The sequence below is a fragment of the Ottowia beijingensis genome (genome assembly GCF_013423955.1).
GTDB lineage: Bacteria > Pseudomonadota > Gammaproteobacteria > Burkholderiales > Burkholderiaceae_C > Ottowia > Ottowia beijingensis.
Genome location: NZ_JACCKX010000001.1, coordinates 343,133 through 395,835 on the forward strand (window position 1 = coordinate 343,133; position 52,703 = coordinate 395,835).

Sequence of the window (52,703 nt, forward strand, 5' to 3'; positions counted from 1 at the left end):
CTGCCATTGGCGTTGCGCGTGATTGCGTCGCCACCGTTGTTGAGCAGCCCGACCGAAAGGCCCGCGCCCAGGCCCGACACAGTGCCGCCAATGGTGTAGTTCGTCGCAAACGAAGGCACCATGACAATGCCCACGCCCGAGTCGCGGTCCCAACCTGCAGCTTCAATGTCGAGCGCCGTGGCGTTCATGGCCGCCAGGATTTGCGCCCGGGTCAGCGCCGGATTGTTGCCCTTGATCAGCGCCGCAATGGCGGCCGCCGTGGGCGCTGCGGCCGAAGTGCCACAGAACGGGATGAACCCCGGGGTGGTGGTCGTGCCGCAGTCAGCCGCCGCCATGTCCACCTTGTTCAGGGTGGTGCCGCCATTGGTGCCGAACAGGAAATTGCCGGGCGTGATGGCCGTGCCGTTGGGTTGGTAGAACATCTTGCGCGGACCGTCCGAGCTGTAGGTGGTCACCGGGTTGGCCGCACCCCCGTGAACGCGCCGCCGCCGGCCGTGGCGACATTGACCGCCGCCACCGTCACCGCGCTGGCTGCGGCGTTGTGGCCGAAGGTGCTGCCTGCGGTCGCAATGGCCGGGGCCAGCCGGGCGCGGTTCGTGTCCAGCCGGATGGCGCGCGCCACGCCGGAGTACTTGACCACGTACAGCCGTGAGCCGACCGGGAACGAGCCGGATGCAAACTCGAAGGGGTCTTGCGTTCCGCTCTGGACACTGGCGCTGGAGCCGATGATCGTCGTCCCGGCCGCGTTCGTGACGATCAGGTCGTAGTCATTGGCGGACGCGCCGAGGGCGTCGCTCCATTTCAGCGAAACGCGGCGAGTGCCTGAGGGCACCGCCGTGAGCGTGGTGTAGTTGGCGGCGCCGAACGCGTGCAGTTGAATCGGCACCCCCGCACCATAAAAATTTTGAATCACCGCCGGAATGGCGTTGGGGCTGGCCACGAAGTCGCCTTCGTAGGTTCCGGACTCGCTGCGCGTCAGATGGCCCGAATTGGCCGCCGAGGAAAAATACAGCACGCCGCTCGCCGTGACGGTGTTGACCGCCTGCGCGATCGGCCCGTCCTGGAACGCGCCCTCGTTGAAATACGTGACGTCATCGACAATGATGTCGCAGTTGTAGGGCGCTGCGGCCAGGCTCTGGATGTTGGTGGCCATCGACGCCACGCCGCCAAAGCCGGTAGCGAAGTAGAGCGACGCGCCGGGCGCCATGTCGTACACGATCTCGAGCATGGCAGTGCCTTCGTCGCCCGAGCCGGCCTGGCCTGGAACGACGGTGACGCCGGCGGGCAGATCGCCGGTGCCTTGGCGCGCCGCCAGCGTGTTGACTCCATCCGACAGTACACATACCTTGGCCCCCGCGCCGGTGTGGCCGCCGGCGTGGGCCACATTGGCCTTGTGCGCGGTCACGCCCTCCCAGGTCGCGCTACCGACATTGGTCGCGGCACCGGGGGCCAGGCTTTTAGGCGCTCCTGGTACGCCTTCAGCTCCTTTGGGCTGAGTTCGTACCGGTTGGTGGTGGCCAGTTCGCGCGGGCCAACCGTCTGCACGTCGGCCCGGTTGGCGATGTCGGTGATGGCCGACACCGGCACGCGCGCGGTGATGGTGCGATACGTGGGGTATTCCGACACGTCCGTACCGCCCTGCGCCTTGATGAAGGCCGTGAGGTCGGGCGTCACGTCGGCCTTGATGACCACGATCATGGTGTCGTCCGGCGCGACGTTGTCCCGGGCGAAGTCCTGAGTTGCGGCGGGCAAGCCCTTCAGGCGCCCCGACTTGAGCTGACCCGCCTTGTCGGCGCGCGTGAGCCCAACCAGCGCCGAGTCCATCTTCCGCTCGGCCGGCGTCCAGCTGGACTTGTCGCCAAAGGCCGGCTGCGCCCATGCGCCGATCGACGCGACGCCCAGCACCACGGCCAAGCCCAACGCCCGCGTCAAGCCCATGAAATTGAATTTGTTCCCCACCATGCCCACTCCTTCACGTTGTCGCAATTCGCAAATGTAATAATTTGCTCAAGCCAAAGCAAATGAAATCAACGCCGCAACGAATCGGGGTAGCCAGATAGCCACATGTCAAATGCGGCAGTCTCTTGCATCGGCGCTGGCATCCTGCGCAGACCCGCGCCTTACGGCGTTGCTGGGCGTGTCCTTAAAATTCGGGGCAATGTTCAGTTTTTCCGCCGCAAGAAGGCCGCCGACCCGGCGCTGCCAATCCTCTCCGATGCCGATCCAGCCCCACCGGCCGATCCCGGGGTGCCGGCCACGCCGCCACCCGCGGGCAGGACAGAGGCACCAGTGGCGGCGATGCCGACAGCGCCCGAGGTGATTCCTGAATTGATAGCTGGGCGCGCTTTGCCTGCGAGCCCAGAACCCCAGTTTCACCCCGAGACAGCGCCCGAACCCATCGCCTCCCCTCGCGCGGCGGTTGGCTCGATCGCCTGAAAAACGGCCTGAAGAAAACCGGCAACAGCATCACCACGGTGTTCACCGGCACCCAGATCGATGACGCGCTGTACGAAGAGCTGGAAACCGCCCTGCTGCTGGCCGATGCCGGCGTGCCGGCGACCGAGTTCCTGCTGAATGACTTGCGCCGCCGCGTGAAGGAAGCGCGCGCCACCGACCCGGCACAGGTCAAGACCCTGCTGCAGGACGCCATCGCCGACATGCTGGCGCCGCTGGAAAAGACGCTGGTGGTGGGCGTGTACCACCCCACCGTGATCATGGTGGCCGGCGTCAACGGCGCCGGCAAGACCACCAGCATCGGCAAGCTGACCAAGCACTTCGCCGATGCCGGTGCCAGCGTGCTGCTGGCAGCGGCCGACACCTTCCGCGCCGCGGCGCGCGAGCAGCTGGCCGTGTGGGCCGACCGCAACCAGGTCGAGATCATCAGCCAGCAGGGCGCCGACCCGTCGGCCGTGAGCTTCGACGCCGTGGGTGCCGGCCGCGCGCGCCGCAAGGACGTGGTGCTGGTCGACACCGCCGGCCGCCTGCCGACGCAGAAGCACCTGATGGAAGAGCTGACCAAGATCCGCCGCGTGGTGACCAAGGCCGACATCACCGCCCCGCACGAAGTGCTGCTGGTGATCGACGGCAACACCGGGCAGAACGCGCTGGCGCAGGTCAAGGCCTTCGACGAGGCGGTGCAGCTCACCGGGCTGGTGGTCACCAAGCTCGACGGCACCGCCAAGGGCGGCGTGCTGTGCGCTATCGCGCGCGAAAAGCCGATCCCCGTGTATTTCGTCGGCGTGGGCGAGCGGCTGGAAGATCTGCAGACCTTCAAGGCGCGCGAATTCGCGCAGGCGCTGGTCGGGTGACGGCAATCGGTATCCAACCGCAAGGTTTGCAACAACAAAATCCGATGGCCGCGGAGCAGGCCACCCCAGAAACGCCGTGGAGCGGGCTTGTACCGGCCACTGGCGTTGTCCCCTGGAGGGGAAGGCGCCGAAGGCGACGCAGGGTGAGCCCCATTCACTCGATACACTCCCCGCATGACCGTGAATCCCTCCCGGAAACACTTGGTGCTGCTCGGCGCCGGGCGCGCCCACCTGCAAGTCCTGAAGTCGTTCGCCCGCCAGGGCACGGGCGACATGAACGTCACCCTGGTGGCGCCGCACCCCTACTACATCGAACCGGCCATGCTGCCGGGCCATGTGTCGGGCGACTACGCACTGGAAGACCTGCGCGTGCCGCTGGACAACCTGGTGGAGGCCAGCGGTGCGCACTTCGTGCCGGCGCACGTGATCTCGCTCGACCCGGCCGGCCGCCGCGTGCAGCTGTCCAGCGGCGACGCCGTGCCCTACGACGTGCTGTCAATCAATGTCGAGCCGGTCGTCGACCGCGACGCCATCGAGGCCGCCATGCCCGGTGCGCGCCGCAACGCGCTGTTCACCCGCCCGCTGGAGACCTTCGTGCAGCTGTGGCCGCAGTTGCAGGCGCTGGCGCGCGAGCGCGCGCTGCAGGTGGCCGTGGTGGGCGACAGCGTGCCCGCCATCGAACTGGCCATGGCCGTGGCGCATGCGCTGGCGGCGCCGCACGGCAGCCGCGTCACCCTGGTGGCGGGCGAATCGCCCCTGCTGGCCGACCAGACGCCCGCGCTGCAGCGCCGTGTGCTGGCACGCCTGAAGGCGCTCAACATCACCGTGCTGCAAGACCCGTGCATCGGCATGGACGGCCGCGCGCTGCAACTGGCCAGTGGCGCCACGCTGCTGTGCGACGCGCCGCTGCTGGCCACCGGCGCCGGCGCGCCTGGCTGGCTGCTGCAGGCCGGCCTGCAGGCCGACGAGCACGGTCAGCCGCTGGTCAACGAGCGCCTGCAGAGCGACAGCCACCGCCAGGTGTTCGTGGTGCCCGACGAGGCGCCGCCCGAGGTCGGCCCGGTGCTCGAGGCCAACCTGCGCACCGCCATCTCCGGCGGCGCCTTCAAGAAAGCACCACTGGATCTGTCGCGCCTGAAGGTGGTCGGTTGCGGCGACGGCCGCGCCATCGCCGTATGGGGCCCGCTGAGCCTGGAAGGCCGCGAGGTCTGGCAATGGAAGGACCGGCGCGACCGGCGGCAACTGGCGGCCCTGTTCGGGCCCTGACGCGCGTCCGCGCCTGCGGATTCGGCTGAGCCGTCATACTCATCATTTCGATAGCTGCTCGCGCCTGCTACACAATGATTTCAGATTGATTTGATGCTGAAATCCTTATTTACCGAGCGTGCGCAGCTATCATTTTGCATTAATCCTCAGCGCCAGCCGGCCCCAGACCCCAGCTTTGAACGCATGGGAAAACCCTGAGCTTTCCGTCACAAGCATGAACTATACTGCGTCCGAACAGGCAATTTAGTTCATATCGCCACCCCAGTCTGCCGCGCCTCGCAGCGTACTTTCAGGGTAAGCCGGGGTTGCGATCTGGGCGTCCTGTTTCACAATTGCCGCCATTACTTGACACCTAAAGGAGTTTCGACATGACAGCTCAAGCCCGCGGTCTCAGCCGCCGTCTGATGCTTTCCCGCAGCGCCGCCGTCGTCGGCGCCAGCTCGGCCGGCCTGCTGCTGCCCGAGATCGTGCGTGCGCAGGGCAACAAGCTGAAGGTCGGCTTCATGCTGCCCTACACCGGCACCTTCGCGCAGCTGGGCGTGGCCATCGAGAACGGCGTGCGCATGGCCATCGCCGAGAAGGGCGGCAAGCTGGGCGGGCGCGAGATCGAGTGGGTCAAGGTGGACGACGAGTCCGAGCCGTCCAAGGGCGTGGAGAACGCCAACAAGCTGGTGCAGCGCGACAAGGTGGACGTGCTGATCGGCACCGTGCACTCGGGCGTGCAGATGGGCATCCAGCGCGTGGCGCGCGAGTCGGGCGTGCTGAACATCATCCCCAACGCCGGCGTGCACGCCGCCACCCGCGCGCTGTGCGCGCCCAACGTGTTCCGCACCAGCTTCACCAACAGCCAGCCCACCAGCGCGCTGGGCAAGCCCATGATGGACAAGGGCCTGAAGCGCGCGGTGTGGATCACCTGGAAGTACGCCGCCGGCGACGAGGCCTTCGAGGGCTTCAAGGACAGCTACACCAAGGCGGGCGGCACCATCGTCAAGGAACTGGGCCTGCCCTTCCCCAACGTCGAGCCCAGGCGCTGCTGACCGAGATCGCCAGCCTGAAGCCCGACGCCGTGGCCTGCTTCTTCGCCGGCGCCGGCGCCGCCAAGTTCATGCGCGACTACGCCGCGGCCGGCCTGCAGGGCAAGATTCCGCTGTGGGGCTCCGGCTTCCTGACCGAGGGCGTGATCCAGGCCGCCGGCCCGGCCGCCGAGGGCGTGATGACCACCATGCACTACGCCGACTCGCTGGACACGCCGCGCAACAACCAGTTCCGCGCCGCCTATGCCGGCCAGTTCAAGCTGCAGCCCGACGTGTACGCGGTGCAGGGCTACGACGCCGGCCAGTTGCTGCTGCGCGGCGCCGACGCGGTCAAGGGCGACCTGTCGAACAAGGCCGCGCTGTACAAGGCCATGGAAACGGCCGTCATCGACAGCCCGCGCGGCAAGTGGACCATGAGCCGTGCCCACAACCCGGTGCAGGACATGTACCTGCGCGTGGTCGAAAAGGGCGACAACAAGGTGCTGGGCGTGGCGCAGAAGGCGGTGGCTGATTCGGCCGCCGGGTGCAAGCTGGGTTGAACCCCCTGAGGCGCTGACGCGCCTTCCCCTTTGCTGCGCAAGGGGACGACACCAGTGGCCGGCGCAGGTCCGGCCACGGTGCCACTTGCATGGCCTGCTCCGCGGCCTTCTGAACGCTTGCTCCGTCATACGCGTCGGGTAAAAAAGTCCGTCGCCTTTCTCTTTCTTCTCGCCGTGGACTTCGCCAACTTCCTCATCCAGACGCTGAACAGCGTGCAGTACGGGCTGCTGCTGTTCATGCTGGCCGCCGGCCTGACGCTGATCTTCGGCATCATGGGCGTGGTCAACCTCGCGCACGGCAGCTTCTACATGCTGGGCGCCTACCTGGCGTTCGCGCTGTCGTCGCAGCTCGGCAGCTTCACCGCCGCCATCCTGGTGGGCACCGCGCTGTCGGTCGTGTTCGGCCTGGTGCTGGAACGCCTGCTGTTCCGCCACTTCTACCACCGCGACCACCTCGACCAGGTGCTGCTCACCTTCGGGCTGATCTACATCTTCGAAGAAGCACGCTCGCTGCTGTGGGGCGACGACGTGCACGGCGTGGCGGTGCCGCCGCTGCTGACCGGCTCGGTGCCGCTGACCGAAACCCTGTCCTACCCGCACTACCGTCTGTTCATGATGGCGGTGTGCGTGCTGCTGGCCATCGGCCTGTACCTGCTGATCAACAAGACGCGCCTGGGGATGAAGATCCGCGCCGGCGCCTTCAACCGCGACATGACCGAGTCGCTGGGCATCAACATCAAGCTGATCCACGCCGTGGTGTTCGCCATCGGCGTGGCGCTGGCCACGGTGGCCGGCATGATCGCCGCGCCCATCTCCAGCGTCTACCCCGGCATGGGTTCGTCGGTGCTGATCATGTGCTTCGTGGTGGTGGTGATCGGCGGCATCGGCTCGGTGCGCGGCGCGCTGATCGCGGCGCTGCTGGTGGGCTTTGTCGACACCTTCGGCAAGGTGCTGCTGCCGCAGGTGGCGGGCATGCTGGTCTACATGCTGATGGCGGCGGTGCTGCTGTGGAAACCTGAAGGGTTGTTCAAGCAATGAAACGTGCCCCCACGCTCCCCACTTCGTGTGGTTCGCTGCCCCAGCGCGCAGGCTTGCAACGCGCTCCACGGTTGCGTGGGGCCTTCGCCACCTTCGGGCGGCCGGGCGGTGGCTCATGAGCGCCCCCAAGTCCAACCTCGAAGCGCTGCCGCGCAGCATCCAGTTCGTGCTGCTGCTCGGTTTCGTCGCGCTGGCTGCGTTTCCCTTCGTCGGCAGCGAGTTCTACCAGCAGATGGTGGCGCGCATGATGATCCTGGCCATCTTCGCCATGAGCCTCGATCTGCTGCAGGGCGTCACCGGCCTGGTGTCGCTGGGGCACGCGGCCTACTTTGGCCTGGGCGGCTACGCGCTGGCGCTGATGTCGTCCGACAACGGCCCGGTGAGCCTGTGGTGGACACTGCCCGCCGCCGTGGCGGTGGCTGGCCTGTTCGCCCTGGTCATCGGCTTCTTCGTGGTGCGCACGCGCGGCATCTACTTCATCATGGTGACGATGGCGTTCGCCCAGATGCTGTTCTTCCTGGTGTTCGACAACAAGGAGCTGAACTTCCTCGGCCTGCTGCCGCTCAGGCTGGGCGGCTCCGACGGCGTGTACATCAACTTCAAGCCCGACGCCGCCCTGTTCGACCTGGAGAACAAGAAGGTCTTCTACTACTTCGTGCTGGCCTGCCTGGTGCTGGTGTACGTGTTCCTGCGCCGCCTGCTGTGGAGCCCCTTCGGCCGCGCGCTGGCCGGTATCCGCGTGAACGAGCACCGCATGCGTGCCGTGGGCTTCGGGTCTTTCAGCTACAAGCTCACCGCCTTCACGCTGGCCGGCGCGCTGGCCGGGCTGGCGGGCTACCTGTGGGGCGCGCAGACGGGCTTCGTGAACCCCGAACTGATGGGCTTTCACATGAGCGCGCACGCCATCATGATGGTCATCCTGGGCGGCATGGGCAACTTTGCCGGGGCCATCGTCGGCGCCTTCGCGTTCGAGTTCATGCTGGAGCTGTTCAAGGACCTGCCCACCGTCGGCGGCTTCCGCCTGGGCAAGCACTGGCAGCTGTGGATGGGCCTGTTCATCGTGGCCGTGATCATCTTCGCGCCGCGCGGCCTGCTGGGCCTGATGGAGCGCTTTGGCCGCAAGGGAGCAGACCATGAGTGAGGTCCTGCTTTCCGCGAAGAACCTGACCAAGCGCTTCGGCGGCCTCGCCGCCGTCAACGACGTCTCGGTCGATCTGTGGCGCGACCGCATCCACGTCGTCATCGGCCCCAACGGCGCCGGCAAGTCCACCCTGACCAACCTGCTCTCGGGCGATCTGCCGCCCACCAGCGGCAGCATCACGCTGGGCACGCACGACATCACCAGCGCGGCGCCCGAGCAGATCTCGCGCCGCGGCCTGGGCCGCAGCTACCAGAAGACCAACATCTTTCTGCCCTTCACGGTGTGGGAGAACGTGCGCCTGGCCGCGCAGTCGCGTGCGGCGCAGCAGCCCTTCAACCCGGTGCGCTGGCTGCAGAGCGCGCGCCATGACGCCGCCGTGAACGAGCGCGCAGAGAAGGCGCTGGAACTGGCCGGCCTGACCGCCCGGCGCGACTTCATCGCCGGTGCCGCCAGCCACGGCGAGCAGCGCCAGCTCGAGATCGCCATGACGCTGGCCACCGACCCGCAGGTGCTGCTGCTCGACGAGCCGCTGGCCGGCATGGGCGTGGCCGAGGCCGAAAGCATGGTCGAGTTGCTGCTGCGCCTGAAGCCCCACCACGCCATGATGCTGGTCGAGCACGACATCGACGCCATCTTCGCGCTGGCCGACCACCTGACGGTGATGGTCAACGGCACGGTGATCGCCAGCGGCGAACCAGCTGCCATCCGCGCCGACCGCGGCGTGCAGGCGGCTTATCTTGGGAGGAACACTGACATGGCGACGCATGCCAACGCCAACCGCCAGGACGATCCCAACAATCCGCTGGCGCCGCGCTCGCACAACACCGCGCCGACCACGCGCCACGGGCACGACCCCGACCTGCTGATCCACGCCATCGACCTGCACACCTACTACGGCGCCAGCCACATCCTGAAGGGCGTCAACTTCCAGGTGCGGCGCGGCGAAACCATCGGCCTGATGGGCCGCAACGGCATGGGCAAGAGCACGCTGCTGAAGTCCATCATGGGCCTGGTCAAGCCCGGCGCGGCGGCGTGCTGGTGATGGGCAAGCCGATGACCGGCCGCCCGCCCTACGAGATCGCACAGCTCGGCGTGGCCTACGTGCCCGAGGGGCGCGGCATCTTCGGCAATCTGAGCGTGGTCGAGAACCTGAAGATGGCCGCCCGCCCCGGCACGCGCGGCCAGCGCGACTGGACCTACGAGCGCGTGCTGGAGACCTTCCCGCGCCTGCAGGAGCGCCTGGGCCATGGCGGCCAGCAGCTGTCGGGTGGCGAGCAGCAGATGCTGACCATCGGCCGCGCGCTGATGACCAACCCCGACGTGCTGATCCTCGACGAGGCCACCGAGGGCCTGGCCCCGCTGATCGCGCGCGAGATCTGGCGCATCTGCGACGTCATCCGCGCAAGCGGCATCAGCAGCATCATCGTCGACAAGAACTGGAAGCACGTGACGCAGGTGACCGACCGCAACGTCATCCTGGTCAAGGGCGAGGTGGTGTTCGAGGGCACGTCGGATGCGCTGCGCGCGCAGCCTGAATTGCTGACACAGCATCTGGGCGTTTGAAGAGGCTGATCGTTCGGCGCCCCGCGTTGCGTGAACAGGGTTGTGGGAGCGGGCTTGCCCACGATGCAGCGCCTGCTGCCATCGACACGCTGATAGCGGCCAAGGCCGCTCCGACAAGCGCCTCGCCCCACGAGCCCATAAGAGAAATCGGCATTCGACGCCCTGCTGTCAAGCGCTGACAGCTATTGCATTCATAGCAGCTGCCGAATTTCCCCAGCGGCTTCGCGCAAGCGCGGCAGGATCTCGCCGGCCAGCGCCGCATCGTTCAACCGCCCCGGTGCCAGCACCACATTCAGCGCCGCCACCGTCTGCCCCTGTCGCGTGCGCAGCGGCACCGCCACCGCATGCACGCCCAGTTCGTGCTCGTCGGCGGCCACGCAGTAATCCTGCTCGGCCACCTGGGCCAGCAGCGCGCGGAAGGCGCGCGGCGCCGTCACGGTGTGGGCGGTGAGGCGGCGCAGCTCACGCCCCTTCAGCCACGCCGCCAGATCGGCGCGCGGCAACGCCGCCAGCAGCACGCGACCGGTGGAGGTGGCGTGCGCCGGCAATCGTGCGCCCAAGTGGCGCCCGTAGGCGAGCATCGGGTTCACCGGCGCCAGGCCGGCGCTGCGCGCCACGATGACGACTTCGTCGCCATCCAGCACCGCGGCCGAGTACACGTCCTGCGTCTCGGCGGCCAGACGGTTGAGCGTCGGCTGGATCACGCGGGGCAGCCGCGCCGAAGCCAGGTAGGCGCCCGAAAAGCGCAGCACGCGCGGGCTGAGCCAGAACTGGCCGTCCTCCGTCTCCAGATAGCCCAGGTGCGCCAGCGTCAGCAGGTGGCGCCGTGCGGCGGCGCGTGTCAGGCCAGCGCGCTCGGCCGCCTGCGTGGTGTTCAGGCGCTGGCGCTCGGTGCCGAAGCACTCCAGCACGGCCAGGCCCTTGGCCAGTCCGGCCACGTAGTCGGCGTGGGCGATGGGCATGGGGAGGTCTCCGTTTCCTGCGTTCCAGTTGTGGGAGCGGGCTGGCCCGCGATGAAGTGCTTGCTGCCGGCGAGACGCCCGTCGCGGGCAGGCCCGCTCCCACACAAAGCGCCGCCACAGGCAACTGCTTGTACGATGATCGCACACCCTGTTCGATCATCGCGCATCGCTGCGCCGTCCACGCTGGATGCGTGGAGGCCGCTGCCCTATGCTTGAAGGCTGTCACCCGCCCAGCGGCCCCGCCGGGGTTGCGCCCAATACAAGAGGAGATCGATCACATGACCACCACCCGCACCCAGGTCGCCATCGTCGGCGCCGGTCCGTCCGGCCTGCTGCTGGGCCAGTTGCTGCACAAGGCCGGCATCGACGCCATGATCGTCGAGCGCGTCAGCGGCGACTACGTGCTGGGCCGCATCCGCGCCGGCATCCTGGAGCAGGTCTGCATCGACCTGATGGACGAGGCCGGCGTGGGCGAGCGCATGCACAAGGAAGGCCTGGTGCATGGCGGCATCGAGATGCTGTACGACGGTCAGCGCCACCGCGTGGACCTGAACAAGTACAGCGGCGGCAAGAACGTGATGGTCTACGGCCAGACCGAGCTGACGCGCGACCTGATGGACGCGCGCCAGGCGGCGGGCCTGGCCACCATCTACGAAGCGCAGAACACCCAGGTGCACGACTTCGACAGCGCCAAGCCCTATGTCACCTACGAGAAGGACGGCCTCACGCACCGCATCGACTGCGACTTCATCGCCGGCTGCGACGGCTTTCACGGCGTGTGCCGCGCCAGCGCGCCGCGCGCCGCGATTCGCGAATACGAGAAGGTCTACCCCTTCGGCTGGCTGGGCCTGCTGAGCGACACGCCGCCCGTGAGCGACGAGCTCATCTACGTCAACAGCCCGCGCGGCTTTGCCCTGTGCAGCCAGCGCAGCAAGACGCGCAGCCGCTACTACCTGCAGGTGCCGCTGACCGACAAGGTCGAGGAGTGGAGCGACGACGCGTTCTGGCAGGAGTTGAAGCTGCGCCTGGACGACGAGGCGCGCGCCAAGCTCGTCACCGGCCCCAGCCTTGAGAAGAGCATCGCCCCGCTGCGCAGCTTCGTCACCGAGCCGCTGCGCTTTGGCCGCATGTTCCTGGCGGGCGATGCCGGCCACATCGTGCCGCCCACCGGCGCCAAGGGCCTGAACCTGGCGGCCACCGACGTGAAGTACCTGTATGACGCGCTGGTCGAGTTCTACAAGGACAAGAGCGAGGCCGGCATCGACGACTACTCGCGCAAGTGCCTGGGCCGCATCTGGCGCGCCGAACGCTTCTCGTGGTGGTTCACGCAGCTGATGCACCGCTTCCCGCACGACGAGCGCATCACCGAGAAGTTCCAGCACGCCGAGCTGGACTACCTGATGCACTCCGAAGCCGGGCTGACGACGATCGCCGAGAACTACGTCGGCCTGCCGCTGGACTTTGGCGCGCCGCGCCGTTGAGATGGGTCGGGGCGCGGCCCCGCGGCGCCTCGATGCAGCGCATCCTTATAGAAAAACAGGGAGTATCGACTTCCAGCGCTTGTCTGACGGGCGCTAGCGGATAGGCATAGGGGAGTATCCTGCTTCTTCGTTCCATGAAGCGGGGCTGCCCCTGATCTGCGCCCCGGCGCCGCGCGCAGCACCGACGACAGCAGCAGTTCCATCACCGCCCGCGCGTTGTCCTCCAGCGCGCCGGGGATCTTGCCGGCAAACATGCCGTCGGCGTGCAGCGTGGCCAGACCGTGCGACAGCGACCAGCCGGCCAGCGCCAGCGGCTGCACCTGCGGCGCGTCGATCAGGCCCGCGGCCTGCACGTCGGCCACCGCGCCCAGCAGCACGCCCAGCGCGCGGTCGCCGGCCGCCATCAGCGCGGGGTGGTTGGCCTTGTCGCACTCGGGGCTGAACATCAGCCGGTACACCGCGGGCCGCTGGCGCGCGAAATCCACATAGGCCAGGCCCACCGCCAGCAGCGCCGCGCGTGCATCCGGCGCGGCCTGGCGCGCCGCCTGGGTGTGCGCGGCCAGGCCGTCGAAGCCCTCGGCCAGCACCGCCGCCAGCAGCGCCGCGCGGTCGCTGAAGTGGCGGTATGGCGCGGCGATGCTCACGCCCGCCGCCTGCGCCGCCGCACGCACCGTCAGCGCGGCGCTGCCGCCTTCGGTGACCAGTTGCGTGGCGGCGTCGATCAGGGCACGGCGCAGGTCGCCATGGTGGTAGGCCGCGCGCGCGGCCTTCGGCGCCGCCGCCCGGCGCGCCGCGCCGCCGCGCCGGGAAGGTGAAGGTTTCGATGAAGCCATGATGTTGACACCCATAACATCAGCCCCTAGACTGATGTGAACATCCATCACTTTAGCGCGCCATGCCCTTGCATCAAGACCCCACCCGCTTTCCCGACGGCAAACGCCGCGCCGCCGCCTGGCTGCTGGGCCTGGGCGCCGCCGGCGTGCTGGCCACCTGCGTCAGCTACGTGCTGGCCGGCGCCCCGGCCGCCCTGCCCGGCGGCGCGCCGGATTTCGAGTCGGTCCGCGCCGCCACCGCCGCCGCCGCGGGCTGGATGCGCGCCGCGGGCAGCTTCGGCATGCCAGGCGATGTGCTGCTGGTGGCCGGCTGCGTGCTGCTGGCGGGCGCCGCCCGGCGCGCGGGCACGGCGGCGGGCGCGGTGGGCTGGGGCTGCTGGCGCTGTCGTGCGCGCTGTTCATCCTGGTCGATGCGCTGGTGGGCTTCGTGCTGCCGCCGGTGGCGGCCAGCGGCGACAGCGCGGCCTACGTGGTCGCGCGCTCGTCGTTCGACGTGCTGTTCAACATCGGCGGCTGGACGCTGGGCCTGGGCGCGCTGCTGGCCGCACTGGCTCCGCCAGGGCGCGCGCTGGCGTGGCGCCCGCTGCGCGGCCTGATGGGACTGGCCGGCGTGCTGGGCCTGGCCGTCAACACCAGCTTTCTGCTGGGCGGGCCGGGCGCGCCGCTGATCGGCCCCGCCGTGGTGCTGACGGCGCTGGCCCTGCTGGGCGCCGGGCTGGCGCTGGGGCGGCGCTGAGCGCGTGCCACGGGCGGGCCATGTTTCTGGGTTAAATTGGGCTTTGGCGCCGCGCATGGGGCGCAGCCAGCTATTCATTTCATAGTATCCAGCCATGGCCACTCGCAACTCCGCCAAGCCGCTCACCGGCACCCGCATCGTCAGCCTGGCGCTCAATCTGCCCGGCCCCGCCGCGCTGATGCGCCTGTCCGCCATGGGCGCGCGCTGCCTGAAGGTGGAGCCGCCCGGCCCCGGCACCACGTCGGCCGGCCGGCCGATCAGCGGTGACCCGATGGGCCAGTACGACATCGGCGCCTACAGCGTGATGCACGAGGACGTGCGCGTGGTGCAGATGGACCTGAAGACCGAGCGCGGCCAGGCCCAGCTGGCGCGCGAGCTGCTGCGCGCCGACCTGCTGCTGACCTCGTTCCGCCCCTCGGCGCTGGCCAAGCTGGGGCTGGACTGGAAGTCGCTGCGCCGGCCCTTCCCGCACCTGTCGATGGTGGAGATCGTCGGTGCCCCCGGCGAGCGCGCCGACGAGCCCGGCCACGACCTGACCTACCTGGCCGAGGCCGGCCTGGTGACCGGCACCGACCTGCCGCCCAGCCTGCTGGCCGACATGGCAGGCGCGCTGATGACCAGCGAGGCCGCGCTGTCGGCGCTGATGCAGGCGCGTGCCAACGGCCGTGGCCAGTACCGCCAGGTGGCGCTGTCGCAGGCGGCCGAATGGCTGGCGCTGCCGCGCACCTGGGGCCTGACGCTGCCGACCGGCGCCGTGGGCGGCGCGCACGCCGGCTACCGCGTGTACCCGTGCAAGGACGGCCGCGTGGCCATCGCCGCGCTGGAGCCGCACTTCGCCCGCGCGCTGTTCGCCGCCGCCGGCCTGCCGGAGCCCGACATGCGTGCGCCGTTTGCCCCGCAGGCGCACGAGGCCATCGCCGCCTGGGCGCTGACCAAGACGCGCCGGCAGCTCGACGCGCTGGCGGCGGCGAACGACATTCCGCTGCACACGCTATCGAAAGCGTAGCTTCCAACGCTTATTCGATGGGCGCTGAAGGCCGAAATGGCTTGAAATTCTGCTGCCCGCCACCGATCCCGTCCGACGCCCCACCCCATGACCCGCACCGGCCACATTGCCCGCTGGAACGCCGAGCGCGGCTTCGGCTTCATCGCCACGCCGGCGGGCGAGCAGAACATCTTCTTTCACGTGCGCGACTTCCGCGGCGGCGAGCCGGCCGAAGGGCTGGCGGTGCGCTTCGAGCAGATCGAGGTCGGCGGCAAGGGCCCGCGCGCCATGGCGGTACAGCCGCTGGCGCGCGCTGCGGCGCCGTCGCCCGCAGGGCCGGCACGTACTGCAGACCGCGCGGCCAACCCGCAGCGCCGCAACGGCCGCGCGCCATCCAGCGCCCCGCGCGGGCTCGACGGCCAGCCCGCCCTGTTCGCCATCGCCCTGCTGGCCTGGCTGGGCCTGCTGGCGGCCATCAGCCTGCGCGGTGCCTGGCCGTGGGACCTGCCCGTGGTGCTGGCCGGCCTGCTGGTGCTGAACATCGCCACCTTCTTCAGCTACGCCCTGGACAAGACGGCCGCCGCGCAGTCGCTGGCGCACGCCCGAGAGCACGCTGCACGCGCTGGCCGCAGCCGGCGGCTGGCCCGCGGCCTGGCTGGCGCAGCGCGCGCTGCGGCACAAGTCGCGCAAGCGCGAATTCCTGGCCGTGTACGTGCTCACGGTGGGACTGCACCTGGGCGCGCTGGGCCTGCTGCTGTGGCGCAGCCTGTGAACCCTGCCGGTCAACGGCGCTGGCTATGATGATCCGACAACCACCGCACGAACCATGAACAAGCAACTGCACCCGCACCAGAAGGACGAACTGGCCGAGCTGGCCGTCATCGCCATGCGAGAGCGCGGGCTGGAGCCCGAGTTCTCGGCCGCCGTCAAGCGCCAGCTGGACGAGATCGATGGCGAGAGCGAGGAAGACGGCGTCGGCATCATCGACATGACGGGCCTGCTGTGGTGCTCGATCGACAACGACGATTCGCGCGACCTCGACCAGCTCACCGTCAGCGAAACCCTGCCCGACGGCAGCGTGAAGATCATGGTGGCGATTGCCGACGTCGACACGCTGGTCGCCAAGGACACGCCCATCGACCGCCACGCGCAGATCAACACCACCAGTGTCTACACCTCGGCGCGCATCTTCCCGATGCTGCCCGAGAAGCTCAGCACCGACCTCACCTCGCTCAACCCCAACCAGGTGCGCGTGGCCACGGTGACCGAGATGGTGTTCCAGCCCGACGGCACGCTGGCGCGCAGCCACATCACCCGCGCCAGGGTGCACAACAAAGCGCAGCTGGCGTACGACGCGGTGTCGGCCTGGATCGAGGGCAACGGCCCGCTGCCCGAGGCAGCCGACATCGTGCCCGGCATGGACCAGCAGCTGCGCACGCAGGATTCGGTGGCGCAGCAGCTGCGCGCCAACCGGCGCGAGCAGGGCGCGCTGGACTTCCAGACCTTCCAGCCGCGCGCCGAGTTCGACGGCGAGCAGGTGGTCGCCATCAAGCAGCAGGAGCAGAACCGCGCGCGCCAGCTGATCGAGGAGTTCATGGTGGCCACCAACGGCGTGACGGCGCGCTTTCTGGCCGGCAAGCGGCGCGCCGCCATCCGCCGCGTGGTGCGCTCGCCCGAGCGCTGGGCGCGCATCGCCCAGGTGGCGGCCGAGCGCGGCTGGGAGCTGCCGATCGATCCCGACTCCAAGGCGCTGGAGCAGTTTCTCGCCGCCGAGCGCAAGCGCGATCCGCTGCGCTTTCCCGACCTGTCGCTGGTCATCGTCAAGCTGATGGGTCGCGGCGAATACGTGGTGGAGCGCCCGGGCGGCCCCAACATCGGCCACTTCGGCCTGGCGGTGCGCGACTATTCGCACAGCACGGCGCCCAACCGCCGCTACCCCGACCTGATCGCCAGCCGCCTGATCAAGGCCGCGCTGGCCGAGGTGAAGTCGCCCTACTCCGACATGGAGCTGGAGTTCCTGGCCAACCGCTGCACGCAGCAGGAAGACGCCGCCAACAAGGTGGAGCGGCAGCTGCGCAAGTCCGAGGCGGCGATGCTGCTCGAAGACCACATCGGCGAGACCTTCGACGGCGTGGTTACCGGCGAATCGAAAGGCAACACCTGGGTGCGCATCTTCGAGCCGCCGGCCGAGGGCAAGCTGCTGCCCAGCCGCGACGTGCAGGTGGGCGACAAGGTGCGCGCCAAGCTCATCTCGACCAACGTCGAGCGCGGCTTCATCGACTTCGAGATGATCGGCTGAAGCGCGTACTGCTGCACAATTCATCCACATCGTTTCAGGGAGCCATGCCATGTCGCTCAGCAGCGCGATCTCGTTCTACATCGACCAGGACACACCCGGCTTTCGCACCACCACCGGCCTGCTGCCCACGGCCGACGCCGAAGTCGCCCTGTGCGCCCTGCAGGTGGGCGACACGGTGAGCTTTCCCAACCACCGCAACCGCGTCTACCGCGTCGTCAGCCGCCACTGCAACGCCGGCGCGGACATGAGCGAGCCCGAGTGGTTGGTGCGGCTGGAGCCCGTGAACAAGGGCGCAACCCCTGAGCGCCTGACGGCGGTTCCCCTTCTCTCGCTGCGCTGCGCTTCGCGGGAAGGGGGACACAGCCTGTGCCCGGCGCAGGTCCGGGCACGGCTGTCGCTGGAGTGGCCTGCTCCGCGGCCTTCGGATTTTTCTCGAGCAGCGGCCGCGACGAGGCCCCTTGTGGGAGCGGGCTTGCCCGCGATGGGCGCCTGGTATGGGCGATACGCCGTATCGCGGCCGAGGCTGCTCCTACAAGAATAGCTAACCGCGCTGGATGGGCGGGCGCTGACGGCCGATTTCTTCTAGAACCCCGCGTCCGGCTGCGCCAGATAATCCAGCTCCTCCGCCGTGCTGGCGCGCCCCAGGATGGCGTTGCGGTGCGGAAACCGGCCGAAGCGCTCGATGACGGCTTGGTGCTTGCGGGCGAAATCCAGCGTGCCGTCGAAGAAGGCCTTGGGCTCGGCCTCGGGCGCATCGCGCAGCGACTGGAACAGCACCACACTGCGCTCCTGCATGGCCGCGTCTTCCGCGTGCTCCAGCGGCAGGTAACAGAAGATGCGCGCCATCGGCGGCACCGCCTGGTCATGGCCGCGCGCGAGGCCTTCCAGCGCCAGCGCCAGCGCCTGCGCATCGCCGGCGAAGGCCTCGGGCTGGCCGCGGAAGGCGTTGCGCGTGAACTGGTCGAGCACGATCAGCAGTGCCAGTCGCCCCTCGGCGTCTTCGGCCCAGGCGTCGAGCTGGCCCGCCCGCGCCGCGGCGATGGTCGGTAGAAAGCGCTGGCGCAGTTCGGCATCGAAGGCATCGTTCTTCTGGAACCACTGGCCCTGCACGCGCTGCAGCGCGGCCGGCTCGAGGGGATGGGCGCCGAGCCAGAAGCGCAGCACGTCGGCGGGTGTGGCGGTGTGGTGATCCATCGAAGGATTGTGGCACTGCCGCACATCAAGAAATTGGCGCGCCGGGCCTTGTGCTGGCGCCGCCGTCGCTCTACGCTGCGGATCGCAAGGAGAAGAACCGTGCCCTCAACCGTGCCCCCACTGTCGAACGCATCCGCACCCTGGCTTTGGTCGGCCCCGCCGCCACCGGCAAGACCACCCTCGTCGAAGCGCTGCTGCAGCGCGCCGGCGCCATCGCCACGGCCGGCAGCGTGGAACGCGGCAGCACCGTGAGCGACCACGATCCGCTGGAGATCAAGGCCGGCCACTCGCTGCAATCCAGCGTGATGCACGCCGAGCACGACGGCTGCCGCATCCACTTGATCGACACGCCCGGCGCGCTGGACTTCATCGGCCAGAGCCTGCCGGCGCTGGAGGCGGTGGAGACCGCCGCCATCGTCATCAACGCCGCCGCCGGCATCGAGCCCATGGCGCAGCGCATGATGGACTACGCGGCCGAACAGCAGCTGGACCGCCTGATCATCGTCAACAAGATCGACGCCGAGGGCGCCGAACTGGCCCGCCTGCTGGCCGACATCCAGGCCACCTTCGGCAAGGAATGCCTGCCGGTCAACCTGCCCGACGCCGGCGCCACGAAGGTGGTGGACTGCTTCTTCAACCGCGAGGGCCACAGCGATTTCGGCGCCGTGGCCGACGCACACCGCGCGCTCATCGAGCAGGTGGTGGAGGTCGATGCCGACTTCGTCGACCGCTACCTGAACGAGGGCGACATCGACGCCGCCGAGCTGCACGCGCCGCTGGAGCAGGCGCTGCGCGAAGGCCACCTGGTGCCGGTCTGCTTCGTCTCGGCGCGCAGCGGCGCGGGCGTGGGCGAACTGCTGGACATCGTCACCCGTCTGCTGGCCAACCCGGCCGAGGGCAACCCTCCCGACTTCTTCCGGGGCGAAGGCAACGCCGCAGAGCTTATGCACGCCCAGCCCGATCCCGATGCCCACGTGCTGGCCCAGGTGTTCAAGATCAGCATCGACCCCTACGTCGGCAAGCTCGGCTTCGTGCGCGTGCACCAGGGCACCATCCGCCCGGGCACGCAGCTCTACGTGGGCGATGGGCGCAAGCCGTTCAAGGTGTCGCACCTGTACCTGCAGCAGGGCAAGGGCCATGTGGAGGTGCCCAGCGCCGGCCCCGGCGACATCTGCGCGCTGGCCAAGATTGACGAGCTGCACTACGACGCCGTGCTGCACGACGCCGCCGAGGACAGCCACATCCACCTCAAGCCCCTGCCCTTCCCGGTGGCGGTGCACGGCATCGCCATCGCGCCCAAGCGGCGTGGCGACGAGCAGCGCCTGTCGGAGTTGCTGGGCAAGCTGGTGAGCGAAGACCCTGCCTGCGCGTGGAGCACGTGCCGGCCACCAACGAGACCATCGTCTACGGCCTGGGCGAACTGCACCTGCGCGTGTTGCTGGAGCGCCTGCGCGAGGTGCACAAGCTGGAGGTCGACACGCACCCGCCGCGCATCGCCTACCGCGAGACCATCACGCAGAACGCCGCCGCGCAATACCGCCACAAGAAGCAGTCGGGCGGTGCTGGCCAGTTCGGCGAGGTGCACCTGCGCATCGAGCCGCTGCCGCGCGGCGCGGGCTTCGAGTTCGTCGACCAGGTCAAGGGCGGCACCATTCCGGGCCAGTTCATGCCCGCGGTCGAAAAAGGCGTGCGCGAGGCGCTGGCCGAAGGCGTCATCGCCGGCTACCCGGTGCAGGACGTGCGCGTGATCGTGCACGACGGCAAGCACCACGCGGTGGACAGCAAGGAGATCGCCTTCGTCACCGCCGGCAAGCGCGCCTTCCAGGCGGCCATCCGCGATGCCCGGCCGGTGGTGCTGGAGCCCATCGCGCGTGTGCACATCACCGCGCCTGAAGGTGCCGTGGGCGCCATCACCGGCGATCTGTCAGCGCGCCGCGGCATGGTCAGCGGCACCGACTCGGGCAAGCTGGGACAGATGACCGTGACCGGCCAGGTGCCGATGGCCGAACTGGCCGATTACCAGAGCCGCCTGAACGCCATGACCGCCGGCCAGGGCGCGTATGCGCTGGCGCTGGCGCACTACGAAATCGTTCCGCCGCAGGTGCAGCAGCAGTTGACGAGCCAGCACAAGGTGCAGGACGAGGACTGAGCGCTGCCGGTCGCGGCGCAGGACCCGCGTGGCACCGGGTGCAGGCGGCCGCCGCGGCCGCACGGTCCGGTGGTGCCGCGTCTATGCCATCCGCCATACGCCTTCTGGGGGACTCGACATGACGAAATTCACCCCCGCGGGCCTTGCGCGCACCCGCGCGCGCGTCTACGCTGCGGTTGAACGGAACTGAGATATTTCACCGGCCACGGGTGCGATAAATCGGGATTTGAGGGGACTGGCCGGAATGTGGTGGGATGGCCGTCTGCAAATGAGTTGCGCTGTGTGCAAATTTGGCGCGACGGTCAGTTGAAGCCGAATTCTGCCGCCCAGTCGCGCACGATGGCGCCAATTTCTTCGGTGTCGCGGCGGCTGATGCCGAGGAACGGCCTGGCGGGGATGTTACCGCGGCCGAACTGGTGCGTGGCGGCGTACACCCGGTCGCTGAACACCTCCACCCGGCCGGGCGCGGTCACCTGGTAGTAGATGTGCTTGCGCAGGTAGCCGCGCTGCGTCAGGATTTTGTCGCGGTTGTGGCGCTTGCGCTCGCGCGTGCGGGGCTGCAGCGCGGCCCACGCGCCGCCGTCCGGGTCGGTCTGGGTCCTGAAGCGCTCCTGCGTGCTGCGCTGCAGGTATTCGCCCAGCCGCGGCATCAGCGTGCGGGTGTCGCGCACGCCAGTGGCCATCAGGCGCAGGCTGGTCTTGAGGCCATCCAGCGCGCGGGTGTCGATGCTGATGCTTGTGCCGGCCATCCCTGCCTCACTGGCCCATGTTGCCCTGGGCCGCACCGCGCTGGCGGCTGCTGCCGGGGATGTACTCAAAGCCGGGGTCGATGCCCGCCGGCACCAGCACCAGGCGCGGGCCGCGCGGGTTGCGCTGGCCGATCAGGCGCTCGACCAGGTGCACTTCGGGCGCCTCGTCCGGGCCGTCCTTGCCCATGGCGGCCAGATCGCGGGGCCACAGGCCGCGCACGCTGCACTGGCAGCCCCAGCCGTTGGGCGGATAGTGCGTCTGCCACCAGGGGTCATCACGGCGCAGCACCAGGCCGTCCCAAGCCAGGTGCTGGTGGCGCGGGTTGGTCACCCAGTCAGCGTGCACGTACTGCCAGTACGGCGCCGCCTGCAGCTGCTCGTAGCGGCCGGCGGCGTAGGCGGTGTTGAGGTTGGTCTCGTAGATCACGCGGCTGCGCCAGTCGCGCCCGCCGTTGTAGTCCCAGCCGTGCGTGGCCACGATGCGGTCGAAGTCGCGGCGGAAATCCTCCAGCGTGCCGCCTTCGGCGATGGCCTTATCGACAGCCGCGCGAAAGTCGGCCACCAGCGCGTCGCGGTTGGCGCCGGCCACCACGAACGCCCAATCGTGCTCGCGCGTGTAGATGTCGGTCCAATGCTCGGTGGGCAGGTTCAGCTTGCGCAGGAAAAACCTCACCATCTCGCCGAACGGCAACGATCCGTAGGCCACCTCAGCCATCGCCCAGGCCTCCGGCTTCCTGCAGCACCTCGTAGCGGCCGGCCAGCTGCGCCGCCGCCAGCGCCTGGGCCATGGCCGCGGCGTACTGGTCCAGCGTCATGTCGGGCAGCAGCTGCTCCAGCCCGTTGCGGATGTCGTCCAGGCTTTGCGCACGCTCCACCAGGGCGCGAATCTGCGCCAGCCAGCCGGTCACGGCCGGCGCCGCGCCGGCGGCGAGCTGCTGCGCCATGGCCTGCGGTGGCGTGGCCGCGGCGCCTGGCGTGGCGGCAGCCAGGGCCGCCAGCGGCGCATCGGCCGGCCAGGCCGCGCGCAGGCCGGCCAGGCCAAACGGCATCGGCTGCGCGGGCTGCTGCAGCACCGGCTCGCCGTCCTGCGGCATTGGAATGCCCAGCTTCTCGTGCGCCCACTTCACCGTCGGCTGCACGCCGATGCTCACCAGCTTGGGCAGCGCCTCCGAGTAGGCCGTCAGGTCCTCGGTCTCCTGCGCGTTGAGCTGGAACTGCGGGCTGCGCCGCGGCCCTCCGGCGCCAGACCGTTCAGCGCCGCCACGGCGTAGACCAGGTCGCGCGTGAGCGTGGTGTTGAGCTGCCGTACGTCGGCATCGCGCAGGTCCTTGCGCACCTCGTCGTGGATCTTGCCCAGCGCGTGCGTGCTCGACTTGCCATCGGCGCCGCTGGTCAGCGTGGCGCCCAGAATCACCTTGCTCTGGTTGCGCTCGCACCAGTTGATCATCAGCTCGAACGCCTTCGGGTCGCCCGTGGCGGCGTTGTGGAACTCCATCATCATCCCCTCGGGGATGATCCCCGCCGCGTTGTGCCCGATGGCCGCCAGCGCGCGCAGCAGCGTCAGCTTCTCGGCCTCGCTGGCGCTGGTGGGGTAGCGGCCGACGCGCAGCGGAATGCCGTAGATCTCCAGAAACTCGGCCAGGTCACCCACGCTGTAGTTCTTGAACAGGTAGGTCCACACCAGCTGGCGGAACAGCGCCGAGCGCTCCAGGTATCCGCTCTTGGCCTTGTGCACGTGGGTCAGCCAGCCGAAGGGCTGCAGCGCCTGGCCCGGCACGCCGTCCACGTGCTGGTGCGTGCGCAGGCGCAGCTCCTGCCGGTAGCCGCGGTGCAGCACGAACCACGACTGCGGCCGGTGCGTGATGGTCTTGGGCAGCCAGAAGCGCTCCACGCGGTGCCACTCGATCTCCAGGCAGGCAAAGCCCTTGCCGATGGCGTCGGTCACATCGAACAGCACGTCTTCGAAGTCGGGGATCTCCTGCAGCAGCTCGTCCAGCTGCGCCGCGGCCTTGGCCTCGGCCGGCGTGGGCGACTTCTGAGGCGGCACCACCTCCCATTCCAGGATGCAGGCGCGGCGGCGCTTGTTCATCTCGCTGGCAATGTGGCCGTCCTTCTCCTCCATGTCCTCGAACAGCTCGAACTGCGCCGTCAATTCACCTTGCTCGGCCGCGTCCAGGATCGTGGCCAGCCGGCTCGGCGTGAGCCCGCGCGTGGGGTGCGCCTGCAGCTCGCGCTGCAGCGCCGTCAGGTGCGCCGTTTGCGGCGTCTGCAGATCGGGCATTTTCATGGGCTGCCCGTCGGGACCGAGGATGCGTGATGTGGCCATGTCGTCTACCAGGTGGCTGCGCTTTCGGGCGGCGACAGGTCATCGCCCGCGTACTGCTGCTCGGCGCGCATCGCAAAGCGCGGCGCCGTGCCCGTCAGGTTGTCGAAGCCGCGCGGGTGGGTGGGCACGGCGCGCCATTCAATCGGCCCGCCCGTGCCCGCCGCCGCGTTCAGCGCCAGAAACGCTGCCCAGGTGCGGTCGGCGTGGCCGGCGCTGTCGCTCTCGGCCACAAAGCGCGGCGCGCCGGTGGGGCCGGTTTCCTTGCGCAGCTTGTGCAGGTCGGCGCGCAGCACGTTGTCGCCGGCCGGAATGCGGATGCGCCGGTCCTCGAAAGCCTCCTTGCCCAGCGTGGCCAGCGTCAGCTTGTTGGGCGCGGTGAACAGCACGCCCTCCACGCGGCTGGAGCCGTGGCGGCGCTGCGCGTCCTCGACGGGCTTCTCGCCCATGCCGGTCTGGTCCATGCAGGCGCGCAGCACGCGGTAGCGCTCGAACACCTCGGCCAGCAGCGTGTCCTGCTGGGTAAAGCTGACCCGCTTGCGGGCGATGATCTCGCGCGTCCAGTACACGTCGCCCACCTGCTCGATCACCCAGATCACGAACAGGTCGTTGCGCGCGCCGATGTCCACGCCCACGTAGCACGGCCCGCCCGTGTAGTGCTGCGGCAGGCCGGCCAGATCGTCCTCGCAGGCGTGAATCAGCTCGTAGCTCAGCCAGGCGCTGGCCTCGTCCAGCCACTTCAGCTCGAACTCCTGCGCCCACAGGTCTTCATCGCCGGCGCCGCGGCGCAGCTCCTCGATGTCGCGCGGCAGGCCATCGGCCACCGCCTGGTAGATGTCGGTGCTGTGCCGGCTCCAGCCATCGTCCTTGCCCGTCATCAGCTCGAAGAACTTGTTGCCCTTGCCGTTGGGCGTGCTGATCACGCGCAGCTTCAGGCCGGGCTTGAGATCACCGGAAACAGCGCGCGCCAGATCGCCCGGCTGTCCTGGTGAAAGGCAAATTCGTCCAGCAGCACGTTGGCGCTGAAGCCGCGCGCCGTGTCCGGGTTGGCCGGCAGCGCGGTGATCTTGCTGCTGCCCGGCAGCTCCACCTCCAGGCTGCGCACGCTGGCGTCGAACGGCGTCTCGTACTCCTTGAAGCCCGCCTGCATGCCCCGCAGGTGCAGCTTCACGCCCTCGTTCATGGCCTCGCGCGCCTGGCGCTCGCCGCGGCTGAGGATCACCCAGCGCCGCCGCTGGCCCTGGCTTTCGGCGCGCAGGCAGTCCAGCACGATCTCCAGCGTGCTGGTGAAGGTCTTGCCGCACTGGCGCGCGAACATGGCGATCTTGAAGCGCGACTCGTCCTGCACCCAGCGGCGCTGGTAGTCGTACAGCTGCAGCGCCGGGCTGGCGGTGGCGACAGGCTCAGAGGTCATACGCCGCCTTGATCACCCGCGCCAGCATCTCGGGCGCCACATCACCCGTCCGGCCCAGTTCGTCCAGCTTCTTGCGCTGCTCTTCCAGCACGCGCTTGCGCGTCTCTTCCTCCACCTTGGCTTGAAACAGCTTCAGGTTGACCGAGCTGCGGCTCAGCGTGGCGATGTTCTTGGCCGCGCTGCTCAGCAGCCCCACACGCTCAGACGTGTCGACATCGGAATCGTCCGCTTCCTGCAGCGCCAGAATGGCCTCGAACAGCTCCGTCTGCACCAGCGCCGTCAGCGCCTCGCTGCGCGCGTCCTGCTGTCGCCCGCCTGCTCGCTGATCAGCCGTGCGGCCTCGGTGCTGGCCTTGATCGCGGCCAGGCGCCGGTCCAGCTTCTGGCCGTAGCGGTGCACGGCGCTGCGGCTGGGCAGCTGCCCCGCGTTCGCCTCGGCCGGGTAACGCGCCTGCAGGTCGGCGATCAGCTCATCCAGCGTCTGCGCGCCGGTGGCCAGCATCGCTTCGATGTAGCTCTTGATCTCGGCCGGCAGCCGGCTGATGCTGCTCTTGCGTGCCATGCCCGGTCACCAGTACCTGGCCGGGCGCGCAATGCCCGGCTCGCAATCGACCGTGTACTCGGCCACGTCCACGCCATGCCGCGTCAGGCTCGCGTGCCACGGCCCGTCAGGGCGGCGCTCCACCCGCACCAGCTCACGTTCGTGCAGATACTCCAGCTCGCGCCGCAGCTCCAGCGGCGTGGCGTCGGCGTACACGCTCTGCGCCACCGGCAGCAGCAGTGCCTCCGGGGCGCCCAGCGGGCGCGCGTTGTTCAGCGTCAGCATCACCAGCCAGCGCAGGCTCTCGCGCCGGATGCGCGCCGTGTCAATGTTTTGCATCACTCGCTCCCACCGCGCGCAGCTGCGCGGCTTCCAACTTGCTGCCCAGCGCATCCAGCTTGGCCTCGATCACGCTCTGACCGCGGATGTAGTCCTCGCGCCTCACGTAATGCAGCGGCATGTCGGCCTTGAGCGCCAGCAGATCGCGCTCGATGCGGCGCCAGTTGTCCATCTCCTCGCGCGCCACCGACTCCATGCGGTCCAGCCGGCCCGACAGCGCATCGTGGTTGTCCGAGCGAGCCTTCTCCTGCACATCGAAACGGTGGTCCAGGTGCCGCTGCGTCTGCGCCAGCAACAGCTTGCCGCCCGCAGCGCTCGCCCCCAGCACCGTGATCAACAGCGAAATCAGGTGCCACAAATCCAGCGTGATCTGCATCACTCGCCCCCGATCTCAGACAACAGCGCCGCCGCCTCGGGCTGCACCACCACGATGTGGTCCTGCAGGCCCATCACCTGGTCGGCGAGCCGCCCAGCCTCTGCCGCCAGCTCTGTGTATCGGCCTGCGCACGCGCCGAGTAATCCTCGGGCCGTGGCCGCGTCATCAGCCTCGCGCTCGGCAGCGGCGCACGTGCCTTGGGCACGTCGAACACGGCTCTCGGCGTCGCGCTGGGCGATGGTGTCGCGCAGCCCATCAGCAGTGTGCTCGGCAGCAACAGCGCGATCCAGCAGGCGCTTTTCACGTTGGGCTTGTTCATGGTCCTTCTTCACCTTCTCGCGCGCCATGCGCTGCTCTTCGGCGCGCTCGGCGCGCTGCTTGTCGATCACTGCCTCGCGCTCCTCGAGCTCGCGTTGGTTGTCGGCGCTGCTCCACTCGGTGCGGACCTCCTCGCGGCCCTGCTCGCGGTAGTGCTCCTGGCAGCTGCGCACGCCCAGCAGCAGCGCGCCCACCAGCGCGGCGGCGGCCAGGGCCTTGGCCAGCAGCCACAGCGCGGCGGTCATGGTTGCGGGCTCCACACTGCGCCCCAGCCCGCATAGCGCGGCTGCAGCTCCAGCAGAATCCGGCGCGGGTAATGCAGGTTCTCGCGGCAATGCACGGGCGCGCGGCGGGCCTGGCCGCACGCCCTGTCAATCTCGGCAATCGTGGGCGCGCGCAGCCCGGTACTGCGCGCCTCCGCCTGCCAGTGGCCCTCACCGCCGTTGTAGCCACGCAAGGCCAGCCACAGGCGGTCAAACCGGTTGAAGCGCGCCGGTGCGCGGTCGTACAGAAACTTGTCGTAGCCCACCAGCGCGCGCAGCGCCCAGGTCGGGTTGTGCGGCAGGCAGTCGGCCGTGGGCGTGCTCGTGCGCTCGCACCACCAGCGCGCGGTGGCCGGCATGAATTGCGCCATGCCGCTCGCACCCACGTGGCTCACCGCATCGGCGCGCCAGCCGCTCTCCTGGTGCACCTGCGCGGCGAAAGCGGCCACGGGTGCATCCAGGCCCCACTGGCTGTGCGCCTCGCGCAGCAGCGTCAACTTGTAGCGCGCGGCCGCTTGCGGCGGCTGCACCTGCCCGCGCACCATCGACCACATGCCTGCCGCCATCAACACCAGCAGGGCCGCGATCAGCGTGCACGCCGGCCCCGCCAGCGCGCGCATGGCTCGCCTTGACAGCATCAGGCCCCCAGCCCCATCGCCAGCATGGCCGCCGCCACGATGATCGCGCGGCGCAGCATGGCCGCAGCCATCAGCCTGGGGTTGGCCTCGCTCACCACGCCAAGCACGCACACGTCGTCGGTGCCGCACTCGGGACTGCCCGGCGCCGGCACCTCCTCGGCGTTGTCCTCGTCGGCCTGAAAGCAGTCCGGCCGCGCGTAGGGAACAGGCTGCGGTCAATCCAATATCCGGCCACGGCCGCCATGGCCACCAGGCTCAGCTTGTACACGCTCACCGGCAGCTGCTGCGGCGCCATCAGCCACACCAGCAGCGCCAGCCCCAAGGCCACCAGAAGCCAATCCGTCATGCGCCAGCGGCGCGAAAACAGGTTCAGAAGGTCGGGCACGTCCAGGTCTCCATCGAGAGGGAACAAACGTGCACGGCGCGCTGGCGCTGAAATGGCGCCACGTCGGCACGTGCACACAGTGGCCGAACCCCAGGTGAGACAGGTTGGAGCGCTCGCGCGAGAAGTGCGCGCAGCTTGCGCAGTGGTGGTGCTCGTCGCCGGGGTCGGTGGCCATGCGGGCACTTTGCCGCGCGCGCGCGAGGCGGGCCAACTAAAGCGCTTTGTAGATGCGCCGTGAATGGCGTAGCAGACCAAGAAAAAGCCACGCAGAACGTGGCTTGGTGAAATGCGCGTCGACGCGGGGTAGGCGCCCGCCTGGCCGCGTTACACGAAATGCATGTACGCCTGTTGCCACCATGTTGGGCGCGCGCAGTGTTCCGGGTGGCCATCGGCCACCGCCTGTTCCCACTCGCACATGGCCACCAGCGTCTTCAGGTTCGGCGGCTCTTTCAGGTCAATGGCGCAGCGCCTGGCGTCCCATTCCGCCAGTCTGGCCGGCGTCAGCTCGGCTGCAGGCACGGCCACGATCTCGCCTTGCAGCGCCATGGCCTGCTCGGCCAGCTCCTTGTAGGACTGACGCCGTTCAGAAAAGCCAAACAACAGCGCCATCAACCCGCTGAAGGCAATGACGCTACCCAGCAGCGGCAGGTGATCGGCCAAGGCCTTGCCTGCCACCAGCACGCCGCCGGTCAGAGCCGTGGCCTGGACAAGCTTGTCGCACACGTCAAAACGCTGCCGCTTGCGGTGGTAGCGGAAAGTGATGCGGGCCCAGTTGACCAGCTCCCACCTTTGCCGCCAGCCCGTCTCGTAGGCTTCGGGGACGCATCGTGTTCAACAGTGCTTGTGCTCATGCCCACCATTGTTCCGGTGTTGCGGCCAAGCGGCAACGGGCTGCGGACTACTTTCTTGGTGGCGCAGGCGGCGCGGGCGGCGGCGCAGGCGGCGCGGGCGGCGGCGCCACATTGCGCGTCACATACGTCAGCGCGGCAGAGCCGGTCGACTCATTGAGTGGTGGCGGCGGTGGTGGCGGTGGCGGCGGCGGTGGCGGCGGCGCGTTCTTGTCGGTGGCCATGTTTTTTCCTTATCGGTAGCGCCTAGTTGGCGGCCGGCCGGCTCAATGATTCTGCGCACTGCTTGGCTCGCTCGGCTGCGCCCGCATAGCCCGAGGTGTTGATCGGCAGTGTGTCGTACAGCGTGTCGTAGGGCCAGAACCGAAGGCGCAGTCGCGCATTGCGCGCCTTGGGCAGCGCTTCCAGAATCTTCGGCCCCTGGCTGCTGCCCACCACATGCTGCCCGCCCTTGACGTCCAGCGGCACGAAGTCGAGGTTGTCCAGCTTGACCCCCATGCCATTCAAGTTGTTGTGGAAGGTGTCCTTGTCGGTGCTGGTGCGCACCCCGAACGTCGAACCGGACTCGCTCACCGATATCACCAGATGCGCCGGGATGAACTTGAAGTCGCCGCCCTTCGTGGGGTCTGGTGAAGTCACCGGCGAAATGATCAGGCACGCCGTCTTGCCCGTCATATCGTCCTTGCTGCGCCGAAACTCCCAGGCCCCGGCCCGCGCGCGCCCGCCCAGGTTGCTGTCCCAAACCTTCACCTCTTCGGCCTTGTGCGACGTGGCGCAGGGGCATCCGAATAGGTGATGCGGCCGTCGGGCCCCTCGCACTTGTTCTGGGCCCAGGCCGGCGAGCACAGCAAGGCCAGTGCGGCCAGCGCGAGCGGTGGTGTCTTGATCATCTTCCGTTACTCCTCTTCCGATAGCTGTTGCTCAACGTGGCGCGCCGCTCATCCTCGGCGCGGCAGTTCTCCGTGTGGCCAGCGCGTAGCCGTAGGTGCGGCGCAGGCCCAGCTCGCTCATACCCTTGACGTAGCTGGTGCCCACGTTGGCCGCCGCCCACTCCAGCACCCGCTGGCGCTTGCCGGCGTAGGCATCCAGCGCATCCAGCAGCGCCAGCACGTCGGGCACCGTGGGCTGGGCGGGTGGCGCGGGCTGCTCGGCTGGCTCTGGCGCCCGCTGGTGGTACACGTAGACGTTGCCGCGCACCTGGCCGATCTGCGTGCCCGAGCCCGATTGATCCAGCCGCCAGCCCACGCGCGCCAGCACCCGCCGCAGCAGCGCCATCAACGCGTCGAGCTGCGTGCCCATGTCAGCCCGTTTTTCGCTTGCGGGCGCAGGCGCGCCCACCGTCACTGGGCCGCTGCTGTGGCCCACCTGCACGCCGCCGCCGCTTTGCGTCATCGTCATGCCGCCAGGCAGAGCGCCGCCCACCAGGGCGCCCATCGCCGCGCGTCGCACCGCCGCGGGGGCATCGCGGTAGTAGGCGAGCAGCGTCTGCTCTTCGGGCGATAGCGCCGTGGCCGAACGCTCGCCCGTGAGGATGTAAAGCACGTCAGCGCCTTGAGCAGCCCACGCTGCCAGTACAGCGGCGTTCGGAAACGCGCTCTCCTTTTCCCACGCGATCTGGCTGTTCTTCGACGAAGCGCCAAGCCCAGCGAATGCGGGCTGGGTAAATCCCAGCCGCTCCCGCTCTGCCTTGATGCGCGCGCCAACACCCATTTTCTGCACTCAACTACTTTGCAAGTCCAGTTTGCTGGACTAACATTCGCTTCACCAAAACTCAACAACCCGTGCGACAGCGCCAACTGCTGCACAGAAAACAGGACCCGCCATGGCCCTCAAAACCCGCCAGCAGATCCGGGACGAGTTCGCCGCCAGCGGCGTGCCGTACTCGGCCTGGGCGCGCCAGCGTGGCTACAGCCCCAACATGGTCATCGCCATCGTCAACGACGATGACCGCAACCCCGCCTGAAATGCCTGCGCGGCGACGCGCACAACATCGCCGTCGAACTTGGCCTCAAGCGCGGCCAGGTGTTCAAGGGCGACGCCGGCGACCTGCGCCTGGCAGCGGTGGCGTGAGGCGCGCCATGATTCCGCAGCATCCTACACCGCGGCGCAACCCGCTCGGCTTCGTCGCGGGCGCCCCGTGATGGGCGCGAGCGCCAAGGTGCACGCCATCACGCCGCAGGTGCGGCGCGACGAGCGCGGCAACTACGACCTCGGCGACCGCTCGCCCGAGATGGCCCGCGCCATCGCGGCCGACATCCGCCGCCGCGCGCTCACCGAACCCGGCTTTCTGGATCACTGGAAGCCGGCTCCCGCAGCCACCGCGCCGCATCCAGCAACGTGTAGAACCAGCCCGCATCATCCGGCGCCCGCTGCGCATGCTCCTGCAGCTGCTGCGCCAGCGCATCGGCGCTCAGCACGCCTGCGGCGTCCAGCGCGCGCGCCAGCGCCAGCCACATCTGCGCGTGCGCGTCGAGCATTGAGCCGTGGGCCTGCAGCACGTAGCGGTCGCTCTCGCGCCGCAGCTGCGCCAGGTGGTGTTCTTTCTGGGGTCGGTCATGAATCGCTCCTGGTTGACTTCGATGCGGTCATTGTTGGCCGCCGCCCGCGGCGCCACCAGCCCCACGCCGGCGATTTGTTTGGAAGGCGGTGCGGCATGAGCGCGCGCCTGTCTCCAAGCCGCCGCAAGTTCTGGAAGACCTACCAGCCCACCACGCTGCGCGCCGCGCTCGAAGGCTGCAAGGAGCACGCCCGCGAGGCCGGAACCTCAGCGTCGAGCGCATCGCCACCGACATGGGGCTGAACGACCACTGGTCGCTCTACAAGTGGATCGAGTCCGGCCGCTTCCCCGCCGTGCTGCTCACCACCTACCAGAACGTGTGTGGCATCAACCTGGTCACGCGCTGGATGGCCATGCACGAGCGGCGCCTGCTGGTGGACATGCCCGTGGGCAAGGCCGGCGACGAGGACGACATGGTGGCCCTGGCCACCCAGTTCAGCCAGGCCGTGCAGCTGCTGCGCGACTTCTACAAGAGCAACGGCGCCACCGACCCGGCGCCGGTGCTCGACGCCCTGCGCTCTCACCTGGAGAGCGTGGCCCATCACCACATCAACGTGGCTGGCTTCAGCCAGCCCGAGCTGGACTTTGCGCCATGACCGACGTCTTCACGCCCCACATCAGCGCGGTCGACACCCGCCGCGGCTGCGTCATCGTCACCAGCATGCACCTGGGCCGCGCGCACCAGGTCGTGCTCAGCCCCGCGCAGGCGCGCGATCTGGCCTTGCGCCTGGTCGAGCAGGCCGCCCGGGCCGACCCGCCGCCGCGCCTGCACGGCGCCGAGGTGACCGAGTTCCTGCCCAGCGGCTACCCCGAGGAGGCCGCGGCATGAGCCAGGACACCCGCAACCTCACCCTGCGCACCCTCGACGTGCTGGAGGCCCTGTGCGGCTACGCCGCCACCGGCGCCACCAACGGCGAGCTGGCCGAGGCAGTCAAAACCAGCGCCCCCAACATCACGCGCGCCATGGCGCAGCTGATTGAAAAGGGCTGGGCACGCAAGGACGAACAGACCGGCCGCTTCTTCCCCAGGCCCGACTTCACGCGCCTGGCCTTCCGCGTGATGGCTGATTTCGACCGCATCACCCGGCGCTACGACGACATGCGCCGATCCATGACCGGCCAATGAGCCGCGCCATTTTCTTTTCTTCAACCAACCGACGCCTGAATCCACCCATGTCACGCACCGCAAACGCCAAACGCGCCCCAACCGAATCTGCCGAAATCCTGCCAGCTGCCGCCAGTGCCGTCGAAGCCGGGCAAGCCCTGCAAATTGCCACCGAGCAGTCTGCCCGCGCCTTGGCGGCGCAGCTCGGCTACGAAGGCGCCGTCGCCGTCGGCGCGCTGGAGGACGGCATCCGCTTCTACCAGCGCCGCACCGTCGAGGCCATTCTGGAAACCGGCAAGCGCCTGCTGCTGCTCAAGGTTGACGCCGCACGGCGAATTCATCAGCCGCTGCGAGCTGCTCGGCTTTGCCGACCGCACCGCGCGCCGCTTCATGCAGGCGGCGGCCAAAACCGCCAAATCGGCCAATTTGGCCGTTTTGAGCGCCCAGGTCAAATCGGCGTCGGCATTCCTGGAGCTGGTCACCCACGACGACGACGATCTGGAGGCGCTCAGGGACATCGACGACATCGACCGCATGTCCGCCAGCGAGCTGCGTGCCGCGCTGCGCGAGATCAAGGCCGAGTCCGAGGCCACCAGCGAAGTCCTGGCCAAGAAGAACGCCAAGATCGACAAGCTGGAGCGCGAGAAGAAGCTGATCGCCCGGCTGCCGCCCGAGGAGGCTTGGGCGGCGGTCAAGAAAGAAGCCTCCGCGATCATGGCCGACGCGCTGGGCGCCATCCGCGGCAACTTCCGCCAGGCGCTGGTGGCCCTGGCCGATGAGCGCGACGTGGGCGCCGACAACGCCGTCTTCATGGCCGGCCTGGTGGGCCAGCTCGCGGCCGAGCTGGCCGCGCTGCGCAGCGAGTTCGATCTGCCCGACGTGAGCAACGCCGCCGACCAGGCGCTGATGGCCGAAGTGGCCCAGTGGGCGCCCCAGGCCGCCGCTGCCAACTGAAGGGGCGCACCATGCGCAAGCGCGTGCCGGCCCCCGTGGCCGAGGTCATTGTCAACACCGGGCAGTCGGTAGCCAGCGCCGCGCGCGGCGAACGCGGCGCCCTGGTGGCGGCGGCGGCCCAGGCCACCGGGCGCTCGCGCGCCACGGTGTACCGGCACATGCGGGCCATGTCGGTGCAGCCCGCGCGGCGCCAGCGTGCCGATGCCGGCACCACCAGCGTCACGCGCGAGGAGGCGCTGGCCATCAGCGAGCTGCTGATGGCCGCCATGCGCAAGAACAACAAGCGCCTGATGACCGTGGCCGATGCCCTGCAGGTGCTGCGCTACGACGGCAGCGTGCGCTGCGAACGCGTCGACCCGGCCACCGGCGAGGTGTCGCCGCTGTCGGCCGCCGCGGTGGAGCGCGCGCTGCGCTTGTACGGCGTGCACCCCCGGCAGCTGCTGCGCCCGGCGCCCACCACCGAGATGCAAAGCCTGCACCCCAACCACGTCTGGCAGATCGACGCCAGCCTGTGCGTGCTGTACTACCTGAGCAACGGCCAGGCCGTGGGCGACGGCCTGCAGGTGCTCGACGCCGACAAGTTCTACAAGAACAAGCCCAAGGCGCTGGAGCGCGTGGAGGCCGAGCGCGTGTGGCGCTACGTGGTCACCGACCACTACAGCGGCGCGCTCTTCGTGCACTACGTGATGGGCGCCGAGAGCGCGCTCAACCTGGCCGAGAGCTTCATCGCCGCCATCTGCCAGCGCACCGTGGGCGGCCAGGCCGACCCCTTCCACGGCGTGCCGCTGATGGTCTACATGGACCGCGGCGCGGCCAACACCAGCGGCATGGCGCGCAACCTGTTCCGCCGCCTGCAGGTGCGGCAAGAGGCGCACATGCCCGGCGCGCCCTGGGCCACCGGACAGGTGGAGAAGGCGCAGGACATCGTGGAGCGCAAGTTCGAGGCCGCACTGCGCTTTCAGCCCGTGCACAGCCTGGCGCAGCTCAACGACAGCGCCCGCTGCTGGGCGCGGCACTTCAACGCCAGCGCCGAGCACAGCCGCCACGGCCGCACCCGCACCGACCTGTGGCTGACGATTGCGCCCGAGCAGCTGCGCGTGGCCCCCGCGCCCGAGCTGTGCCGCGAGCTGCTGACGCACGAGCCGGTGGCACGCCGCATCACGCAAACGCTCACCGTCGAGTTCAAGGGCCGCGAGTACGACCTGCGCCCAGCGCTGCAGCAGCTGGGCGACGTGATGGTCGGCGAGAAGCTGCTGGTCACCTACAACCCCTACGCCACGGCCAGCGCATGCATCGTGGAAGTGGCCGAAGACGGCAGCGAGCGGCTCATCGCCATCCCGCAGGTCGAGCGCAACGACGCGGGCCTGCGCACCGACGCGCCGGTGTTCGGCCTGGGCTTTGCCGCCATGCCGCAAACCGCCGCCGACCGCCACCGCAGCGAGATCGCGCGCCGCACCTACGACGCCGCCACCGACGAAGAGGCCGAGCGCGCGCGCAAGGCCAAGGCGCTGCCCTTCGGCGGCCGCATCGACCCGCTGCGCCAGGCGCGCGAGGCCGTGCTGCCCACGCCCATCCCCAAGCGCGGCACGCCGCTGCAGCCCACCGTGCAGGCCCCGGCCGCTGCGGCCGAGCCGCGCCTGCTCACCCACTTCGAGGCCACGCGCGAGCTGACGGCGCTGGGCGTGGCCATGAATCCCGAGCGCGTTTCCCAGCTGCGCGCCTGGCACCCCGAGGGCGTGCCGGAAGACCAGCTGGCAACCCTGCAGCACCGCCTCACCGTCCGCGCTGGTTTGCGCGTGGTGGGTGGCGTGGCTGCGAATGAGTGAAGGAAGGAACCATGCGAACCCAGACCCGAGAAGAAGAGCTGTCGCACAAGCTGCTGGAGCATCTGGCCAAGGAAAAACCGCGCCGCGCGGTCGTCGCCTTGCTGTTGGCCGCATCGGCCATTGCCAAGGCGTGCAACGACAACCAGGGCGTGGCCGAGATCATGCGCGTCACGGCCGACCACGTCGAGAACGACCTCGCCGTTGACTTGGTGGCGCTGCAATGACCCTCGCCAACACCCTCGGCCGCATCGCGCTCAGCCAGCGCGATCTGGCCCGTGAGAGCGGCCAGAGCCTGGCGGCCATCAACGCCATCGTCAGCCGCGGTGAATGGCCCAAGCGCCGCACCGCCGCCGTGCGCGCCAGCGTGGTCGACGCGCTGCGCAACGCCGGTGCCACCACCGCCGAGCTGCGCGATGTGTCGCTGGCCACCGGCGACGACGCCAAAGAAAAGGCCCCGAGCGCGCCAACGCCCGAGGCCTGTGTTTCCGCCCCTGTCGAAGTCAACCAAAACCCAACCGAGAAGGAAGAACCGATGTTACTGCAGAACACCCCCATCACCCCACAGGCGCTCAAGCACTTCAAGCTGCCGCGCAGCCCTTCGTGGATGACGTGCAAAGCCGCGACGACGTGTACCAGAGCCCGGCGGTGCGCTACGCCCGCGCCGCGCTGCTGGACGTGGCGCAGAACCACGGCTTCTTCGCGATGGTGGCCGAGTCGGGCGCCGGCAAGACCACGCTGGCCGAAGAGCTGGAGCAGCGGCTGATCGACGAGGGCAAAGACATCGTCATCATCAAGCCCTACGTGCTGGCCATGGAGGCCACCGACACCAAGGGCAAGACCCTGCGCGCCACGCACATCGCCGAGGCCATTGCCTACGCGCTGGATCCGCAACTCAAGATCAAGAGGAGCCCGCAGGCGCGCTTTGCCCAGCTGCACCAGCTGCTGCGCGACAGCCGCCGCGCCGGCCGCCGCCACCTGCTGCTGATCGAGGAGGCGCACTGCCTGCCGCTGGCCACGCTCAAGCACCTCAAGCGCTTCCTGGAGCTGAAGGACGGCATGCAGCGCGTGATCGGCGTGGCGCTGATCGCCCAGCCCGAGCTGCGCAACGTGCTGCACAGCCAGAACCCCGAGGTGCGCGAGGTGATGCAGCGCTGCGAGGTGGTGGAGCTGCCGCCGCTGGACAACGACCTGGAGGGCTACCTGCAGCACAAGTTCGCGCGCTTCGACCTGCGGCCAGAGGATGTGTTCGAGCCCGATGCCTTCAACGCGCTGCGCGCGCGCCTGATCCGCACGCCGCGCGGCGCCAAGGGTGGTGATGGAGCCGTGAGCACCTGCTACCCGCTGGCCGTGCACAACCTGGTGGCCCGCGCCATGAACGCCGCCGCCGCGGCCGGTTACCCCAAGGTCGACGCGGCCGTGGTGACCCACTGCTGATGGAGGCCGCCATGCACCAGACCCTGCACCTGTACCTGGTCAAGATCACCTGCCTGGGCTGCGCGCGCTACGAGCTGCGCGCCTGCAGCAGCAGCTGCGATGCCATCGTCGATGCGCTCACGCGCTACCCGCAGGCCCGCGCCGTGGGCGCGCGAAAGGTCGGTCCATGAGCGCCGCCGTCAACGACACCACGCGCCGCTTCCCGCGCACCGAGGGCGAGGCCTTCCGCACCGCCAGCTGGCGCAACCCCATTGAAGGCCCGTACCACCGCCCGCGCTGGCTGCTCGAGGCCGTGCGCTGGGCGCTGGTGGTGCTGGCCGCCCTGGCCATGGTGGGGGCGCAGCTGTGATCACCCACCGCCTGATGACCGAGCGCTACGAGGCCATCGTGCGCCTGCTGTACGCCCAGGGCCGCGCCAGCGCGGCCGATCTGCTCAGCCTGTACCGCGCCCAGCCGCTGACGGCCAAGCGGCTGCACGCCATCCTGGACGATCTGGCCGGCTACGGCTGGGTGAGCCGCGTGCACGATCACCGGCGCACCGGCGCCCGCGCCGTGGCCTGGGTGGTGGCCGACGAGGTGCTGGCGCACCTGCAGCAGCCGGCGCGCCTGCCGCTGCACCCCGGCCATCTGCCGCCCGGCGCGGCCGCCACGCGGCGCGCGCCGCCGGCCCCGCCCGCGCGGCGCGGCCCGGTCACGCCGCCCACCTACCGCGCCGCGCCCCAGCCCTACGTGCCGCCGCCCGCGCCGCCGCTGCGGCCCGGCGCGCTCGACTTTCTTGCCCACCCCAGCCACGGAGCCTGCCGATGAGCACTACCGCCACCACCCCCGCGCCCGCGCCCGATCCCGAATCGCGCGCCTTCGTCGACCTGGCGCACCAGCTGCTGGCCGTGCTGCGCGCCGACGCGCCCGACGCCGCCACCGCGCTCGACGCGCTGATCCACACCTACGTCGCCATCGTGCGCACGCACCCGCAGCTCGGCCACCTGGCGCAGCGCAGCCTGGTCAGCGCCTCGCGCGCGCTGCTGGCCAGCCACGGCGCGCCGCCCACGCTGCCGCCATCCACCGCCTTCCATTGACCGGAGACCCGCCATGACCACCACCCCACTCGACACCATGCGCAAGCAGGCGGCCAGCTACGCCGCCGCGCGCGACAAGCTGGCCGCCCTGGTGCAGGCCATGAAAGACGAGATCTCCACCGTCGAGCGCGGCGCCATGCCCGACATCCTGCGCGCCGCGCGCAAGATCGCCGCGCTGCACAACGACCTGGCCGCCGACATAGCGGCGCACCCCGAATGCTTCGCGCGCCCGCGCACCATCGTCGTCGATGGCTTGAAATTCGGCCTCCAGAAACAGCGCGGCAAGATGACGTGGGACAGCGATGAGCAGCTGGTCGCGCGCATCGACAAGCTGGCCGCCGAAGGCGCGCTGACACACGAGCAGGCCGTGATGCTGGTGGTCAACCAGCCCCGCCCCGTGGCCGCCGCCCTTGAACAGCTCGACGGCAAGCTGCTCAAGCGCCTGGGCGTCACGGTGACGGCAGACACCGACGCGCCGCTGATCAAGAGCGTGGACGGCGACGTCGAAAGACCGTCAGCGCCATCGTCAAGCAGGCCGTCAAGGGCGCGGAGGTGGCGGCGTGAACAAGGCCAATGTGATCAAGGCGCTGAGCGACAAGGCTGCCGAGCACGCTACCTGGGCTTCGCTCCGTGATGACGAGGCTGAGAGCCGTACGGATGTGGTCGAGAAGCGCAACCAGCACGACATCGCCGAAGAGCACCGGCAGCAGCAAGGCGAGCTGCTCGCCACCGTCAATCACCTCAATGGCGTGAGCCCCGAATGAGACGCGCAGGCCCCATCGCCCGCGCCCAGGCCACCCAGGGCCTGCGCCTGGCCCGTAACGCGCCCGGCTGCGGCCAGTGCGCCCACGCCGAACCGCGCCAGCCCGCCGGCGCCTACAACGACCTCTGGCGCCTGCACTGCAGCGTCGGCGGCTTCGGCGTGGGCGCCGCCACCACGTGCAACCGATTCACCGTGAAGGAAAAGCCATGTTCAAGCAAGCCATGATCTATCGCCTGGGCAGCTGGCCCGCCAGCGCCGCCGAGCTGGAGAGCGCGCTCGCCGCCGAGCCATTTGCGGAGTGCGGCGCCACGCAGCAGAGGTCCACCGGCTGGGTGCCGCCGCGCGGCGACGAGCACGGCGCGCTGGTCGAAACCGTGGACGGGCAATGGATCGCCCGCTTCGCCATCGAGACCAAGGCCGTGCCCGGCGATGCCGTGCGCCGCAAGGTGGAAGAAGCGGTACAGCACATCGAGAAGACCACCGGCCGCAAGCCCGGCAAGAAGGAGTTGCGTGACCTGCGCGACGACGCGCTGATCTCGCTGCTGCCGCAAGCCTTCCCGCGCCGCAGCACCGTCACGGTGTGGATCGAGCCCACGCAGCGCTGGCTGGTGATGGACGTGGGCGCGCAGGGCAAGGCCGACGAGGTCATCACCAGCCTGGTGCGCGTGGCCGGCAAGGGCTTCGGCGTGGGCCTGCTGCAGACCGCCACCTCGCCGCAGGCCGCCATGGCCGCCTGGCTGGCCGACGCCGAAGGCGACGCCCTGCCCCACGCCTTCAACATCGAACGCGAGTGCGAGCTGATGGGCGGCGGCGAAGAGCCGGCCGTCGTCAAGTTCGGCCGCCACCCGTTGCAGATCGAGGAAGTGCGCCAGCACATCGCAGAGGGAAGCTGCCCACGCGCCTGGCGCTGAGCTGGGCAGGCCGCATCGGCTTCACGCTGACGCAGCGGCTGCAGCTGCTGAAGATCGCCTTCCAGGAGGGTGTGTTGGACACCCGCCAAGATGCGCCCACAGAGGACCGCTTCGACGCCGATGTGGCTCTGATCACCGGGGAGCTGTCCAGTCTCATTGACGACCTGGTGGAGGCGCTCGGTGGCGAGTCCGACGCGGCGGCCGTGACCGACCAGGCGCAGGTGGCGTGATGCCCCGCCTTCTGCAAGTCAACACCGCCGGCGCGTGGAAGCACGTGCAGACCATTCGCAGCGGCCAGCCCGACAGCGCCAGCGATCTGGCGAACGCCAAGGCCGCCGTGGTGCTGCTGGCCGTCACCACCGACGAGCAAGTGAGCTGGCGCATCGTTGATCGCCGCCCCGGCGCCGAGGACGAGGTGATTGCACGGTGGGATCGCAAGAGCGGATGGAGGTCGCGGTCATGAGCAGCAAGCGCCGCATCCGCCGCAACCAGTGCGGCCGCAAGGTGCGCCACGCCGACGAGGCCGCCGCGCGCCGCGCCATCTGGAAACTGGCCCAGGCCTACGGCGGTGCGCTGGGCTACATGGCCGCCTACCGCTGCCCGCACTGCAGCGGCTGGCACATCGGCCACGCCAACGCGAGGAGCAAGATGTGATGACGCAGTTTGGTCGTCCAGCCGATCTGGCGCCGGGTCATGGCGCTGGCGGTGCGTCAGGAAACGATTTGCACAGGGGTAGGCGCGCCGATTGGGCGCCGGGTGCGGCCGATGTACGTCCGGCGGCGCGAACGTGCCTGAACGGCCCGCAATCCGAAGCCGCCGCGCCGCCCGATCTGCTGGCCTGGCTGCGCGCGCAATCGGTCGCCGACGCTGCGCAGGCGCTGGGGCTGTCGCGGCGCACGGTCTACCGGCTGCAGGGCGGCTACTGGCCGGCCGATGCGCGCAAGGTCGCGACGGCCTGGGCCGCCTACCGCGGCCGCACCGGCCGCGTGGAATCGTCCTGGTTCCTGCGCCGCGTGCGCGCCGGCGGCGTCGTGCTGCACGCCGGCCGGTCGTGGTCGGGCGTGGGCCTGCAGCAGCACGTGGGCGAGCTGGTGGCCGTGGCGCGCATGCCCGACGGCGCGTTGCTGGCGCAAACGCTGGAGCTGCCCGCGCAGCGCCTGCCGCTGGAGGCGCTGCCGTGACCGCCAACCACATCGCCGCCATCCATGTGCTCAAGGCCAGGCTGCGCTTGACGGACGAGGACTACCGCGCGCTGCTCAATCACCTCACCGGCCACACCAGCAGCAAGGACTGCACGCCCGCGCAGCAGCGGCAGGTGCGCGACCACCTGCAGGGGCTGGCTGAAGCAGCGGGTGTGGCCAGCCCGCAGCGCCGCGCCGGGTTCGAGGCCCGCTACCTGGTCGCCAGCCCGCGCGAGCGCAAGGTGTGGGCGATCTGGCTGGACATGGCGCGCCGCGGCCTGGTGCACAACAAAAGCGCGCAGGCGCTGGATGCCTTCGTGCAGCGGCAGACCGGCGTGTCGGCGCTGCGCTGGTGCAGCGCCGCGCAGCTCGACGCCGTGATCGAGGCGCTCAAGCTGTGGCAAAAGCGCGGGGTGGAGGTTCGGTGATGTCCAGCGCGCGCCACATGTCTCCCGCCGAGGTCGCCGTGATGGACGCGCTGCTGCCCGAGCGCCTGGCCGGCAGCTCGCGCGAGCTGGCGCAGTGCCTGTTCGAGGCCCTGGTGCTGGCCGACGAGCGCGCGGGCTGCGCCGCCCCGGCCGGTGACTGGGCGGCGCAGCTGCAGGCCTGGGCGCAGCAGGTGCAGGGCCAGCTGCGCCACGTGTCCGACCGGCTGGGCGGGTTCAACTTCTACCTGGCCAAGAATCCGGGCTTCGACATGGACGCGCGCGACCGGGCCATGTGGGACGAGTTCCGCGGCGACTACCGCGCCATGGCGCAAAAGTACGGCATCACCGAGATGCGCGCGCGCCAGATCATCGACGCCGCCCGGCGCGAGGAGCTGGCCCGCCGGCAGGGCCGGCTGGACCTGGACGGCAACGCCCCGGCGACGATCAAAACTAAAGCGCTTTAGTTCGCCCGGCGCACCCTCGCGCGACGATGCCGCCCATGGCATCGAAAGCGCCCATCACCCGCAAATCCCGGCCCGCTGCAGGCGCGGTGGCCGTGGCCGCCTGCCTGTTCGACGCCGCGGGCCTGCAGGAGGCCGGCGCCGCGCCGGCGGGCCGCGTGCTGATGCAGATCACCCCGGCGGGCGACTTTGGCCCCAGCGACGGCCGCGCGCTCGACGTGCCGGCCTGGCGCGTGGATGCCGCCATTGCCGCGCGCGTCATCGCCGCGCACAACCCGGCGCAGCCGCTGGTGATCGACTACGAGCACCAGACGCTGCACGCCGAGTCCAACGGCCGGCCGGCGCCGGCCGCGGGCTGGATCCACGCGCTGCGCTGGATCGACGGGCGCGGCCTGTTCGCCGAGGCCGAGCTGACGCCGCGCGCGCGCCAGCAGGTGCAGGACGGCGAGTACCGCTACTTCAGCCCCGTCATTCAGTACGACCCCGCCAGCGGCGCGCTGCAGCGCGTGCTGATGGGCGCGCTCACCAACAACCCCGCCATCCACGGCATGCAGGCCATCGACCTGACGGCCGCGGCCACGGCCCGTTTCAACCCGACCCACCCACAGGAGACCGATGTGACCCTGCTCCAGAAACTGCTGGCCGCCCTGGGCCTGCCCGCCGACACCACCGAAGAAGCGGCCCTGGCCGCCTGCGCCGCGCGCCGTGCCCAGGCCGATGCCGCGCTCACGGGCCTCAAGCTGCAGGCCGATGCCAACGCCGACGCCATCGTTGCCGCCTGCAATGCAACGGCGGCCGTCATCGCCACGCCCGCCACGCCCGACCCGGCCAAGTTCGTGCCCATCGAGGCCCTGCAGGAGATGCAGGCCAGCATGGCCACGCTGAGCGCCAAGGTGCAGGTGCGCGAGGTCGATGACCTGGTGGCACCCGCCCTGGCCGATGGCCGCCTGCTGCCCGCGCAGGAGGTGTGGGCGCGCGACCTGGGCAAGGCCAACATCGCCGCCCTCAAGCAGTACCTGGCCAGCGCGCAGCCCATTGCCGCGCTGGCCGGCACCCAGACCGCTGGCCAGGCGCCCGCCGGTCTTGACCAGCACGGCCTGAGCGCCGACGAACGCGCCGTGGCCGCCGCCTGCGGCCTGACCCCGAGCAGTTCGCCACCGGCCGCGCCGCGGCCTGACGCAACGCCTTTGCACCAGGAGCAACACCCATGACCGCCTTGACTCAAGACCGCCCCACGCCCGAGCGCGACGGCCGCCGCGTGAGCGATCCGCTGGCCGCCGCCGCCGTGATCTACGCCGGCGCCCTGTATGTGCTGGACAGCGCGGGCGCCGCTGCCGCGGCCACCGCCGCCGCCGCCACGCCGGTGCGCGCCGTGGCCACGGCACGCGCCAGCGCCGCCGCGGGCGACTCGCGCGTGGAAGGCGTCCTGGGCGTGTTCCGCTTCGACAACGGCAGCGGCGCTGCCGAGCTGACGCGCGCCGACATCGGCGCCGCCGCCTACGTGGTGGACGACCAGACCGTGGGTGCCACCGGTACCTGCGTGGCCGGCCCGGTGTTCGACGTCGATGACGCCGGCGTGTGGGTGCATGTCGGCGCCGCCGTGGCGCCTGCCGCGGCCCCGCCGGCGGGCTGACGCGCGCCCCCGACATCGATCACCTCTTCAAGCCGACGCCCCCTCATTTCAGGAGCCCTTCATGCTCATCAACAACGCCAACCTCAAGACGCTGTTCGTCGCGTTCAACGCCGCCTTCAAGGCCGGGCTCGGCCAGGCCGCCAGCCAGTACGGCCAGATCGCCACCACCGTGCCCAGCACCACCGGCGCCGAGGAATACGGCTGGCTCGGCCAGCTGCCCGGCCTGCGCGAATGGCTGGGCGACCGCGTGGTGCACGCCATCGGCAACCACGGCTACACCATCAAGAACCGGCCCTTCGAGCTGACCGTGGGCGTGCCGCGCACCGCCATCGAGGACGACACCTACGGCGTCTACACCCCGCTCATGACCGAGATGGGCCGCGCGGTGGAGGCGCACCCCGACCAACTGGTGTTCGGCATGCTCAAGAGCGGCCACAGCGGGCTGTGCTACGACGGCCAGCCCTTCTTCAGCGCCACGCACCCGGTGCTGAACGACAAGGGCAAGCCCGTCGCCCAGAGCAACGCCACCGGCAACGGCACGGGCGACGTGTGGTACCTGCTGGACACGCGCCGCGCCCTCAAGCCGCTGATCTACCAGACCCGCAAGGCGCCCAACTTCGTGGCGCTCACGGCCGAGACCGACGACAACGTGTTCAACCGCAGCCAATACGTGTACGGCGTGGACGCGCGGCGCAACGCCGGCTACGGCTTCTGGCAGCTGGCGCATGCCAGCAACGCCACGCTGAACGCCGAGAACCTGACCGCCGCCATCACCGCCATGGAAACCCGCACCGGCGACCACGGCCGCCCGCTGGGCATCAGCCCCAACCTGCTGGTGGTGCCCAAGAAGCTGCGCTTCGACGCCAAGAAGCTGCTCGAGGCCGACCTGGTGCCCAACGCCGCCGGCACCGCGACCGAGTCCAACCCCGTGAAAAACGTGGTGGACCTGCTGGTCGCCGACTGGCTGTAACCGACACCTCCAGAGCCGTGCGGCGACTGCGCCGCGTCTGCGGCCGGGGGCGGATAGGCCGACCCAAGCGAACGCCCCGGCAACCCAATTTTTGCAAAGGCCATGCCCTACATCACTCATGCCGAACTCGCTGAAAACCCCGGAGCGCTGGAGCTCTCCGAGGTGGCCAGCGACGAGCACGCCCAGCCAGTCGCGGCCGGCCTGCTCGACGCGCTGCTGCGCGGGCAGGACGTGGGCGCCTGGCCGGCCGACGACGTGGCCGCCGCGCAGCGCGCCGTGGCCCGCATCGACGCCGCCGTGGCCGATGCCGACGCCGTGATCGACGGCTACCTGGCCAAGCGCGGCTACGCGCTGCCGCTGCAGCCCGTGCACCGCCTGGTCACCGCCTGGTGCCGCGCCATCGCGCGCTACCACCTGCACAAGAACCGACTCGCGCCCGACGGCAAGGACCCCATCGAGCGCGCCTGGCGCGATGCGCTGCGCCTGCTGCAGCAAGTGGCCGACGGCAAGTTCGCGCTGGGCGCCGGCGACCCGGTGGCCGTGCACAAGCTCGACGCGCGCTTCGACAGCGCGCCGCTGGTCTTCGGCCGCAAGCAGCTGCGCGCCTGGAGGTAGCGGGCATGAGCTTTGCGCCCTTCGACACCTCGCTCATCGTTGAGCGCCTGGTCACTCAGCTGCCCGCGCTGCACTTCGTTGGCGGCGCGGCCGACTACGCCGCGGTGAAAGAGCTGCGCGGCTTTCGCACGCCCAGCGCCTATGTGATCTTTGCCGAGGAGAACAACACCGGCAAGGTGCCCACCAGCATCGGCGTGTGCGCGCAGGAATCGCTGGTCGAGTTCGGCGTGGTGCTGGCCCTGCGCAACTGGCGCGAGGCGCGTGGCGAGCAGATGCAGGCCGACATGCGCCAGCTCATCGGCCAGGTGCGCGCCGTGCTCATCGGCCACAAGCCCGCCGCCGCCGGCGCCCGCGTCATCGGCTGGCAATCCGGCAAGGTGCTCGACTACGACGCCAGCGTGCTGCTATTTGCCGACGTGTACCAGATGCACCATGTGATGCACCGCGACGAGGTGGCCCCATGCCCGCCGCGAGCCTGACGCGCCATGAGCAGCGAGCCGGCCCTCACCCTCAAGCGCGGCGGCACGTTGCGCCTGCACTGCCAGCTGCAAAGCGGCGGCGCCGGCGTGCCGGTGGCCGGCTGGCAGATCGACTGCTGGTTGCGCGATGCCGCTGGGCGCCGCGTGGCGGCACTGGCCGTCACGCCGACCGACGTGGCGAGCGGCCGCTACGAGCTGGGGGCCGAGCCGGCGGACACCGCCGGCTGGCCCGCCGGCCTGCTGTCGGGCGACATCCGCTACCAGGACAGCAGCGGCCGCGTCATGCACACCTGCACCTTCACGCTGGCACTGCTCGACGCGGTGACCACCCCTGAGAGTCCGCCCATGAGCACCACCGTCATCGAGCCCGCCTGCCAGCTAGTGACCACCGTCACCCACCAGGGCCACAGCGTCGGCATCACCGTCGTCGGCGTGCCCGGCCCGGCCGTGCCTGGCACGGGCGGCGGCGCCGGCATCAGTGCCGACCCCGGCAACCGCGCCATCGCCGGCACCGACGGCGGCGTGTACGTGCGCGACGACCTCGTGCCCGATCCCTTTGCGTACTACATCCTGGCCAAGGCCTGAAAGGAACCACCATGACTCTTGAACAACGCCTCATCGCCCTGGCCCAGGCCATGGGCGCCGACGTGAAGGCCCTGCTGCAGGCGCAGGGCAGCCTGTCGGCGCTCAGCACCACGGCCAAGAACAACCTGGTCGCCGCCATCAACGAGCTGAAGACCGCCCTGGACAACGCTGGCACCGGCGGCGTGGCCATTGACGATGCCGCCGGCGACGGCGCCACCACCGTCACCTGGTCGGCCGACAAGATCCACGACACCATCGAGGCCGCCAAGACTTTGGTGAAGGACGAGCTGACCGATGGCGCGGCCGCGGCGCTCGACACCCTGGCCGAATTGGCCGCTGCGCTGAACGACGACCCCAACTTCGCCGCCACCATCGCCGGCGAGATCGCCAACCGCGTGCGCTTCGACGCCGCACAGGTGCTGACCGAGCCGCAGCAGGCCCAGGCCCGCAGCAACATCGGCGCCCAAAGCGCCGCCGCCATCGGCAACCCGGATCACGACCTGGTGGCCGATTACACCGACGCAAAGGCCTGAAGTCATGAGCTTGCAACAGCGTTTGACCGCACTGGCTCAGGCTGTGGGCGGCGATGTCAAGTCGCTGCTTGCCGCCCAGGGTTCGCTGCAGGCGTTGACCACCTCGGCTAAGAGCAACTTGGTGGCGGCGGTCAACGAACTCAAAAGCGCGGTCGATGCGGCCGGTGGCGGCGCGTCAGACGAGCTGCTGCACGGCCCCGCCATCGTGTCGCAAAAGCTGCTGGAAGGCCCAGTCGCATTTAACAACTGGATCGCGGTGTCGGGCAACCTGGTCATCTTTCGGCAACTGCTTGACTCGCTCGCCGGGCTGACCTATCTGGTCAACAACAGCGTTGCCATGCAGTCGCTGGCCGGCAACGCAACGGCCATGGGCGAGGTGGCTGCCAGCGCGTCGGCGATGGCCGCGATGGCCGCGAGCCAGACCTCCATGAATGCACTTGTGGCCCATGCGACCGCGCGCACTGCCGTGGCCAGCAGCGCGGTCGCCGTGGCGGCATTGGCTGCCAGCCCGGTCGCCATGCACACGTTGGTCAACAACCAACCGATGCTCAGCGCATTGGTCTCGAGCGCGCATTGGGGCTTGTTCGAGGCCAGCACGGTGCTCCCTGTGTTTGGGGGCTCGCTCGCCATGGTGGCCGACGCGGCGCCTGGCTTCGCCACGACCTCGGCATCGAGCGTCTATGCGGCCGGCTTTGAGGCCTTTCGCGCGTTTGACGGCGTCGCCGCATCCCGCTGGGCCGCGGCCGGTGTAGCGGCCTCTGGAGCTTGGCTGCGGGTGTCGTTCGTGCAGCCTCGGTTTGTGCACACGCTGCGCGTGGTGCCCAATGCCAATGATGTGTACACCGCATGGCGGCTGGACTACAGCGACGACGCGGCCAACTGGTCGCCGGCTTACAGCGCAGCGTCCTACACCGCGCAGGCGGGTGTTGCCACAACCCATCCGGTGGCGGTGGCCGGGCGCCACCGGCATTGGCGCTTCTTCGTTGTCACCAGCTCGACCGGTTTTGCCGCGACGCGCGAGCTGGAACTCGACGGCTGGCTCTGAGCCCACAACCACCTTTCAAACCGTACAGGAGGTCTCCATGGAAAAACCAAGCACATCGAACTCGTCAAACCCCACCGCCACGCCGGCCGCGACTACCAGCCGGGCGCGCGGCTCACGCTGCCGGCGCACAAGGCCGACTGGCTGATCGGCGTCGGCAGCGCGCGCGATGCGTCGCCGGTGCCAGCGCCGACGCCGGCCAAGCCAGGCGCAAAGGACTGAGCGAGGGCGCACGGCGCACCCTCCCTGCCACCCCTGATTCAACCCAACGGAGCACACCCACATGCCAGCCAACGTTTCCACCCCGATCATCTGGAACGGCCAGGGGCCGGTCCACATCGGCACCTACGACCCGGTCAACGGCCGGGCCGAACAGGGCTTTCTGACCAACCTCTATTCCGTGGGCTGCGGCAACCGCACACTCACGGCCACGCCCTCGCGCGAGACCACCACGCTCAACGAGAGCTGCTCCGGCCAGCGCCTGACGCTGAAGGAAATGGAGACCAGCAAGAGCCTGCAGGTCAGCCTGTCGATGGTGCAGTTCGACAGCCGCACGCTGGCGCAGGCCTTCTTCGGCGAGGCCGTGCTCAAGGAGGGCGGCACTGTGACCGAGGAGGTGCTGGCCAGGCTGGCGCCGGGCGACTACTTCTTCCTGAAGCACCCGCGCGTGTCCAGCGTGGTGATCGAGGACAGCACCGCCGGCACGCCCATCACCTACGTGGAGGGCACGCACTACCTGATCGACGACGCCGACCACGGCCGCTGCCGCCTGATCGCCCACCCGGGCGCGCCCGATCCCGAGCACGTCGAGCCGCTGAAGGTCGACTATGAGTACGCCGGCTTCATCAACATCGCGGCCTTCAGCAAGACCAATGTCGAGAAGGGCATCGTTTTCAGCGGCATCAACGGCGACGGCCAGAAGGTGCGCGTGATCATTCCGCGCATCAGCCTGGCGATGAACGGCGACTTCGGCTGGATCACCGACGAGGCCAGCGAGCTGACGCTCGGCGGCCAGGCGCTGTACGTGCCGGATCTGCAGACCGACCCGATGTACGGCCCCTTCATGCGCATCGACACGATGCCGGACCTGCCGGCCTGACGGTGATGTGGCCTGGCGACAGGCCGCGCGCGCCCATGAAAAACCGCGCCGGGCGTTTGTGCCGGGCGCGGTTTTTGTTTGGGGGCGTGGGGTCAGTGGCGCGGGCCAAGCAGGCGCCAGCAGATGCCGGCCCAGGGCGCGGCCAGCGCCACGCCCAGCGCCAACACCGCTGGCAGCACCAGGCCGTAACCCAGCAGCACGAAGGCGAGCAGCGCAAAGAAAGCCATGAAGCGAAGCATGGCTGGATGTTAAAGCGAGAGGAGCACCATGGCAACCGATCTGAAGGCCAAGCTGGTTGTTGAGGCGCAAGCCACTGGCCAGCAAGAGCTGGCCGGCATGGCCGCCGACGTCAAGAACCTGGCGGGCGAGAGCGAGCGCAGCGCGCAGAAGCAGACCACCTCGCACCGCCGCATCGCCGATGGGGTCAAGTCCATCAGCGCGGAACTGGCGCTGGTGCGCAACGCGTACATCGGCCTGCAGGGCCTGATGGGCGTGGTGCACTCGGTGCGCGGGCTCACCGCCACGGCCGACGCCGTGAGCAACCTGCAGGCGCGCATCAAGCTGGTGACCGGCGAAGGTCAGCTGTTCGAGGAGATGTGGGAGCGCGTGGCGCAGACGGCGCAGCGCACCAACAGCGACCTGGGCGCCACGGGCGACCTGTTCAGCCGCATCGCCGCCGTCGGCAAGGATGCCGGCCTGAGTGCGCAGCAGGCTGCCGAACAAAGCCTGGCCATCACCGAGTCGATCAACCAGGCGGTGCAGCTGTCGGGCGCCTCGGCCGAGGCCAGCCAGGCGGCGGTCACCCAGCTGATCCAGGGCCTGCAGTCGGGGTGCTGCGGGGTGACGAGTTCAACTCGGTGATGGAGCAGGCGCCGCGCCTGGCCCGCGCGCTGGCCGACGGCCTGAAGGTCACCACCGGCGAGCTGCGAGCCATGTCGCAGGCCGGCAAGCTGAGCGCAGACACCGTGATCCGGGCGCTGCAGTCCCAGGCGGATGTGCTGGAGCAGGAGTTCGGCACGCTGCCGCAGACCATCGGCCGCTCGATGGAGAACCTGGCCACGTCCTGGTCGCTGTTCGTCAGCCAGGCCGACCAGGCCAGTGGGGCATCGCAGAAGATCGCCAGCGCCATCGACCTGCTGGCCGACAACCTGGACACCGTGGCCACCGTGGCCTGGCGCGCCGGCCAGGTGATGCTGGCCATGGTGGCCATCAAGACGGTCAAGACGGTCTATGAGTTCGGCGTGGCGGCGCTGAGCAGCGCGCGGGCGCTGGATGCGGTGGCGGCCTCGGGCGCGCGTGCGGGCGCAGCCATCAACGTGGCGTCGGCCGCTCAGCAGCGTTTTGCCCACATTGCGCGCAGCCTGGGCTACGCCACCATTGCCGACCAGGTGTTGCGCATCTCCATGGCCTACATGGAGCTGCGCCAACAACAGCAGCAGCAGGCGCAGCTGACCGATGCGCTGGCCGAGAAGGATGCGCGCGCGGCCCGGCGTTTGAGCGAGATTTCGCAGGCCACCGGCGTGCTGGTGCGCAGCATGGAAGAGTTGAATGCCGCGCAGGCATCCGGCGCCCTGGTGTTCAGCGAAGCCGAAGGGCGCTGGATGTCGGCTGCCCAGGCGCAGCAGCAGCTGGGCCTGGCGGCCGAGAACACCGCCGACCGGCTGGCTGGCCTGAACGCCGCTGCCGCCGTGGAGCAGTTCCACGCCATCGTCGAGGAAAGCGGCAAGGCGGAGGAGGCGCTGAAGAAGCTGGTCGAGGGCCTGCGCTTCGACGACGCCACCAGCGTGGCCGGCTTCACGCGTGCGCTGGAGGCGCTGCGCAATGGCGGCACGCTCACTGCCCAGCAGGTGGGCGACGCCTGGCAGCAGGCACTGGCCAAGCTGGACGCGGGCCAGATCGACCGCGTGCGCACCCAGCTGGAGGCCGCGGCCGCGCAGGGGGTCATCAGCGCGCAGCAGCTGGCACAGGTCAATGACCAGATCCTCACGGCGTCTTTCGCGCGGCTGGGCGTGAACTCGGCGCAGGCGCTGGGGCAAATCAGCAAGGGCGCGCAGGACGCCATCGGCTCGGTGGCGCTGGTGATGGAGACCCTCGACGCGGCCGGCGCGCAGTCCGAAGAGGCGGCGCGCGCCATCGAGCTGGCGTTTGCCGCTGCCGTGCCCAAGGCCGACAGCCTGGAGGCTGTGGCGGCGCTGGAGCAGCAGCTTGCGGCTGTGGGCGAGTCCGGCAAGATCGGTGCGGCGGGCGTGCAGCGTGTGCAGGAGGCGCTGGACCGCCAGCGCGCCGCCATCCACGACCAGCTGCCCGGCATCCAGAGCCTGGGCGAGGCCCTGCGCCAGCTGGGCGTGAAGCCGCAGGCCGAGCTGAACGCGATGGCGCACAGCGCGCGCACCGCGTTCGACATGGTGAAGGCCTCCGGCAGCGCCACCGCGCGTGAGCTCAATGACGCCTGGCGCGTGATGGCCGAGGCGCAGATCGCCGCCAACAACGGCGTGGCCGATGCGGCGCTGGTGGCGCAAGCCAAGCAGCACGGCTTCGTGATCCAGGCCGACGAGGCCGGCAAGGCGGTGGTGGTCAGCATGGCCGATGCCATCGCGGCGATGCGGCAGTTCGGCGGCGCCGCCGAGCGCGCGGGCATGCAGGCGCGTGGCGCGGGCGAAGAGGCGGCCGAAGGCGCTGACGCCGCGCGCGAGGCGCACGAGCAGGCCGCACAGGCCATCGAGTTCACCTGGCTGTCGGCCCGCACACAGGCCAGCCGCTATGCCGACGAGGCGGCGCGCCACGCCGAGACGATGGTGGGCACGCTGCAAAAGTACCTGGGCACCGGCATGAGCTGGAACCAGTACATCGGTGCCTGGAACAGCTATTACGGCGACCTGCGCCGGATGGCCGAGGAGTATGCGGCGGCGCTGGAGGGCATCGACGCGCGCCAGCAGGCGCTGGAGCGGCGCAACAGCGGCGCGGCCAAGGGCGTGGACGACTTGCGCATGCGCCTGCTGGAGCTGAGCGGCAGCGAAGAGGAGATTGCCCAGGCGCGTGCGGCGCGCGACCGTGCCGAGGTGGAGCGCCAGATCCAGCTGGCGCAGCTGGAGGCCGAGCGCGCCAGCGTGCGCGGCGACCATGGGGCGGCGCAGCGCTTTGCCGAAGAGGTGGCCTTGCTGCAGGAGCAGCTGAGCTGCTGGGGCAGATCGAGCGCGCCGAGAAGCGCCAGCGCAAGGAGCGCAGCCAGAGCGGTGGCGCGGGCGGTGGTGGCGGCAGCGGCTCGTCGGGCAGCAGCGGCGGCAAGGGTGGTGGCATGGCGGCGCCCAACGTCAACATCACCCTCAACGCGAACGGCGTGAACGACCCGGCGCGACTGGCCCGCATGATCGAGCCCGAGCTGAAGCGGCTGGGGCGCCTGGCGCGCTGACCTTGCATGACGAATGACCGCGCCTGGCGGCGCATGACAAATGACAAAGCGCCATTGGTCATTGAAGCGCAGCGAAGTCATTCGTCATTCGTCATGCGGCGCAGCCGCGGTCATTAGTAAAGCGTTTTAGTTGGCGACGGGCGCGGCGGGCCGGCACCATGCCCGCATGCCTTCCGTGCAGCGCTTCCTCTCCGGCCGCCACAACCTCGCGCGCACCGCCGCGCTGGTGGCCAGCAGCGTGCGCGCCAGCCGCGCCATCGAGCGCGTGCACGCGCAGCGCACGGGCGGTGGCCGGGTGCGCCTGGCGGGCGACTACATTGGCCACGAGGCCGCCGACGTGCAGGTGCGCATCAGCGCCACCGGCGGCGTGCCGCGCGCCAGCGTGCCGCAGTTCGTGGGTGTGGGCAATGGCGGCCTGCAGGTGCTGGCGGTGGATGCCGCCGCGCCGCTGCAGGGCATCACGCTGACCCTGGCCGACCTGGGCGTGGCCACCGCGCACGCGCTGCTGGACGTGCGCGAGGTGCAACTGCGGGCCCGCGCGCCAGGTGCGGTGGGCAACAGCATTCGTGTTTCGGTCGAGCCCCGCCTGGTGCGCACGCCCACCGCCTGGGCGCTGCTGGCCGACTGGCCGGCCGGCACGGCGGTGCAGACCGGCCCGCAGTGGGACTTTGGCGGCCTGCCGCTGAACGCGCAGCAAGAGCTGGACGCCGCCAGCCCGCGCATCCAGTTCGGCAGCGACCCGCAGGTGTACCGGCCGTGGCGCCGCTTCAAGGACGGCGCCTGGCAGTTCGGCCTGTCGCCGGCGCTGGAGCGCAACGTGCCGGCCGGCACGCCGGTGCTGGCGGTGACGGGCGGCTACGTGGTCACCGTGACGGACGGCGTGGCCAGCGAGACCTTTGGCGACGTGGACGCGGCGCAGCCG

At 69.7% G+C, this 52,703-nt stretch carries 66 protein-coding genes and 9 pseudogenes (2 of these 75 running past the window's edge); 49 read left to right on the top strand and 26 right to left on the bottom strand.

Annotation, left to right across the window (positions count from 1 at the left end; translation table 11 throughout):
- The 3 genes in view from H0I39_RS01705 to H0I39_RS01715 are tightly spaced (each overlapping or abutting the next) and all read right to left on the bottom strand, a layout consistent with a single transcriptional unit that may run on beyond the window.
- A protein-coding gene (locus H0I39_RS01705) for an IPTL-CTERM sorting domain-containing protein (protein ID WP_180549351.1) crosses the window boundary here: on the bottom strand, window positions 1–455 show its 5' portion. Its footprint begins 1,204 nt before the window's first position; only the first 455 of its 1,659 coding nucleotides appear in the window; the start codon lies at window positions 453–455; the stop codon falls past the left edge of the window.
- Window positions 452–1,405, bottom strand: coding sequence for a S8/S53 family peptidase (locus tag H0I39_RS01710; protein ID WP_180549352.1), 954 nt, complete (start codon window positions 1,403–1,405; stop codon window positions 452–454). The genes H0I39_RS01705 and H0I39_RS01710 overlap by 4 nt, the downstream gene beginning before the upstream one ends.
- Window positions 1,402–1,962: a hypothetical protein gene (locus H0I39_RS01715; RefSeq protein WP_180549353.1), complete on the bottom strand. Its 561-nt coding sequence runs from the start codon at window positions 1,960–1,962 to the stop codon at window positions 1,402–1,404. The genes H0I39_RS01710 and H0I39_RS01715 overlap by 4 nt, the downstream gene beginning before the upstream one ends.
- 102 nt (window positions 1,963–2,064) lie before the next feature.
- On the opposite strand from H0I39_RS01715, the pseudogene ftsY reads away from it, so the two are divergent.
- The 7 genes and pseudogenes from ftsY to H0I39_RS01750 all read left to right on the top strand — a co-directional run bounded on the left by ftsY (window position 2,065) and on the right by H0I39_RS01750 (window position 9,889).
- Window positions 2,065–3,308, top strand: a pseudogene (gene ftsY, locus H0I39_RS01720) (signal recognition particle-docking protein FtsY).
- A 174-nt stretch (window positions 3,309–3,482) separates the two neighbouring features.
- Window positions 3,483–4,574 (top strand): NAD(P)/FAD-dependent oxidoreductase, encoded by a 1,092-nt coding sequence (locus H0I39_RS01725; RefSeq protein WP_180549354.1) that lies wholly within the window; start codon window positions 3,483–3,485, stop codon window positions 4,572–4,574.
- A 368-nt stretch (window positions 4,575–4,942) separates the two neighbouring features.
- Window positions 4,943–6,147, top strand: a pseudogene (locus tag H0I39_RS01730) (ABC transporter substrate-binding protein).
- 174 nt (window positions 6,148–6,321) lie between these two features.
- Window positions 6,322–7,185, top strand: coding sequence for a branched-chain amino acid ABC transporter permease (locus tag H0I39_RS01735; RefSeq protein WP_180549355.1), 864 nt, complete (start codon window positions 6,322–6,324; stop codon window positions 7,183–7,185).
- A 115-nt stretch (window positions 7,186–7,300) separates the two neighbouring features.
- Window positions 7,301–8,326: a branched-chain amino acid ABC transporter permease gene (locus H0I39_RS01740; RefSeq protein WP_180549356.1), complete on the top strand. Its 1,026-nt coding sequence runs from the start codon at window positions 7,301–7,303 to the stop codon at window positions 8,324–8,326.
- Window positions 8,319–9,068: pseudogene (locus H0I39_RS01745) on the top strand (ABC transporter ATP-binding protein); the annotation flags it as partial. The gene H0I39_RS01740 and the pseudogene H0I39_RS01745, both read left to right, overlap by 8 nt.
- 117 nt (window positions 9,069–9,185) lie before the next feature.
- Window positions 9,186–9,889, top strand: a pseudogene (locus H0I39_RS01750) (ABC transporter ATP-binding protein).
- A gap of 191 nt (window positions 9,890–10,080) precedes the next feature.
- Here the strand turns inward: H0I39_RS01750 and H0I39_RS01755 are convergent.
- Entirely contained in the window at window positions 10,081–10,851 is a 771-nt protein-coding gene (locus H0I39_RS01755) for an IclR family transcriptional regulator domain-containing protein (protein ID WP_180549357.1), read from the bottom strand.
- Between the two features lie 278 nt (window positions 10,852–11,129).
- Between H0I39_RS01755 and pobA the strand changes: the two genes are divergently transcribed.
- Window positions 11,130–12,332, top strand: a complete 1,203-nt coding sequence (gene pobA / locus H0I39_RS01760) for a 4-hydroxybenzoate 3-monooxygenase (RefSeq protein ID WP_180549358.1) — start codon at window positions 11,130–11,132, stop codon at window positions 12,330–12,332.
- On the opposite strand, the gene H0I39_RS01765 is transcribed toward pobA, so the two are convergent.
- Window positions 12,290–13,165 (bottom strand): TetR/AcrR family transcriptional regulator, encoded by an 876-nt coding sequence (locus H0I39_RS01765; RefSeq protein WP_180549359.1) that lies wholly within the window; start codon window positions 13,163–13,165, stop codon window positions 12,290–12,292. The two genes, pobA and H0I39_RS01765, sit on opposite strands and share 43 nt — an antisense overlap.
- Window positions 13,166–13,227: 62 nt before the next feature.
- On the opposite strand from H0I39_RS01765, the gene H0I39_RS01770 reads away from it, so the two are divergent.
- The 6 genes from H0I39_RS01770 to H0I39_RS01795 all read left to right on the top strand — a co-directional run bounded on the left by H0I39_RS01770 (window position 13,228) and on the right by H0I39_RS01795 (window position 17,726).
- Entirely contained in the window at window positions 13,228–13,761 is a 534-nt protein-coding gene (locus H0I39_RS01770) for a hypothetical protein (RefSeq protein ID WP_180549360.1), read from the top strand.
- Window positions 13,761–13,901 (top strand): hypothetical protein, encoded by a 141-nt coding sequence (locus H0I39_RS01775; RefSeq protein WP_180549361.1) that lies wholly within the window; start codon window positions 13,761–13,763, stop codon window positions 13,899–13,901. The genes H0I39_RS01770 and H0I39_RS01775 overlap by 1 nt, the downstream gene beginning before the upstream one ends.
- Window positions 13,902–13,995: 94 nt before the next feature.
- Complete coding sequence (locus H0I39_RS01780) at window positions 13,996–14,907, top strand: CoA transferase (RefSeq protein WP_180549362.1); 912 nt, start codon at window positions 13,996–13,998, stop codon at window positions 14,905–14,907.
- A gap of 87 nt (window positions 14,908–14,994) precedes the next feature.
- A complete protein-coding gene (locus tag H0I39_RS24545) occupies window positions 14,995–15,687 on the top strand; it encodes a cold shock domain-containing protein (RefSeq protein ID WP_180549363.1) in 693 nt (230 codons plus the stop codon).
- Between the two features lie 25 nt (window positions 15,688–15,712).
- The gene (locus H0I39_RS01790; RefSeq protein ID WP_180549364.1) at window positions 15,713–17,185 is read left to right on the top strand and encodes an RNB domain-containing ribonuclease; all 1,473 of its coding nucleotides are present in this window, start codon (window positions 15,713–15,715) and stop codon (window positions 17,183–17,185) included.
- A 49-nt stretch (window positions 17,186–17,234) separates the two neighbouring features.
- Window positions 17,235–17,726 carry a hypothetical protein gene (locus H0I39_RS01795; protein ID WP_180549365.1) on the top strand — a complete coding sequence of 164 codons (492 nt, stop codon included), beginning with the start codon at window positions 17,235–17,237 and terminating at the stop codon, window positions 17,724–17,726.
- Window positions 17,727–17,767: 41 nt separating this feature from the next.
- Here the strand turns inward: H0I39_RS01795 and H0I39_RS01800 are convergent, their stop codons facing one another.
- Window positions 17,768–18,379 carry a DUF924 family protein gene (locus H0I39_RS01800; protein ID WP_180549366.1) on the bottom strand — a complete coding sequence of 204 codons (612 nt, stop codon included), beginning with the start codon at window positions 18,377–18,379 and terminating at the stop codon, window positions 17,768–17,770.
- 131 nt (window positions 18,380–18,510) lie between these two features.
- Between H0I39_RS01800 and fusA the strand changes: the two are divergent.
- Window positions 18,511–20,528: pseudogene (gene fusA / locus H0I39_RS01805) on the top strand (elongation factor G).
- 302 nt (window positions 20,529–20,830) lie between these two features.
- Here fusA and H0I39_RS01810 read toward each other — a convergent pair.
- The 17 genes and pseudogenes from H0I39_RS01810 to H0I39_RS01880 form a co-directional block, all read right to left on the bottom strand.
- On the bottom strand, window positions 20,831–21,277 hold the full coding sequence (locus H0I39_RS01810; protein WP_180549367.1) for a phage virion morphogenesis protein: 447 nt from the start codon (window positions 21,275–21,277) through the stop codon (window positions 20,831–20,833).
- A gap of 7 nt (window positions 21,278–21,284) precedes the next feature.
- Window positions 21,285–21,992 carry a phage head morphogenesis protein gene (locus H0I39_RS01815; RefSeq protein WP_180549368.1) on the bottom strand — a complete coding sequence of 236 codons (708 nt, stop codon included), beginning with the start codon at window positions 21,990–21,992 and terminating at the stop codon, window positions 21,285–21,287.
- Window positions 21,985–22,428, bottom strand: coding sequence for a hypothetical protein (locus tag H0I39_RS21335; protein ID WP_444547281.1), 444 nt, complete (start codon window positions 22,426–22,428; stop codon window positions 21,985–21,987). The genes H0I39_RS01815 and H0I39_RS21335 overlap by 8 nt, the downstream gene beginning before the upstream one ends.
- A gap of 29 nt (window positions 22,429–22,457) precedes the next feature.
- A complete protein-coding gene (locus tag H0I39_RS01820) occupies window positions 22,458–23,603 on the bottom strand; it encodes a DUF935 domain-containing protein (protein ID WP_257645556.1) in 1,146 nt (381 codons plus the stop codon).
- A gap of 5 nt (window positions 23,604–23,608) precedes the next feature.
- Window positions 23,609–24,523: a phage terminase large subunit family protein gene (locus tag H0I39_RS01825; protein WP_308645737.1), complete on the bottom strand. Its 915-nt coding sequence runs from the start codon at window positions 24,521–24,523 to the stop codon at window positions 23,609–23,611.
- 8 nt (window positions 24,524–24,531) lie between these two features.
- Window positions 24,532–25,014 (bottom strand): terminase large subunit domain-containing protein, encoded by a 483-nt coding sequence (locus H0I39_RS21340; protein WP_257645557.1) that lies wholly within the window; start codon window positions 25,012–25,014, stop codon window positions 24,532–24,534.
- A pseudogene (locus tag H0I39_RS23845) lies at window positions 25,004–25,575 on the bottom strand (phage protein Gp27 family protein). Before H0I39_RS23845 ends, H0I39_RS21340 begins: the two are co-directional and overlap by 11 nt.
- Window positions 25,576–25,581: 6 nt before the next feature.
- Window positions 25,582–25,893 carry a hypothetical protein gene (locus tag H0I39_RS01835; protein WP_180549369.1) on the bottom strand — a complete coding sequence of 104 codons (312 nt, stop codon included), beginning with the start codon at window positions 25,891–25,893 and terminating at the stop codon, window positions 25,582–25,584.
- Entirely contained in the window at window positions 25,880–26,269 is a 390-nt protein-coding gene (locus tag H0I39_RS01840; protein WP_180549370.1) for a hypothetical protein, read from the bottom strand. The genes H0I39_RS01835 and H0I39_RS01840 overlap by 14 nt, the downstream gene beginning before the upstream one ends.
- A complete protein-coding gene (locus H0I39_RS01845) occupies window positions 26,269–26,832 on the bottom strand; it encodes a hypothetical protein (protein ID WP_180549371.1) in 564 nt (187 codons plus the stop codon). Before H0I39_RS01845 ends, H0I39_RS01840 begins: the two co-directional genes overlap by 1 nt.
- The gene (locus H0I39_RS01850) at window positions 26,829–27,470 is read right to left on the bottom strand and encodes a transglycosylase SLT domain-containing protein (RefSeq protein WP_257645559.1); all 642 of its coding nucleotides are present in this window, start codon (window positions 27,468–27,470) and stop codon (window positions 26,829–26,831) included. Before H0I39_RS01850 ends, H0I39_RS01845 begins: the two co-directional genes overlap by 4 nt.
- A 17-nt stretch (window positions 27,471–27,487) precedes the next feature.
- Window positions 27,488–27,834 (bottom strand): annotated as a pseudogene (locus H0I39_RS23850) (putative holin).
- A gap of 363 nt (window positions 27,835–28,197) precedes the next feature.
- Window positions 28,198–28,596, bottom strand: coding sequence for a hypothetical protein (locus tag H0I39_RS01860; RefSeq protein ID WP_180549372.1), 399 nt, complete (start codon window positions 28,594–28,596; stop codon window positions 28,198–28,200).
- Between the two features lie 175 nt (window positions 28,597–28,771).
- The gene (locus H0I39_RS01865) at window positions 28,772–28,945 is read right to left on the bottom strand and encodes a hypothetical protein (protein WP_180549373.1); all 174 of its coding nucleotides are present in this window, start codon (window positions 28,943–28,945) and stop codon (window positions 28,772–28,774) included.
- Window positions 28,946–28,967: 22 nt separating this feature from the next.
- Complete coding sequence (locus H0I39_RS01870) at window positions 28,968–29,396, bottom strand: hypothetical protein (protein WP_180549374.1); 429 nt, start codon at window positions 29,394–29,396, stop codon at window positions 28,968–28,970.
- Window positions 29,397–29,467: 71 nt separating this feature from the next.
- Window positions 29,468–29,611 (bottom strand): DUF4124 domain-containing protein, encoded by a 144-nt coding sequence (locus H0I39_RS01875; protein WP_180549375.1) that lies wholly within the window; start codon window positions 29,609–29,611, stop codon window positions 29,468–29,470.
- Between the two features lie 31 nt (window positions 29,612–29,642).
- Window positions 29,643–30,263, bottom strand: a complete 621-nt coding sequence (locus tag H0I39_RS01880; RefSeq protein WP_180549376.1) for a hypothetical protein — start codon at window positions 30,261–30,263, stop codon at window positions 29,643–29,645.
- Window positions 30,264–30,543: 280 nt separating this feature from the next.
- Between H0I39_RS01880 and H0I39_RS21365 the strand changes: the two genes are divergently transcribed.
- Complete coding sequence (locus H0I39_RS21365; RefSeq protein ID WP_257645560.1) at window positions 30,544–30,684, top strand: helix-turn-helix domain-containing protein; 141 nt, start codon at window positions 30,544–30,546, stop codon at window positions 30,682–30,684.
- Window positions 30,685–30,991: 307 nt separating this feature from the next.
- On the opposite strand, the gene H0I39_RS01890 is transcribed toward H0I39_RS21365, so the two are convergent.
- Window positions 30,992–31,219: a hypothetical protein gene (locus H0I39_RS01890; protein ID WP_180549377.1), complete on the bottom strand. Its 228-nt coding sequence runs from the start codon at window positions 31,217–31,219 to the stop codon at window positions 30,992–30,994.
- A 155-nt stretch (window positions 31,220–31,374) separates the two neighbouring features.
- Here H0I39_RS01890 and H0I39_RS01895 point away from each other — a divergent pair, with 155 nt between their 5' ends.
- From H0I39_RS01895 to H0I39_RS01910, 4 genes are read left to right on the top strand one after another with little or no spacing between them, the layout of a single operon-like run.
- On the top strand, window positions 31,375–31,521 hold the full coding sequence (locus tag H0I39_RS01895) for a hypothetical protein (protein WP_180549378.1): 147 nt from the start codon (window positions 31,375–31,377) through the stop codon (window positions 31,519–31,521).
- Window positions 31,512–31,874 carry a hypothetical protein gene (locus tag H0I39_RS01900; RefSeq protein WP_180549379.1) on the top strand — a complete coding sequence of 121 codons (363 nt, stop codon included), beginning with the start codon at window positions 31,512–31,514 and terminating at the stop codon, window positions 31,872–31,874. The genes H0I39_RS01895 and H0I39_RS01900 overlap by 10 nt, the downstream gene beginning before the upstream one ends.
- Window positions 31,871–32,107 carry a hypothetical protein gene (locus tag H0I39_RS01905; protein WP_180549380.1) on the top strand — a complete coding sequence of 79 codons (237 nt, stop codon included), beginning with the start codon at window positions 31,871–31,873 and terminating at the stop codon, window positions 32,105–32,107. The genes H0I39_RS01900 and H0I39_RS01905 overlap by 4 nt, the downstream gene beginning before the upstream one ends.
- Window positions 32,104–32,403, top strand: coding sequence for a helix-turn-helix domain-containing protein (locus H0I39_RS01910; RefSeq protein WP_180549381.1), 300 nt, complete (start codon window positions 32,104–32,106; stop codon window positions 32,401–32,403). Before H0I39_RS01905 ends, H0I39_RS01910 begins: the two co-directional genes overlap by 4 nt.
- A gap of 50 nt (window positions 32,404–32,453) precedes the next feature.
- Here the strand turns inward: H0I39_RS01910 and H0I39_RS21370 are convergent, their stop codons facing one another.
- Entirely contained in the window at window positions 32,454–32,834 is a 381-nt protein-coding gene (locus H0I39_RS21370; protein ID WP_257645561.1) for a hypothetical protein, read from the bottom strand.
- Here H0I39_RS21370 and H0I39_RS21375 point away from each other — a divergent pair.
- From H0I39_RS21375 to H0I39_RS02035, 27 genes and pseudogenes are all read left to right on the top strand, one after another.
- Window positions 32,818–33,336 carry a hypothetical protein gene (locus H0I39_RS21375; protein WP_257645562.1) on the top strand — a complete coding sequence of 173 codons (519 nt, stop codon included), beginning with the start codon at window positions 32,818–32,820 and terminating at the stop codon, window positions 33,334–33,336. The two genes, H0I39_RS21370 and H0I39_RS21375, sit on opposite strands and share 17 nt — an antisense overlap.
- Window positions 33,337–33,347: 11 nt before the next feature.
- A complete protein-coding gene (locus tag H0I39_RS01920) occupies window positions 33,348–35,162 on the top strand; it encodes a DDE-type integrase/transposase/recombinase (protein WP_180549382.1) in 1,815 nt (604 codons plus the stop codon).
- Window positions 35,163–35,173: 11 nt separating this feature from the next.
- A complete protein-coding gene (locus H0I39_RS01925; RefSeq protein WP_180549383.1) occupies window positions 35,174–35,386 on the top strand; it encodes a hypothetical protein in 213 nt (70 codons plus the stop codon).
- Window positions 35,383–35,925, top strand: coding sequence for a hypothetical protein (locus H0I39_RS21380; protein WP_257645563.1), 543 nt, complete (start codon window positions 35,383–35,385; stop codon window positions 35,923–35,925). The genes H0I39_RS01925 and H0I39_RS21380 overlap by 4 nt, the downstream gene beginning before the upstream one ends.
- On the top strand, window positions 35,865–36,596 hold the full coding sequence (locus H0I39_RS21385; protein WP_257645936.1) for an ExeA family protein: 732 nt from the start codon (window positions 35,865–35,867) through the stop codon (window positions 36,594–36,596). Before H0I39_RS21380 ends, H0I39_RS21385 begins: the two co-directional genes overlap by 61 nt.
- 11 nt (window positions 36,597–36,607) lie before the next feature.
- Window positions 36,608–36,766: a hypothetical protein gene (locus H0I39_RS01935; RefSeq protein WP_180549384.1), complete on the top strand. Its 159-nt coding sequence runs from the start codon at window positions 36,608–36,610 to the stop codon at window positions 36,764–36,766.
- Window positions 36,763–36,945: a hypothetical protein gene (locus tag H0I39_RS01940; RefSeq protein ID WP_180549385.1), complete on the top strand. Its 183-nt coding sequence runs from the start codon at window positions 36,763–36,765 to the stop codon at window positions 36,943–36,945. The genes H0I39_RS01935 and H0I39_RS01940 overlap by 4 nt, the downstream gene beginning before the upstream one ends.
- The gene (locus tag H0I39_RS01945) at window positions 36,942–37,403 is read left to right on the top strand and encodes a hypothetical protein (RefSeq protein ID WP_180549386.1); all 462 of its coding nucleotides are present in this window, start codon (window positions 36,942–36,944) and stop codon (window positions 37,401–37,403) included. The genes H0I39_RS01940 and H0I39_RS01945 overlap by 4 nt, the downstream gene beginning before the upstream one ends.
- Window positions 37,400–37,672: a hypothetical protein gene (locus tag H0I39_RS01950; protein WP_180549387.1), complete on the top strand. Its 273-nt coding sequence runs from the start codon at window positions 37,400–37,402 to the stop codon at window positions 37,670–37,672. Before H0I39_RS01945 ends, H0I39_RS01950 begins: the two co-directional genes overlap by 4 nt.
- A 13-nt stretch (window positions 37,673–37,685) precedes the next feature.
- Window positions 37,686–38,306: a hypothetical protein gene (locus tag H0I39_RS01955; RefSeq protein WP_180549388.1), complete on the top strand. Its 621-nt coding sequence runs from the start codon at window positions 37,686–37,688 to the stop codon at window positions 38,304–38,306.
- 126 nt (window positions 38,307–38,432) lie between these two features.
- Complete coding sequence (locus H0I39_RS01960; protein ID WP_180549389.1) at window positions 38,433–38,660, top strand: hypothetical protein; 228 nt, start codon at window positions 38,433–38,435, stop codon at window positions 38,658–38,660.
- Window positions 38,657–39,576, top strand: a pseudogene (locus H0I39_RS01965) (recombination-associated protein RdgC). Before H0I39_RS01960 ends, H0I39_RS01965 begins: the two are co-directional and overlap by 4 nt.
- Complete coding sequence (locus H0I39_RS01970) at window positions 39,576–39,809, top strand: hypothetical protein (RefSeq protein ID WP_180549390.1); 234 nt, start codon at window positions 39,576–39,578, stop codon at window positions 39,807–39,809. Before H0I39_RS01965 ends, H0I39_RS01970 begins: the two are co-directional and overlap by 1 nt.
- Window positions 39,806–40,000 (top strand): hypothetical protein, encoded by a 195-nt coding sequence (locus H0I39_RS01975; protein WP_180549391.1) that lies wholly within the window; start codon window positions 39,806–39,808, stop codon window positions 39,998–40,000. Before H0I39_RS01970 ends, H0I39_RS01975 begins: the two co-directional genes overlap by 4 nt.
- A 68-nt stretch (window positions 40,001–40,068) precedes the next feature.
- Window positions 40,069–40,527, top strand: coding sequence for a hypothetical protein (locus H0I39_RS01980; RefSeq protein WP_180549392.1), 459 nt, complete (start codon window positions 40,069–40,071; stop codon window positions 40,525–40,527).
- Window positions 40,524–40,955, top strand: coding sequence for a phage protein GemA/Gp16 family protein (locus H0I39_RS01985; RefSeq protein ID WP_180549393.1), 432 nt, complete (start codon window positions 40,524–40,526; stop codon window positions 40,953–40,955). Before H0I39_RS01980 ends, H0I39_RS01985 begins: the two co-directional genes overlap by 4 nt.
- A complete protein-coding gene (locus tag H0I39_RS01990) occupies window positions 40,955–41,419 on the top strand; it encodes a Mor transcription activator family protein (RefSeq protein WP_180549394.1) in 465 nt (154 codons plus the stop codon). The genes H0I39_RS01985 and H0I39_RS01990 overlap by 1 nt, the downstream gene beginning before the upstream one ends.
- Before the next feature lie 35 nt (window positions 41,420–41,454).
- Window positions 41,455–42,627, top strand: coding sequence for a phage protease (locus H0I39_RS01995; RefSeq protein WP_180549395.1), 1,173 nt, complete (start codon window positions 41,455–41,457; stop codon window positions 42,625–42,627).
- Window positions 42,624–43,049, top strand: a complete 426-nt coding sequence (locus H0I39_RS02000) for a hypothetical protein (RefSeq protein WP_180549396.1) — start codon at window positions 42,624–42,626, stop codon at window positions 43,047–43,049. Before H0I39_RS01995 ends, H0I39_RS02000 begins: the two co-directional genes overlap by 4 nt.
- A 61-nt stretch (window positions 43,050–43,110) precedes the next feature.
- On the top strand, window positions 43,111–44,019 hold the full coding sequence (locus tag H0I39_RS02005) for a Mu-like prophage major head subunit gpT family protein (RefSeq protein WP_180549397.1): 909 nt from the start codon (window positions 43,111–43,113) through the stop codon (window positions 44,017–44,019).
- Window positions 44,020–44,121: 102 nt separating this feature from the next.
- Window positions 44,122–44,634 (top strand): DUF1320 domain-containing protein, encoded by a 513-nt coding sequence (locus H0I39_RS02010; RefSeq protein WP_180549398.1) that lies wholly within the window; start codon window positions 44,122–44,124, stop codon window positions 44,632–44,634.
- A 5-nt stretch (window positions 44,635–44,639) separates the two neighbouring features.
- Window positions 44,640–45,113, top strand: a complete 474-nt coding sequence (locus tag H0I39_RS02015) for a phage tail terminator protein (protein ID WP_180549399.1) — start codon at window positions 44,640–44,642, stop codon at window positions 45,111–45,113.
- A 6-nt stretch (window positions 45,114–45,119) separates the two neighbouring features.
- Entirely contained in the window at window positions 45,120–45,698 is a 579-nt protein-coding gene (locus H0I39_RS02020) for a hypothetical protein (protein ID WP_180549400.1), read from the top strand.
- Between the two features lie 11 nt (window positions 45,699–45,709).
- Entirely contained in the window at window positions 45,710–46,231 is a 522-nt protein-coding gene (locus H0I39_RS02025; protein ID WP_180549401.1) for a hypothetical protein, read from the top strand.
- 4 nt (window positions 46,232–46,235) lie between these two features.
- Window positions 46,236–47,276 (top strand): discoidin domain-containing protein, encoded by a 1,041-nt coding sequence (locus H0I39_RS02030; RefSeq protein WP_180549402.1) that lies wholly within the window; start codon window positions 46,236–46,238, stop codon window positions 47,274–47,276.
- Window positions 47,277–47,330: 54 nt separating this feature from the next.
- A complete protein-coding gene (locus H0I39_RS24550) occupies window positions 47,331–47,495 on the top strand; it encodes a DUF7210 family protein (RefSeq protein ID WP_444547276.1) in 165 nt (54 codons plus the stop codon).
- 61 nt (window positions 47,496–47,556) lie between these two features.
- Window positions 47,557–48,372, top strand: coding sequence for a phage tail tube protein (locus H0I39_RS02035; protein WP_180549403.1), 816 nt, complete (start codon window positions 47,557–47,559; stop codon window positions 48,370–48,372).
- Window positions 48,373–48,464: 92 nt separating this feature from the next.
- Here H0I39_RS02035 and H0I39_RS02040 read toward each other — a convergent pair whose 3' ends face one another.
- A complete protein-coding gene (locus H0I39_RS02040; protein ID WP_180549404.1) occupies window positions 48,465–48,611 on the bottom strand; it encodes a hypothetical protein in 147 nt (48 codons plus the stop codon).
- Window positions 48,612–48,858: 247 nt separating this feature from the next.
- Between H0I39_RS02040 and H0I39_RS02050 the strand changes: the two are divergent.
- Window positions 48,859–51,713, top strand: a pseudogene (locus H0I39_RS02050) (tape measure protein).
- Window positions 51,714–51,947: 234 nt separating this feature from the next.
- Window positions 51,948–52,703, top strand: the start of a protein-coding gene (locus H0I39_RS02055; RefSeq protein ID WP_180549407.1) for a hypothetical protein. It continues 2,343 nt past the right edge of the window; 756 of the gene's 3,099 nt are visible here — the first part of the coding sequence; it begins with the start codon at window positions 51,948–51,950; its stop codon lies off the right edge, out of view.

Bases quoted from the DNA above. Each gene is read 5' to 3' on its own strand.
- H0I39_RS01715 (WP_180549353.1), bottom strand. From the start codon at position 1,962: ATGGTGGGGAACAAATTCAATTTCATGGGCTTGACGCGGGCGTTGGGC.
- H0I39_RS01725 (WP_180549354.1), top strand. From the start codon at position 3,483: ATGACCGTGAATCCCTCCCGGAAACACTTGGTGCTGCTCGGCGCCGGG.
- H0I39_RS01740 (WP_180549356.1), top strand. From the start codon at position 7,301: ATGAGCGCCCCCAAGTCCAACCTCGAAGCGCTGCCGCGCAGCATCCAG.
- H0I39_RS01755 (WP_180549357.1), bottom strand. From the start codon at position 10,851: ATGCCCATCGCCCACGCCGACTACGTGGCCGGACTGGCCAAGGGCCTG.
- pobA (WP_180549358.1), top strand. From the start codon at position 11,130: ATGACCACCACCCGCACCCAGGTCGCCATCGTCGGCGCCGGTCCGTCC.
- H0I39_RS01765 (WP_180549359.1), bottom strand. From the start codon at position 13,165: ATGGCTTCATCGAAACCTTCACCTTCCCGGCGCGGCGGCGCGGCGCGC.
- H0I39_RS01770 (WP_180549360.1), top strand. From the start codon at position 13,228: ATGCCCTTGCATCAAGACCCCACCCGCTTTCCCGACGGCAAACGCCGC.
- H0I39_RS01775 (WP_180549361.1), top strand. From the start codon at position 13,761: ATGGGACTGGCCGGCGTGCTGGGCCTGGCCGTCAACACCAGCTTTCTG.
- H0I39_RS01780 (WP_180549362.1), top strand. From the start codon at position 13,996: ATGGCCACTCGCAACTCCGCCAAGCCGCTCACCGGCACCCGCATCGTC.
- H0I39_RS24545 (WP_180549363.1), top strand. From the start codon at position 14,995: ATGACCCGCACCGGCCACATTGCCCGCTGGAACGCCGAGCGCGGCTTC.
- H0I39_RS01790 (WP_180549364.1), top strand. From the start codon at position 15,713: ATGAACAAGCAACTGCACCCGCACCAGAAGGACGAACTGGCCGAGCTG.
- H0I39_RS01795 (WP_180549365.1), top strand. From the start codon at position 17,235: ATGTCGCTCAGCAGCGCGATCTCGTTCTACATCGACCAGGACACACCC.
- H0I39_RS01800 (WP_180549366.1), bottom strand. From the start codon at position 18,379: ATGGATCACCACACCGCCACACCCGCCGACGTGCTGCGCTTCTGGCTC.
- H0I39_RS01810 (WP_180549367.1), bottom strand. From the start codon at position 21,277: ATGGCCGGCACAAGCATCAGCATCGACACCCGCGCGCTGGATGGCCTC.
- H0I39_RS01815 (WP_180549368.1), bottom strand. From the start codon at position 21,992: ATGGCTGAGGTGGCCTACGGATCGTTGCCGTTCGGCGAGATGGTGAGG.
- H0I39_RS01820 (WP_257645556.1), bottom strand. From the start codon at position 23,603: ATGGCCACATCACGCATCCTCGGTCCCGACGGGCAGCCCATGAAAATG.
- H0I39_RS21340 (WP_257645557.1), bottom strand. From the start codon at position 25,014: ATGACCTCTGAGCCTGTCGCCACCGCCAGCCCGGCGCTGCAGCTGTAC.
- H0I39_RS01835 (WP_180549369.1), bottom strand. From the start codon at position 25,893: ATGCAAAACATTGACACGGCGCGCATCCGGCGCGAGAGCCTGCGCTGG.
- H0I39_RS01840 (WP_180549370.1), bottom strand. From the start codon at position 26,269: ATGCAGATCACGCTGGATTTGTGGCACCTGATTTCGCTGTTGATCACG.
- H0I39_RS01845 (WP_180549371.1), bottom strand. From the start codon at position 26,832: ATGACCGCCGCGCTGTGGCTGCTGGCCAAGGCCCTGGCCGCCGCCGCG.
- H0I39_RS01850 (WP_257645559.1), bottom strand. From the start codon at position 27,470: ATGCGCGCGCTGGCGGGGCCGGCGTGCACGCTGATCGCGGCCCTGCTG.
- H0I39_RS01865 (WP_180549373.1), bottom strand. From the start codon at position 28,945: ATGGCCACCGACAAGAACGCGCCGCCGCCACCGCCGCCGCCACCGCCA.
- H0I39_RS01870 (WP_180549374.1), bottom strand. From the start codon at position 29,396: ATGACGGGCAAGACGGCGTGCCTGATCATTTCGCCGGTGACTTCACCA.
- H0I39_RS01875 (WP_180549375.1), bottom strand. From the start codon at position 29,611: ATGATCAAGACACCACCGCTCGCGCTGGCCGCACTGGCCTTGCTGTGC.
- H0I39_RS21365 (WP_257645560.1), top strand. From the start codon at position 30,544: ATGGCCCTCAAAACCCGCCAGCAGATCCGGGACGAGTTCGCCGCCAGC.
- H0I39_RS01895 (WP_180549378.1), top strand. From the start codon at position 31,375: ATGAGCGCGCGCCTGTCTCCAAGCCGCCGCAAGTTCTGGAAGACCTAC.
- H0I39_RS01900 (WP_180549379.1), top strand. From the start codon at position 31,512: ATGGGGCTGAACGACCACTGGTCGCTCTACAAGTGGATCGAGTCCGGC.
- H0I39_RS01905 (WP_180549380.1), top strand. From the start codon at position 31,871: ATGACCGACGTCTTCACGCCCCACATCAGCGCGGTCGACACCCGCCGC.
- H0I39_RS01910 (WP_180549381.1), top strand. From the start codon at position 32,104: ATGAGCCAGGACACCCGCAACCTCACCCTGCGCACCCTCGACGTGCTG.
- H0I39_RS01920 (WP_180549382.1), top strand. From the start codon at position 33,348: ATGCGCAAGCGCGTGCCGGCCCCCGTGGCCGAGGTCATTGTCAACACC.
- H0I39_RS01925 (WP_180549383.1), top strand. From the start codon at position 35,174: ATGCGAACCCAGACCCGAGAAGAAGAGCTGTCGCACAAGCTGCTGGAG.
- H0I39_RS21380 (WP_257645563.1), top strand. From the start codon at position 35,383: ATGACCCTCGCCAACACCCTCGGCCGCATCGCGCTCAGCCAGCGCGAT.
- H0I39_RS21385 (WP_257645936.1), top strand. From the start codon at position 35,865: ATGGTGGCCGAGTCGGGCGCCGGCAAGACCACGCTGGCCGAAGAGCTG.
- H0I39_RS01935 (WP_180549384.1), top strand. From the start codon at position 36,608: ATGCACCAGACCCTGCACCTGTACCTGGTCAAGATCACCTGCCTGGGC.
- H0I39_RS01940 (WP_180549385.1), top strand. From the start codon at position 36,763: ATGAGCGCCGCCGTCAACGACACCACGCGCCGCTTCCCGCGCACCGAG.
- H0I39_RS01950 (WP_180549387.1), top strand. From the start codon at position 37,400: ATGAGCACTACCGCCACCACCCCCGCGCCCGCGCCCGATCCCGAATCG.
- H0I39_RS01955 (WP_180549388.1), top strand. From the start codon at position 37,686: ATGACCACCACCCCACTCGACACCATGCGCAAGCAGGCGGCCAGCTAC.
- H0I39_RS01960 (WP_180549389.1), top strand. From the start codon at position 38,433: ATGAGACGCGCAGGCCCCATCGCCCGCGCCCAGGCCACCCAGGGCCTG.
- H0I39_RS01970 (WP_180549390.1), top strand. From the start codon at position 39,576: ATGCCCCGCCTTCTGCAAGTCAACACCGCCGGCGCGTGGAAGCACGTG.
- H0I39_RS01975 (WP_180549391.1), top strand. From the start codon at position 39,806: ATGAGCAGCAAGCGCCGCATCCGCCGCAACCAGTGCGGCCGCAAGGTG.
- H0I39_RS01990 (WP_180549394.1), top strand. From the start codon at position 40,955: ATGTCCAGCGCGCGCCACATGTCTCCCGCCGAGGTCGCCGTGATGGAC.
- H0I39_RS01995 (WP_180549395.1), top strand. From the start codon at position 41,455: ATGGCATCGAAAGCGCCCATCACCCGCAAATCCCGGCCCGCTGCAGGC.
- H0I39_RS02000 (WP_180549396.1), top strand. From the start codon at position 42,624: ATGACCGCCTTGACTCAAGACCGCCCCACGCCCGAGCGCGACGGCCGC.
- H0I39_RS02005 (WP_180549397.1), top strand. From the start codon at position 43,111: ATGCTCATCAACAACGCCAACCTCAAGACGCTGTTCGTCGCGTTCAAC.
- H0I39_RS02010 (WP_180549398.1), top strand. From the start codon at position 44,122: ATGCCCTACATCACTCATGCCGAACTCGCTGAAAACCCCGGAGCGCTG.
- H0I39_RS02015 (WP_180549399.1), top strand. From the start codon at position 44,640: ATGAGCTTTGCGCCCTTCGACACCTCGCTCATCGTTGAGCGCCTGGTC.
- H0I39_RS02020 (WP_180549400.1), top strand. From the start codon at position 45,120: ATGAGCAGCGAGCCGGCCCTCACCCTCAAGCGCGGCGGCACGTTGCGC.
- H0I39_RS02025 (WP_180549401.1), top strand. From the start codon at position 45,710: ATGACTCTTGAACAACGCCTCATCGCCCTGGCCCAGGCCATGGGCGCC.
- H0I39_RS02030 (WP_180549402.1), top strand. From the start codon at position 46,236: ATGAGCTTGCAACAGCGTTTGACCGCACTGGCTCAGGCTGTGGGCGGC.
- H0I39_RS02035 (WP_180549403.1), top strand. From the start codon at position 47,557: ATGCCAGCCAACGTTTCCACCCCGATCATCTGGAACGGCCAGGGGCCG.
- H0I39_RS02040 (WP_180549404.1), bottom strand. From the start codon at position 48,611: ATGCTTCGCTTCATGGCTTTCTTTGCGCTGCTCGCCTTCGTGCTGCTG.